This window comes from Thermococcus sp. GR5 (assembly GCF_012027535.1).
Taxonomy (GTDB): Archaea; Methanobacteriota_B; Thermococci; order Thermococcales; family Thermococcaceae; genus Thermococcus; species Thermococcus onnurineus.
In genome coordinates this window covers 1-54,916 of sequence record NZ_SNUN01000010.1, presented here as the reverse complement: position 1 = coordinate 54,916, position 54,916 = coordinate 1, and the positions used below count along the sequence as shown (strand labels likewise).

63 protein-coding genes and 1 pseudogene (1 of these 64 cut by a window edge) are annotated in these 54,916 nt (G+C 52.0%); 22 read left to right on the top strand and 42 right to left on the bottom strand.

Annotated elements, in window-relative coordinates; genetic code table 11:
• The 8 genes from E3E33_RS09990 to E3E33_RS09955 all read right to left on the bottom strand — a co-directional run.
• Positions 1-186, bottom strand: the start of a protein-coding gene (locus E3E33_RS09990; RefSeq protein WP_167731684.1) for a mannose-1-phosphate guanylyltransferase/mannose-6-phosphate isomerase. The gene continues 1,206 nt to the left of window position 1, outside the view; the window shows 186 of its 1,392 coding nt (coding positions 1-186); its start codon is at positions 184-186; the stop codon falls past the left edge of the window.
• A gap of 75 nt (positions 187-261) precedes the next feature.
• Entirely contained in the window at positions 262-1,623 is a 1,362-nt protein-coding gene (locus E3E33_RS09985) for an ADP-specific glucokinase (protein WP_167712154.1), read from the bottom strand.
• Between the two features lie 89 nt (positions 1,624-1,712).
• Positions 1,713-2,282 carry a glucose-6-phosphate isomerase gene (gene pgiA / locus E3E33_RS09980; protein WP_167712148.1) on the bottom strand — a complete coding sequence of 190 codons (570 nt, stop codon included), beginning with the start codon at positions 2,280-2,282 and terminating at the stop codon, positions 1,713-1,715.
• Positions 2,283-2,347: 65 nt separating this feature from the next.
• Positions 2,348-2,944, bottom strand: a complete 597-nt coding sequence (locus E3E33_RS09975; protein WP_167712149.1) for a site-2 protease family protein — start codon at positions 2,942-2,944, stop codon at positions 2,348-2,350.
• Entirely contained in the window at positions 2,941-3,120 is a 180-nt protein-coding gene (locus E3E33_RS09970; RefSeq protein WP_012571207.1) for a KH domain-containing protein, read from the bottom strand. Before E3E33_RS09970 ends, E3E33_RS09975 begins: the two co-directional genes overlap by 4 nt.
• A gap of 49 nt (positions 3,121-3,169) precedes the next feature.
• Entirely contained in the window at positions 3,170-3,346 is a 177-nt protein-coding gene (locus tag E3E33_RS09965) for a zinc ribbon domain-containing protein (RefSeq protein ID WP_238516413.1), read from the bottom strand.
• A gap of 5 nt (positions 3,347-3,351) precedes the next feature.
• Entirely contained in the window at positions 3,352-4,053 is a 702-nt protein-coding gene (locus E3E33_RS09960; RefSeq protein ID WP_167712150.1) for a TraB domain-containing protein, read from the bottom strand.
• Positions 4,050-4,985, bottom strand: coding sequence for a ribonuclease Z (locus E3E33_RS09955; protein ID WP_167712151.1), 936 nt, complete (start codon positions 4,983-4,985; stop codon positions 4,050-4,052). The genes E3E33_RS09960 and E3E33_RS09955 overlap by 4 nt, the downstream gene beginning before the upstream one ends.
• Positions 4,986-5,073: 88 nt before the next feature.
• Here E3E33_RS09955 and E3E33_RS09950 point away from each other — a divergent pair, with 88 nt between their 5' ends.
• Positions 5,074-6,033 (top strand): tetratricopeptide repeat protein, encoded by a 960-nt coding sequence (locus E3E33_RS09950; protein WP_167712152.1) that lies wholly within the window; start codon positions 5,074-5,076, stop codon positions 6,031-6,033.
• On the opposite strand, the gene E3E33_RS09945 is transcribed toward E3E33_RS09950, so the two are convergent.
• Genes E3E33_RS09945 through E3E33_RS09930 form a run of 4 tightly spaced genes read right to left on the bottom strand, consistent with a single transcriptional unit; the run spans position 6,001 to position 9,650 of the window.
• Positions 6,001-6,777: an ABC transporter ATP-binding protein gene (locus tag E3E33_RS09945; RefSeq protein WP_012571212.1), complete on the bottom strand. Its 777-nt coding sequence runs from the start codon at positions 6,775-6,777 to the stop codon at positions 6,001-6,003. The genes E3E33_RS09950 and E3E33_RS09945 overlap by 33 nt on opposite strands.
• Positions 6,774-7,808 carry an iron ABC transporter permease gene (locus tag E3E33_RS09940; protein WP_167712155.1) on the bottom strand — a complete coding sequence of 345 codons (1,035 nt, stop codon included), beginning with the start codon at positions 7,806-7,808 and terminating at the stop codon, positions 6,774-6,776. Before E3E33_RS09940 ends, E3E33_RS09945 begins: the two co-directional genes overlap by 4 nt.
• 5 nt (positions 7,809-7,813) lie before the next feature.
• Positions 7,814-8,950, bottom strand: coding sequence for an iron ABC transporter substrate-binding protein (locus E3E33_RS09935; RefSeq protein WP_167712153.1), 1,137 nt, complete (start codon positions 8,948-8,950; stop codon positions 7,814-7,816).
• A gap of 1 nt (position 8,951) precedes the next feature.
• On the bottom strand, positions 8,952-9,650 hold the full coding sequence (locus E3E33_RS09930) for an FmdE family protein (protein ID WP_167731683.1): 699 nt from the start codon (positions 9,648-9,650) through the stop codon (positions 8,952-8,954).
• 119 nt (positions 9,651-9,769) lie between these two features.
• On the opposite strand from E3E33_RS09930, the gene E3E33_RS09925 reads away from it, so the two are divergent.
• The 3 genes from E3E33_RS09925 (at position 9,770) to E3E33_RS09915 (ending at position 11,493) form a co-directional block, all read left to right on the top strand.
• The gene (locus tag E3E33_RS09925; protein WP_167712156.1) at positions 9,770-10,144 is read left to right on the top strand and encodes a NifB/NifX family molybdenum-iron cluster-binding protein; all 375 of its coding nucleotides are present in this window, start codon (positions 9,770-9,772) and stop codon (positions 10,142-10,144) included.
• Between the two features lie 58 nt (positions 10,145-10,202).
• Positions 10,203-11,228, top strand: a complete 1,026-nt coding sequence (tdt, locus tag E3E33_RS09920; protein ID WP_167712157.1) for a tellurite-resistance/dicarboxylate transporter — start codon at positions 10,203-10,205, stop codon at positions 11,226-11,228.
• 118 nt (positions 11,229-11,346) lie between these two features.
• Positions 11,347-11,493, top strand: coding sequence for a hypothetical protein (locus E3E33_RS09915; protein WP_167731682.1), 147 nt, complete (start codon positions 11,347-11,349; stop codon positions 11,491-11,493).
• A 71-nt stretch (positions 11,494-11,564) separates the two neighbouring features.
• On the opposite strand, the gene E3E33_RS09910 is transcribed toward E3E33_RS09915, so the two are convergent.
• Positions 11,565-12,452, bottom strand: coding sequence for a cation diffusion facilitator family transporter (locus E3E33_RS09910; RefSeq protein ID WP_206203324.1), 888 nt, complete (start codon positions 12,450-12,452; stop codon positions 11,565-11,567).
• 151 nt (positions 12,453-12,603) lie between these two features.
• Between E3E33_RS09910 and hypA the strand changes: the two genes are divergently transcribed.
• The 4 genes from hypA to E3E33_RS09890 are packed head-to-tail and all read left to right on the top strand — an operon-like array spanning position 12,604 to position 14,494.
• Positions 12,604-13,023 (top strand): hydrogenase nickel incorporation protein HypA, encoded by a 420-nt coding sequence (hypA, locus tag E3E33_RS09905; protein ID WP_167712158.1) that lies wholly within the window; start codon positions 12,604-12,606, stop codon positions 13,021-13,023.
• Positions 13,020-13,766 carry an Mrp/NBP35 family ATP-binding protein gene (locus tag E3E33_RS09900; protein ID WP_167712159.1) on the top strand — a complete coding sequence of 249 codons (747 nt, stop codon included), beginning with the start codon at positions 13,020-13,022 and terminating at the stop codon, positions 13,764-13,766. Before hypA ends, E3E33_RS09900 begins: the two co-directional genes overlap by 4 nt.
• Before the next feature lie 25 nt (positions 13,767-13,791).
• Positions 13,792-14,268 (top strand): hydrogenase 3 maturation endopeptidase HyCI, encoded by a 477-nt coding sequence (locus E3E33_RS09895; protein ID WP_167712160.1) that lies wholly within the window; start codon positions 13,792-13,794, stop codon positions 14,266-14,268.
• Complete coding sequence (locus E3E33_RS09890; RefSeq protein ID WP_167712161.1) at positions 14,255-14,494, top strand: hypothetical protein; 240 nt, start codon at positions 14,255-14,257, stop codon at positions 14,492-14,494. Before E3E33_RS09895 ends, E3E33_RS09890 begins: the two co-directional genes overlap by 14 nt.
• On the opposite strand, the gene mobA is transcribed toward E3E33_RS09890, so the two are convergent.
• The 19 genes from mobA to E3E33_RS09795 form a co-directional block, all read right to left on the bottom strand.
• On the bottom strand, positions 14,475-15,056 hold the full coding sequence (mobA, locus tag E3E33_RS09885; RefSeq protein ID WP_012571222.1) for a molybdenum cofactor guanylyltransferase MobA: 582 nt from the start codon (positions 15,054-15,056) through the stop codon (positions 14,475-14,477). The two genes, E3E33_RS09890 and mobA, sit on opposite strands and share 20 nt — an antisense overlap.
• Positions 15,053-15,493, bottom strand: a complete 441-nt coding sequence (locus tag E3E33_RS09880; protein WP_012571223.1) for a nucleotidyltransferase — start codon at positions 15,491-15,493, stop codon at positions 15,053-15,055. Before E3E33_RS09880 ends, mobA begins: the two co-directional genes overlap by 4 nt.
• 25 nt (positions 15,494-15,518) lie before the next feature.
• A complete protein-coding gene (locus E3E33_RS09875) occupies positions 15,519-17,084 on the bottom strand; it encodes a proton-conducting transporter membrane subunit (RefSeq protein WP_167712162.1) in 1,566 nt (521 codons plus the stop codon).
• Between the two features lie 10 nt (positions 17,085-17,094).
• The gene (locus E3E33_RS09870) at positions 17,095-17,580 is read right to left on the bottom strand and encodes a Na+/H+ antiporter subunit E (RefSeq protein ID WP_012571225.1); all 486 of its coding nucleotides are present in this window, start codon (positions 17,578-17,580) and stop codon (positions 17,095-17,097) included.
• Entirely contained in the window at positions 17,577-17,969 is a 393-nt protein-coding gene (locus E3E33_RS09865; RefSeq protein WP_167712163.1) for a sodium:proton antiporter, read from the bottom strand. Before E3E33_RS09865 ends, E3E33_RS09870 begins: the two co-directional genes overlap by 4 nt.
• Positions 17,966-18,739 carry an MnhB domain-containing protein gene (locus E3E33_RS09860; protein WP_167731681.1) on the bottom strand — a complete coding sequence of 258 codons (774 nt, stop codon included), beginning with the start codon at positions 18,737-18,739 and terminating at the stop codon, positions 17,966-17,968. Before E3E33_RS09860 ends, E3E33_RS09865 begins: the two co-directional genes overlap by 4 nt.
• Positions 18,740-18,994, bottom strand: coding sequence for a hydrogenase subunit MbhD domain-containing protein (locus E3E33_RS09855; RefSeq protein WP_012571228.1), 255 nt, complete (start codon positions 18,992-18,994; stop codon positions 18,740-18,742).
• A complete protein-coding gene (mnhG, locus tag E3E33_RS09850) occupies positions 18,987-19,343 on the bottom strand; it encodes a monovalent cation/H(+) antiporter subunit G (protein WP_167712008.1) in 357 nt (118 codons plus the stop codon). The genes E3E33_RS09855 and mnhG overlap by 8 nt, the downstream gene beginning before the upstream one ends.
• Positions 19,340-19,624, bottom strand: coding sequence for a monovalent cation/H+ antiporter complex subunit F (locus tag E3E33_RS09845; RefSeq protein ID WP_012571230.1), 285 nt, complete (start codon positions 19,622-19,624; stop codon positions 19,340-19,342). The genes mnhG and E3E33_RS09845 overlap by 4 nt, the downstream gene beginning before the upstream one ends.
• A 4-nt stretch (positions 19,625-19,628) precedes the next feature.
• Positions 19,629-19,895, bottom strand: coding sequence for a hypothetical protein (locus E3E33_RS09840; RefSeq protein ID WP_167712009.1), 267 nt, complete (start codon positions 19,893-19,895; stop codon positions 19,629-19,631).
• Entirely contained in the window at positions 19,885-20,685 is an 801-nt protein-coding gene (locus E3E33_RS09835; RefSeq protein WP_167712010.1) for an NADH-quinone oxidoreductase subunit B family protein, read from the bottom strand. Before E3E33_RS09835 ends, E3E33_RS09840 begins: the two co-directional genes overlap by 11 nt.
• On the bottom strand, positions 20,682-21,299 hold the full coding sequence (locus E3E33_RS09830) for an NADH-quinone oxidoreductase subunit I (protein ID WP_167712011.1): 618 nt from the start codon (positions 21,297-21,299) through the stop codon (positions 20,682-20,684). The genes E3E33_RS09835 and E3E33_RS09830 overlap by 4 nt, the downstream gene beginning before the upstream one ends.
• Entirely contained in the window at positions 21,299-23,050 is a 1,752-nt protein-coding gene (locus tag E3E33_RS09825) for an NADH-quinone oxidoreductase subunit C (RefSeq protein ID WP_167712012.1), read from the bottom strand. The genes E3E33_RS09830 and E3E33_RS09825 overlap by 1 nt, the downstream gene beginning before the upstream one ends.
• A gap of 3 nt (positions 23,051-23,053) precedes the next feature.
• A complete protein-coding gene (locus E3E33_RS09820) occupies positions 23,054-23,956 on the bottom strand; it encodes a respiratory chain complex I subunit 1 family protein (RefSeq protein ID WP_167712013.1) in 903 nt (300 codons plus the stop codon).
• 10 nt (positions 23,957-23,966) lie between these two features.
• Positions 23,967-25,943 carry a complex I subunit 5 family protein gene (locus E3E33_RS09815; protein ID WP_167712014.1) on the bottom strand — a complete coding sequence of 659 codons (1,977 nt, stop codon included), beginning with the start codon at positions 25,941-25,943 and terminating at the stop codon, positions 23,967-23,969.
• Between the two features lie 6 nt (positions 25,944-25,949).
• On the bottom strand, positions 25,950-27,401 hold the full coding sequence (locus E3E33_RS09810; RefSeq protein ID WP_167712015.1) for a hydrogenase 4 subunit D: 1,452 nt from the start codon (positions 27,399-27,401) through the stop codon (positions 25,950-25,952).
• A gap of 14 nt (positions 27,402-27,415) precedes the next feature.
• Positions 27,416-27,913 (bottom strand): 4Fe-4S dicluster domain-containing protein, encoded by a 498-nt coding sequence (locus E3E33_RS09805; RefSeq protein WP_012571238.1) that lies wholly within the window; start codon positions 27,911-27,913, stop codon positions 27,416-27,418.
• A 5-nt stretch (positions 27,914-27,918) separates the two neighbouring features.
• Positions 27,919-29,988: a formate dehydrogenase subunit alpha gene (gene fdhF, locus E3E33_RS09800; protein ID WP_012571239.1), complete on the bottom strand. Its 2,070-nt coding sequence runs from the start codon at positions 29,986-29,988 to the stop codon at positions 27,919-27,921.
• 394 nt (positions 29,989-30,382) lie between these two features.
• Positions 30,383-30,934, bottom strand: coding sequence for a TetR/AcrR family transcriptional regulator (locus E3E33_RS09795; protein ID WP_012571240.1), 552 nt, complete (start codon positions 30,932-30,934; stop codon positions 30,383-30,385).
• Positions 30,935-31,217: 283 nt separating this feature from the next.
• On the opposite strand from E3E33_RS09795, the gene E3E33_RS09790 reads away from it, so the two are divergent.
• The 6 genes from E3E33_RS09790 (at position 31,218) to E3E33_RS09765 (ending at position 37,598) form a co-directional block, all read left to right on the top strand.
• Positions 31,218-31,463: a HypC/HybG/HupF family hydrogenase formation chaperone gene (locus E3E33_RS09790; protein ID WP_012571241.1), complete on the top strand. Its 246-nt coding sequence runs from the start codon at positions 31,218-31,220 to the stop codon at positions 31,461-31,463.
• 1 nt (position 31,464) lies between these two features.
• A complete protein-coding gene (gene hypD / locus E3E33_RS09785; RefSeq protein WP_167712017.1) occupies positions 31,465-32,568 on the top strand; it encodes a hydrogenase formation protein HypD in 1,104 nt (367 codons plus the stop codon).
• Positions 32,569-32,660: 92 nt separating this feature from the next.
• Positions 32,661-34,973 (top strand): carbamoyltransferase HypF, encoded by a 2,313-nt coding sequence (gene hypF, locus E3E33_RS09780; RefSeq protein WP_167712018.1) that lies wholly within the window; start codon positions 32,661-32,663, stop codon positions 34,971-34,973.
• A gap of 46 nt (positions 34,974-35,019) precedes the next feature.
• On the top strand, positions 35,020-36,030 hold the full coding sequence (gene hypE / locus E3E33_RS09775; protein ID WP_167712019.1) for a hydrogenase expression/formation protein HypE: 1,011 nt from the start codon (positions 35,020-35,022) through the stop codon (positions 36,028-36,030).
• Positions 36,031-36,108: 78 nt separating this feature from the next.
• On the top strand, positions 36,109-36,402 hold the full coding sequence (locus E3E33_RS09770) for a hypothetical protein (protein WP_012571246.1): 294 nt from the start codon (positions 36,109-36,111) through the stop codon (positions 36,400-36,402).
• A complete protein-coding gene (locus E3E33_RS09765) occupies positions 36,399-37,598 on the top strand; it encodes a cysteine desulfurase (protein WP_167712020.1) in 1,200 nt (399 codons plus the stop codon). The genes E3E33_RS09770 and E3E33_RS09765 overlap by 4 nt, the downstream gene beginning before the upstream one ends.
• A gap of 43 nt (positions 37,599-37,641) precedes the next feature.
• Here E3E33_RS09765 and E3E33_RS09760 read toward each other — a convergent pair whose 3' ends face one another.
• The 5 genes from E3E33_RS09760 to E3E33_RS09740 form a co-directional block, all read right to left on the bottom strand.
• Entirely contained in the window at positions 37,642-38,778 is a 1,137-nt protein-coding gene (locus tag E3E33_RS09760) for an ATP-NAD kinase family protein (RefSeq protein ID WP_167712021.1), read from the bottom strand.
• Between the two features lie 4 nt (positions 38,779-38,782).
• Positions 38,783-40,228 carry a potassium channel family protein gene (locus tag E3E33_RS09755; protein ID WP_167712022.1) on the bottom strand — a complete coding sequence of 482 codons (1,446 nt, stop codon included), beginning with the start codon at positions 40,226-40,228 and terminating at the stop codon, positions 38,783-38,785.
• A 111-nt stretch (positions 40,229-40,339) separates the two neighbouring features.
• Positions 40,340-40,600, bottom strand: a complete 261-nt coding sequence (locus tag E3E33_RS09750; RefSeq protein ID WP_206203325.1) for a hypothetical protein — start codon at positions 40,598-40,600, stop codon at positions 40,340-40,342.
• A gap of 32 nt (positions 40,601-40,632) precedes the next feature.
• Positions 40,633-40,875 carry a DUF4405 domain-containing protein gene (locus E3E33_RS09745; RefSeq protein ID WP_167711951.1) on the bottom strand — a complete coding sequence of 81 codons (243 nt, stop codon included), beginning with the start codon at positions 40,873-40,875 and terminating at the stop codon, positions 40,633-40,635.
• A gap of 4 nt (positions 40,876-40,879) precedes the next feature.
• Positions 40,880-41,671, bottom strand: a complete 792-nt coding sequence (locus tag E3E33_RS09740) for a hypothetical protein (protein WP_240912073.1) — start codon at positions 41,669-41,671, stop codon at positions 40,880-40,882.
• Positions 41,672-41,813: 142 nt separating this feature from the next.
• Between E3E33_RS09740 and E3E33_RS09735 the strand changes: the two genes are divergently transcribed.
• Genes E3E33_RS09735 through E3E33_RS09720 form a run of 4 tightly spaced genes read left to right on the top strand, consistent with a single transcriptional unit; the run spans position 41,814 to position 46,003 of the window.
• Positions 41,814-43,424 (top strand): ABC transporter substrate-binding protein, encoded by a 1,611-nt coding sequence (locus tag E3E33_RS09735; RefSeq protein WP_167711952.1) that lies wholly within the window; start codon positions 41,814-41,816, stop codon positions 43,422-43,424.
• Positions 43,421-44,365 carry an iron ABC transporter permease gene (locus E3E33_RS09730; RefSeq protein ID WP_167711953.1) on the top strand — a complete coding sequence of 315 codons (945 nt, stop codon included), beginning with the start codon at positions 43,421-43,423 and terminating at the stop codon, positions 44,363-44,365. The genes E3E33_RS09735 and E3E33_RS09730 overlap by 4 nt, the downstream gene beginning before the upstream one ends.
• The gene (locus E3E33_RS09725; protein WP_167711954.1) at positions 44,352-45,131 is read left to right on the top strand and encodes an ABC transporter ATP-binding protein; all 780 of its coding nucleotides are present in this window, start codon (positions 44,352-44,354) and stop codon (positions 45,129-45,131) included. Before E3E33_RS09730 ends, E3E33_RS09725 begins: the two co-directional genes overlap by 14 nt.
• Positions 45,132-45,169: 38 nt before the next feature.
• Positions 45,170-46,003, top strand: a complete 834-nt coding sequence (locus E3E33_RS09720; RefSeq protein ID WP_167711955.1) for a M23 family metallopeptidase — start codon at positions 45,170-45,172, stop codon at positions 46,001-46,003.
• Between the two features lie 38 nt (positions 46,004-46,041).
• On the opposite strand, the gene E3E33_RS09715 is transcribed toward E3E33_RS09720, so the two are convergent.
• Positions 46,042-46,332, bottom strand: coding sequence for a hypothetical protein (locus E3E33_RS09715; protein WP_167711956.1), 291 nt, complete (start codon positions 46,330-46,332; stop codon positions 46,042-46,044).
• Positions 46,333-46,520: 188 nt separating this feature from the next.
• On the opposite strand from E3E33_RS09715, the gene E3E33_RS09710 reads away from it, so the two are divergent.
• From E3E33_RS09710 to E3E33_RS09695, 4 genes are all read left to right on the top strand, one after another.
• Positions 46,521-47,384 (top strand): molybdopterin-dependent oxidoreductase, encoded by an 864-nt coding sequence (locus E3E33_RS09710; protein ID WP_167711957.1) that lies wholly within the window; start codon positions 46,521-46,523, stop codon positions 47,382-47,384.
• Between the two features lie 4 nt (positions 47,385-47,388).
• On the top strand, positions 47,389-48,180 hold the full coding sequence (locus E3E33_RS09705) for a hypothetical protein (protein ID WP_167711958.1): 792 nt from the start codon (positions 47,389-47,391) through the stop codon (positions 48,178-48,180).
• Between the two features lie 9 nt (positions 48,181-48,189).
• A complete protein-coding gene (locus E3E33_RS09700; protein WP_012571260.1) occupies positions 48,190-48,930 on the top strand; it encodes a Rossmann-like domain-containing protein in 741 nt (246 codons plus the stop codon).
• Positions 48,931-49,055: 125 nt separating this feature from the next.
• Entirely contained in the window at positions 49,056-50,300 is a 1,245-nt protein-coding gene (locus E3E33_RS09695) for an MFS transporter (protein ID WP_012571261.1), read from the top strand.
• A gap of 8 nt (positions 50,301-50,308) precedes the next feature.
• Here the strand turns inward: E3E33_RS09695 and cdr are convergent, their stop codons facing one another.
• The 4 genes and pseudogenes from cdr to E3E33_RS10885 form a co-directional block, all read right to left on the bottom strand.
• Entirely contained in the window at positions 50,309-51,634 is a 1,326-nt protein-coding gene (gene cdr / locus E3E33_RS09690) for a CoA-disulfide reductase (RefSeq protein ID WP_167711965.1), read from the bottom strand.
• Positions 51,635-51,693: 59 nt separating this feature from the next.
• Positions 51,694-52,860 (bottom strand): 60S ribosomal export protein NMD3, encoded by a 1,167-nt coding sequence (locus E3E33_RS09685; protein ID WP_167711966.1) that lies wholly within the window; start codon positions 52,858-52,860, stop codon positions 51,694-51,696.
• Between the two features lie 53 nt (positions 52,861-52,913).
• Positions 52,914-53,213, bottom strand: coding sequence for a DUF424 domain-containing protein (locus tag E3E33_RS09680; RefSeq protein ID WP_167711967.1), 300 nt, complete (start codon positions 53,211-53,213; stop codon positions 52,914-52,916).
• A gap of 77 nt (positions 53,214-53,290) precedes the next feature.
• Positions 53,291-54,916, bottom strand: a pseudogene (locus E3E33_RS10885) (pyrolysin (pls)); the annotation flags it as partial.

The window sequence follows — 54,916 nt, the reverse complement described above, 5'->3', positions numbered from 1 at the left end:
AAACTTGTACTTCTCATTAGTCACGATGAATATTTCGTTTGGTTTTGAGAACATCAACGCCCTCTGAATCGTTTTCTGAAAGAGGGAATAGTCATCAAACATCCTTATGAACTGCTTTGGCATCAGCTCCCTGCTCAGGGGCCAGAGGCGAGTTCCCTTACCACCGGCAAGAATCAGAGTCTTCATTTGGCACCACCTTAGTTTAGCTCTGAATCCTTTTAGCATCCAAAGTTTTTAACTTTAAGGGGAAAGAAGGAAAACTCAGCGAAGGGCGAATTCCCCGATGAAGGCGGAACTGGAAATCGTGTCACCAATGCCAACCGTGCTCTTGGGCTTGGTGACTATCTTGGTCGGGACAAATGCAAGCTGATAGTCGTCGACTTTAGCAATGCCATCCTCCGTGCCATACTCCCTAACGAGAGCCCCCTCGACGGCTCTGACCTTCTCGTTAACTGGAACGTCCATGGCCTTAACCACGTCGTCTATGTCTCTAACGTCACCAAGTTTAGCCCTGGCTGCGGCGGCTAGGGCCGCAAAGAGCAGGGCATCGCGCACATGGGTTCCATCGTAGGCAGTCAAAGCCAAGTAATAGCCGTAAGTGTGGAAGTGTATCCTCTCAACGCCGGTCTTCTTCGCCAGCTTGAGCATGGCCTCCGTAACAGCTATCGGATCAACTGGGTCGTTTGCAAGAAGCTTCTCTGCTATGGCTTTCTCGCCAAGAACCTCCATTATCGAGGCCAGCTCGACCTCATTCAGGCCAACGCTCGTGAACTTGCCCAGAATCTCGACGAGCCTCCTTCTGGCGGTCTCGTCTGGCGTGAAGGCGAACTCCAGGTGAACGGGAATTCCCCTCTCGCCAAGCACCTCAAGGTGCCTCTCAAGCTCTTCAAAGGGTTCTTTGTAGTTCTCCTTCGTCAAAGCTTGGAGTCCGCTTATTATCGCCAGCTCGGCCTTTCCAGCTATCTCCTCAAAAGCTTCCCTAAACTCAGGCCTTATGTAGACGTTTGGATTGTAGTCATCAGCGGATCCTATGAAGCGGTTCTCCCTAGGGGCCTCGAAGTCGAAAACCCTGAATCCGCGCGGGAACTCATAGATGTAGTGGATAAGGTTCTCCTCGTCGCCGGCGAACTCTCTGGGGTGGAGGAGCTTGAGCTTTCCATCCTCGAGCTTCGGCACGTAAATCGGTCCGTCCTTGAACAGGTTCGCCTGGAGCTTTGATATCTGCGGAACGTGCGCTATAACTGGAACGCCGTAAACACCACCGAGGAGGTTGGCCATTATTCCGACCTGGCCGCCCATCCTGAGCTCGTTCCAGCCCCAGTTCTTCATGTAGAGCCTGACCGTGCAGCTCTCGACGAAGAGCTCGGCGGCCTTTCCCCTCCGAATGCTCCAGAGGATTCCACCGAGAAGGTGATGAACCTTCGTTATCCTTCCGGGAAGCTCCTCAGAAAAGCGGAAAACCTCTTCCTTTCCAACCTTCTCCACCCTTCCCTCAAGATCTTCCGAATCGAGGTACTTTATCGCGTCGATGTTGGTATTGTACGCAAGAAGAACGCCGCCGACTTTTCCGATTTTATCCTTGATGTGCCGAAAAGCCGATGAGTAGAGATCGTCCCACATCATATGTATCACCGGGAGTGATGTAACTCCTGAAAGTTAATAAGGGTTGCGGTGGATGTTAAAAAATCAATGGATGAAAATTGGGAAGAGGCTCAGGTCTTCCACTTCGGGTTGTCGATGATCTTGACTTCCCCGTCTTCCTCAATCACAAGCTTTGAGAAGCCCTTCTCCTTTATTGAGCCGTAGTCATGGCCGGCATCGGCCGGATATATCGCCAGGAATATAAATGGCTCATCCCCAGTGTTCACTGTTCTGTGGGCCCAGTATGGTGGGACGTAGACGACCGTTCCAGGCTCCATTGGGACCCACTTGGCATTTCCTTCAGGTGTCTGGAGGAGCATTCCTCCCTTACCTTTGATGGCGTAGTATATCTCCGCCCTGTCGGCCTTGGCATGGTAGTGACCCTTCGTGAAGAAGAATTCCTTTCCAACCTTGCCAGGATAGAGAACCGTGGTCGCGAAGTTGAGATCACCGTCCTTCTCCTCCTGCTCTATTGCATAGACTTCATAAACAACAGGATCTTCCCTGAGGAGCTCGTTGTATGCCTCTTCATCGATGAAGTATCCCTTGAGGTCACTGAGTCTTCTCACAAGCTTCTTGGCGCCGGGGATAACGCCGGTTTCAAGGTCAATCTTAACACCAATCGGAGCTTTGTACTCCATTTTGATCACCGCTCTAAAGTCGTTCCAGGCCTATTTAATCTTTCGCTTCTATATCACTGTGGGTGTTATATAAAGGCCCTAAGCAGATAGGCCACACCTATGGCTATCGCCCAGTAGCCGGTGTTCCAGCGGAGCACCTTCCAGCCATCGAGCGGAGGAACCGGAAGGAGATTGAAGAAGGCCAGCCAGAGGTTCACGCTCGCGGTTGTCCTGAGAACCCACCACAGCGTTGTGAGCGGCGTAACCGCCCTCATCATGATTATGGCCACTATGCCTACCACTATGTTCGTCAACGGGCCGACGAGGCTTATCTTTCCATGTGCCTCCTTATCCTCCCAGTACTGATAAGGCGCGTAGATATAAACCGCCCCCAGGGCTGCAAATATCCACACTCCTCCCGTTAAGAGCTTCGTAAGTATGCCAAGGAGAAGGGCCATCACTATTCCAGTGTCCCACCGCTTATAGTAGGCAACGTAACCGTAGCGCCTGGCCATGCTTCTATGAGCGAGTTCGTGGAATATAAAGGCCGTCAGAACCGCCACTACAACGTAGGGGATGTTATAGGGGTCAAAGTTGGAAAATAGCAAGACAAGGACAAGGAAAGAGATGGCTAGGTCTTCCAGCTCCCTTCGGTGGAAACGCTCCCCAAGGGAGAGATTCATTTACTTTTCACCTCAATCTTCTTGCCGATAACGAGCTCGGCAGCTTTCACTGCAGCACCGCCGCTACCAACGGCTATCCTCACCTGATCCTCTGGAACATAGACAACTATCTTGTCGTCGAGTTCCTCTATCTCCAAGATCTTAACGTTGAGCATCTTCTCCAGCCTGTCCTTCATGGTGAATCCCCAAGAATGCTCGGCGGTTCCAAATATAAAAGTAACGAAATCAGTCGAAGTCCCAGATGGTCCTTCCCTTGTAGAACATCATCACATAGCCGCAGTTCTTGCAGATGACTATCTTGACCTTATGGGCAGTAAAGCCCCACTTGCTGTCGAGCTTTCCTTCCTCAACTTTGAAATCTGTCCCTCCGCAGAGGGGACATTTAAGGTGCCTGTGTTCCATGTCGATCACTGGTAGTAGCTCCAACTTGAAGATATAAATGCTTTTTCCTTTGCAGAGTTTAGCAAGTGTTCAATGCCAGGTTTGTGGCCGAGGCCAACTACCGCCACAACCTTCGGCTTCTTAACGCCTTGAGCCTTCAGGAAGTTGACGATTGAGATTAGGTTTCTCGCCATGACCTCGTTGCGCTCTTCCACAAGAACGCGGTAGAGATAGGGGTAACGCAACCTGAACTGTATCATCATAACTTTGTAGTCTGCCATAACATCGGGAGAGCTCCCAGAGACCCCAACAGGCAAAAAGACGCTCAAAGCCTCAAGCGCCATCAGGAGCTTCTCGCGCGATGGGGTCGCGGCTATCTTCGCTAAGATGACGTTGATGTCCTCGTCGATGAGGTATAACGGGACGCCGAGGGTTTGGGCAGCACTTATAGCTGCCTTCATTTCCTCTCCCGGCTTCATGCCGAACTCTTCCCCAAGCCTCTCCTCGACCTTAGCCAGAACGTAGTTTATAAGCCCTTTCTTTCCATAGCGGAGGGATTCCTCCAGCGTTAGCTCTCTGTTCTGCTTCATAGCCAGGAAACGTGCCCTGTCGAGCTCTATCGCAACTGCGTGAGGTTTCTCAGAAAGGATGGTACTTATTACCTCTTCTCTACTCTTTGGGGAGACATGCATGGTTCCGATAAGCTTGACGTAGCGCAGGTAGCTCATTGCCAATCCTCCAGAAGGTTTCTCATCTCCCAGCGTCCGGATTTGAAAGTCAGAACGTCGAAGTCCTTAGGGATAACAAAGGGGACATCGCACAATTCTCTGGCCTTTGCCATGTATTCGTCATAAGTATAACGGAACGCTCTGTGGAACAACGCCAAAAGTTTAACCTTGGCCTTTTTGGCTATCTCACAGGCCTCCCCAACGGTGGTGTGGTAACTGTCCCCTCTATCCTCCGGCCTCAGATAGGTCGCCTCGTGGATGAGCAGGTCAGCGTTCTCGGCGAAGAGCCTCGTCCTCTCGCACGGCTCGGTATCGCCGGTGTAAACCACCTTAACACCCTTCCTCCTCGGTCCGGTCACGTCCTCCAGGCGGATTATTCGACCGTTCCACTCGATTTGACCCCGCTTCTCAAGCTTCCCCAGAATTGGCCCCTCGCTCAGGCCGTATTCTGCGAGCTTCTCGGGGAGGAACTTCCCACGCTTATCCTTTTCCTTGAAGACATAGCCCAGAGCAGGAATTCCGTGCTCAACTTTGAAGCTCCAGATTTCGTAATCACCAAACTTGAGCCTTACCTCACCTATCTCATGGACGTGTATATCAAAGCCTGGCCTGAAGAAGCCGCTGTTGAGAAAATTCTGGATGAACCGGAAGGTGTACTTGGGTCCGTAGATGTGGAGAGGCTTTTCCCTGTTCCAAAGGTTCATGGTCTGGATTAGCGCGGCCAAGCCGAGGTAGTGGTCGCCGTGGAAGTGCGTGATGAATATCTTCTCGACTTTCATGGGGCTGAGCTTGGCAGTGCTCATCTGCCTCATCGTGCCTTCTCCAACATCGAAGAGGATAATCTCACCTTTGTAGCGGAGCGCTATGGCCGGGACGTTCCTCTCGCGGTTAGGCATTATACCGCCGGTGCCAAGGAATATCACTTCAAGCATGGTCTAATGTTCCATTCTGGGATTAAAAACCTAAGCATGCCAAAGCGTTAAATACCTGAGAGTGTTAATCCGTATGAGGTGTTTGGGAATGGAAGAAATTCTGAAGGCTATCGAGGAGAAGGACTGCAAAAAGGTGGCAAGCCTTCTCTACTACAAGGTCGATGAGCTCTCGGACGAGGAGCTAAAAGAGGTTCTCGAAAGGGCCGAGAAGCTGGCCCTCGAGTGTAAGGATCCGGAACTGTACAAGCTCATCGTTTACTACTTCCATGCACTCCTCGACGTGGACAAGATACACGAGTTCGAAAATCTGGCGGAGGAGATGGATACCTTCGAGGCAAAGTTCAACCTGGCCGACCTCTACTACCTCATCGGAGAGCTGGAGAAGAGCCTCGACCTCTACCGCGCTCTTCTCGAGGAGGAAACCGCGAAGGGCAACAGGGAGAACGTGGCGAAGGTGTACTACAACATGGCCCTCATTCACGAAGAGATACAGGAGTACGAGAAGGCCCTCGAACTGCTGGAGAAAGCCAAGGAGGTCTACGAAGAGCTAGGAAAGGAGGAGGAAGTCCTCCACGTCGAGGTCTACAGGGCATACGTCATATTCGAAGCCGGCGAGCCTTACAGGGCCAAGGCTCTGCTGGCTAAAGTTATTCCCAAGGCCGTGAACAACAGCAGACTGCTGGCAGAGATACACCTTGCCTTCGAGGAGATATTCGAGGAAGACGAGAACTACGAGGCGGCACTGCAGGAGTGCCTCTACGCGGCGATGAGCGCCAAAGGAACTGAGTACCAAGACGTCGCCTTTGACTCGCTCATAGACGTCATCTGGCAGCTCATGCTTGACGACGAGTTCGAGATGGTATACCTTCACATGGATATGTTCGCCAACGCAATGCCCGAGCTGGCGGACTTCTTCGAGGCCATAAAGGCAATAGCCCTCTACAAGGACGGCAAGATTGAGGCGGAGGAAGCCAGCAAAGTCATCGAGAAAGTCAAAGACAGAAGGCTACTTGACTTACTTGAATTCCTCGGAGAAGCCGAGATGTGAAAGGGAAACGATCACTGGAATTCCCCTTATTTCTTCCACCTCAACTTTTACGCCATAGACCTCTTCGAAAAGCTCTGGCTTGAGGATTTTCCTCCCACCGTCGGCTATTATTTCTCCATTCTTCATGAAGACGAAGCGCTCGGCGAAGCGAAGGGCTAAGTTGACGTCGTGCATAACGACTATAGAAGTTCCTCCCGAGAGCGCGAAATCCCGGGCTATCTCCATCACCTCGAGCTGGCTCTTCAGGTCGAGGTTGTTGGTGGGCTCGTCCATCATGAGGATTCTCGGCTCCTGGGCTAACGCTCTCGCTATACTGACCTTCTGCAGCTCACCGCCGCTCAGTCTGTTGGTCGGCTTCAGGGCGAGGTGAGATATACCGAGCTTTTCGAGGGTTTTCCTAACAACCTCAATATCCCTCTTCGAGGGCCGCAGCCCCATGTAAGGCCTCCTGCCGAGGAGAACCGTGTCAAAGACAGTCATAAAGCCAGGTTCACATCTCTGGGGAACATATGCTAAAACCCTGGCGAGCTCGTTTCTGGGATAGCTCTCGATGGGTCTCTCCAGAACCTCAACACCCTCACAGTGAAGGATTCCTGCGATGCATCTCAGGAGCGTGCTCTTTCCAGCGCCGTTCGGTCCGAGGATTACTATGAACTCGCCCTCCTCGACCTCGAGGTCTATTCCCCTCAGCACCTCGGAGCCGTTGTAGGTGAAGCGCAGGTTTCTGACTTTTACTGCCTTCATCGCCGCCCCTCCATCCTTATGAGGAGGTATATGAATGTCGGCGCACCGAGGAAGGAGGTTACAACGCCAACGGGCAGGATCATCGGTGAGAAAGCCAGCCTCGCAACTGTATCCGCCGCGAGGAGGAGCAGAGCCCCGGTTAGAGCAGAAAGGGGAATGAGGAAGCGGTAGTCACCGCCGACGATAAGCCTGATTGCGTGGGGAGCTATTAAGCCGACGAAGCCTATTACCCCAACGAAGGCCACGCTGATTGCCGTTATCAGTGCAGCCAAAAACGTCGAGATAAGTCTGACCCTCTCGACCTCTACACCGACCGACTTTGCAACATCATCTCCCATCGCCGAGGCGTTAAGGTCCCAGCGCTTGATAACGAAGTATAGGAAAACCGGAATGAAAACGGCAAACATTATTCCGTCTTCCCTCCACGTCGCCCTGCCAAGATCGCCGAAGCTCCAGTAGACCATTGAAGCCAGCTGGAGCTCGTCGGCGAAGTATTGGACGAGTGTCGTTAGGGCCACAAAGAGGGAGCTCATTGCCACCCCGGCAAGAATTATGGCCTCGGGACTGATGCCTTTGAGTTTGGCGAGGGCAAGGATAACCGCGGTAGCACTTACCGCCCCGAGAAAGGCGAAGATAACCACCGCGTATGGATTGCTGAGCGAAATCCTGCCCGAGCTTTCCGCGTAGCCCGCTCCGAGGAGTATCGCCAGGGAGGCGCCAAACATCGCCCCGTGTGAAACGCCTATCGTGAACGGAGTGGCGAGAGGGTTCCGGAGGAAGCCCTGCATGACCGCTCCGGCTATGGCCAGAGAAGCCCCCACAAGAATAGCAGCAACGATTCTCGGCAGGCGGATGTTCCAGACGACGAGATGGGCGCTCCCGCTCCCACCACCGAGAAGAGCATTCATAACCTCTCCAATCGTGAGGCTGTAGGCACCATGGGCGAGGGAGTACAGGCTAACCAGGACGAGAATAAGAAAGAGGGAAAGGCCAACGAGCAGCTTTTTGGCGACGTAACCCTCGTAGTCCATGGCCATCACGGTGAAGTAGGCAGTGAGTACTTAACGGTTCCGTTGGCGAGGTCGATCTTTCCGAAACCGCCGAACTGCTCGGCCATGACGCTGTAGACGGGCTTCCCGAGGAGGAAGGTGTATATCTCGTCGGCCTTCTCGACGGGGTCTATGTCTTCAAAGCGCTCTGGATAGAGGACTTTTCCGATGAAGTAGGCGTCCGCTAAAGCGGTTCCGATGTTAGTGGTGTAGAAGTTGTACGGGAGGATTCCGTAGACGTTGCCCTCTCTGACGGCCTTGAGGGAGTTGTAGAAGTCCGGGTCTTTCTGGTAGTCATCGAGGACGAGCTTAAGGCCGCCCTCATCGATGAAGATGTAGTCCGGGTTCCACTCAAGGAGCTGCTCCTTATCAATGAACTTGTGCCCGTCACCGAGCTCATCAGCGACGTTCTTGGCGTGAACAACCACAAAAGGTGGATATTTGGCCTCGGTGCTCTCTATGCCGTGTGCTCCCTTGTAGCCTATTCCACCGACGTAAACAGCTGGACTCTCAACGTTCTCGGTGCGCTTCATGAGGTCGTCCTGGATGGATTTGACAAAGTTTATAACCTCCTCCGCGCGCTTCTCCTTTCCGAGGATTTTACCTGCCAGCTCGAGGGACTTAAAGAGCTCCTCGTCGTCGAAGGTAGCCAACTGGCCGTAGCTGAGGACTACAACTGGGACGCCTGTCTTCTCTTGGATGTCGTCAGCGGTCTTGGCGTCAACGTAGGTGATGAATATCACGTCCGGTTTGAGCTTAACCAGTGCTTCCAAATCGGGAAGCTTTCCGGGGCCACCTGGCCCTATGGTGGGCAGCTCCTTGAGCTCGGGATGGGCTATTATGTAGGGCCTGCCGTAGTTGTAGCGCTTCTCGAAGTCCTCGACTCCAATCACCATGCCGCTAGCGTTGAGATAGACCATCAGCCTCAAAGCTCCGGGTCCAGCGGCTACAACCTTGGTGACCTGAGCCGGAACCTCAACGGTTCTTCCGAGCAGATCCGTCACAGTTACGTAAGCCGAACTGGCCTCTGTGGTTGCAGTATTGGTTGGATTTTCCGTCGTGCCTATGCACCCGCTTACAGAGACAACCAGCAGAACGAGAAGTAGAGCCAGAGCCTTCCTCATTTCAGCACCCCCTAAAGCTGTTGACATCGACTATGCCTCTGCCGATGATGGCGTGATACTTCTCATTAGCGCATCTCATGCAGAGAGGCTCCTCGTTGATGTAAACGATCCTCGTGGACATGACCAGCTCGCCACAGCGGGAGCAGCGGACGCTCTCAACTATCGGCGCCTGCTCGATTGGCGGAACCTTGACGCGCTCGATTTTGAACTCTTCTTTTGGCAGGTAAAGCATGGTCTTAGCAATCGATTCCCAGAGCCCCCAGAGGCGCTTCCGCTCTTCAGGGGTTCCTTTCCGTTCCTTAACGACCTTATTAAAGAGCTCGGTTGTGCCCGGAGGGTAGTACTTCCTCAGCTTCTCAGCATCGGTGTAGACCCTAACGCCCTCCCATGTGGAGCGTTTGACGAGAGTCAGGGCTGTCTTGCCGAGATCGATGTATATCATGGAGTTATTTCCCAGCGTGCAGCCTGTAGCTACCTGGACGCCGTCAGTAAAGCAGCTGTTGACCTCGACTATGGCAAGAATGGACTCATCGACGCTTCCAGAATAGTCAAGCCTTCCGACACCTAGTTCCTCCATTGCTATCAGTGAAGCCCTTATTCCGAGGGCTAGGTATGGACAAACATGGCCATGGAACTCGCGGGCGTATTCAAGGATTTTCTCCGCGTCCCTCTCCTCCACGAGACGGTTGAGCGCGAGCATGGTATCACCAATAACAGTAAAAGTAACACGCTTTTAATCATTTTTGAACCCAGGTGTTATCAACCCTTGGTTGCGGCAGGTTTTTAATGAATGAGTTTTCATGAATTAGTGGTGATACCATGAGGATAGCCGTGCCGATAAAGGACAATAGCGGCCTTGAGAGCGAGGTTTGCGAGCACTTCGGAAGGGCCAGATACTTCGTTTTCATCGACGTCGAGGATGGGAAAGTTAAAGGATCGGAGGTTATAGAGGTACCCTTTAAGGAGCATGAGCCTGGCGACCTGCCCGCCTTTATTAAGGAGCACGGGGGAGAAGTCGTCCTTGCCTACGGCATGGGGAGGAGGGCCATCGCCTACTTCAACACCATGGGAATAGAGGCCATCACAGGCGCAAGCGGAAGGGTGAAAGACCTCGTGGAGGCCTTACTGAAGGGAGCACTGAAGGTGGACCCCGAGTGGAGGAGCAAAGGCGATTTCGGACGGCACGAGTTCTGAACTTTCAGTTGCGGTAAGGTTTATATATGAAATTTTTTTCATATATTTTGGTGGTGATATGAAGCTGAACGTGAAGGACTTCGCCCCAAGCTGGTTCGCGAGCGTCATGGGCACAGGAGCTTTGGTACTGGTGAGCAAAGCTTACTCCTCAAAGCTCACAATCCTTGAAAGTTTCGCCGAGTTCCTCGTTTATCTCAACACCGTCCTCTTCTTCGTTCTGCTGATTCCGTGGGTTCTCAGATGGATCAAATACCGAGAGAACGCTCTGGCGGATCTACACCATCCAGTCCTCGGCAACTTCTACGGAACGATAGCCATAGCGATGCTCGTGCTCTCGGCCGATTACCTCACGGTCTTCGGGAATACAAGTGTGGCGTGGGCCTTCTGGCTCGCCGGGACACCGCTGACGATATTCTTCGCCCTGATGATTCCATACCTTGTTTTCACGAGCGAAGGAGTAGATACCAAGGCCATAACACCCGCCTGGTTCATTCCGCCGGTGGGGCTGATAGTCATTCCGATAAGCGGGGCGAAGCTCATGACACTCGCTTCTGGAACTGCGAGAGAGGTTATGGCCTTCATCAACTACTTCGCCTGGGGCGCTGGGTTCTTCCTGTATTTAGCACTCTTTGCCATCGTGATGTACAGACTCATAACCCACGAGCCGATGCCCTGCGGCATAGCGCCTTCGATATGGATAAACCTCGGTCCGATAGGAGCTGGAACCTCAACCCTCTACGCCCTCGTTAAAGCTTCCGACTTCATAACCGTCAAGGAACCGCTCTTAGCTTTCGGCTTGTTCTTCTGGGGCTTCGGCGTCTGGTGGTTCGTCATGGCAGTCCTGCTGACCACCCACTACATCAGAAAGCTCAACCTGCCATACAGCCTGGCCTGGTGGGCCTTTATATTCCCCTTTGGAGCCTACGTAAGTGCCACATACAACGTTGGGACGACGTTCGGAATAGGTTCAATCGTTAACTTTGGCTTCGCCCTGTACTGGCTGCTCCTAGCGATGTGGCTGGTGACGGGAGTTAAAACTATCGTGCACGTACTTTCCGGCCCCAAAACAAGAGGCAAGGTATGAGTAGTTTCCTCCCAAGTTCAGAAACATGGAGAACCAAAGTGGCGCTCTCACTTTCCCTGTTTCACCCTTTTCGCCGAGGTGCTCAGAGGCTCCACTCCTTCTGGAAGCCGTCAATCCATTGGCGTTCCTTTTCCTCTGGGCATACTACGGTGATGGCGTTCTCCTCGTGAGAGAGGTCTGGGATGAGGTGGGGAAGGGTCACCTCAAGTTCATGCTCCTCGGGGCTGTTTACGGTACAGGTGAGCCAAGGCCATCCTTGGGATAGTGACCTTTGCATACCTTCTCAAGAAGAGAAAGGAAAAAGGCCCAAGCACAGCCCGAAGGCAAGGAAAGCGCTTAACTCTTGCATACCACATCGTCGTCATCACAGCGGTTCACCTCGAGTTGCACTGTGACGTGGGTTACTCCATACTTCTCCAGAATCTTTTCGACCTCATCAATGATACGCTGAGCCTCGCTTAGGGACATGTCATTCACATCAACGTGGCACTCAAAGTGGGTTTCATTTTCTCCAATGCGCCATGCGTGGAAGTGGTGAGCATTTTTAACGCCGGGAATTGACTCGAGTTCTGCCTTTATTGCATCGAAGTCGAGCTCGGGCGATGCCTCCATGAGAACATCAACGCTTTCTTTCAGTATATCGTAGCCCTCGCGGAGGATGTAGAGGGAAATGAACACAGTGACAAGTGGGTCTATCCAGACGAGGTCGTAGTATCTTATGGCCAGACCGCCGGCCACCACAGCCACCGAAGACAGCGTGTCGCTCACAAGATGAAGGTAAGCGGAGCGAACGTTGATGCTCTCGTGGGCGTGCTCGTGGAGGAGGAGAACGGAGAGAAGGTTAGCCAGAAGTCCAATAACCGCCACCACAAGCATGAGCCCTGTGTCTATTGGATTGGGATTCCTGAAGCGCTTATAGGCCTCCACGAGCAGGAAGAGGGCAACGCCGACGAGGACGGCAGAGTTGACAAAGGTGACGAGTATCTCGGCCCTCTTATAGCCGAAAGTGTACTTTTCGTTCTTTTCACGCTCACCGATTCTTATCGCTATGTAGCTCGCCAGAAGGCTCATAGTGTCGCTGAAGTTGTGGAGCGAGTCGCTCAGGAGAGCTAAACTTCCGGAAAGAATTCCACCTATGACCTCGGCTATCGTAATGACAAAGTTCAGGATTATAGAGAAGACCATACGGGATTTCATGGCCCTGTGGGAGTGTTTGTGTCCCATTTCTCTCCCTGAGAGGGGTCTAATTGGAGACTTAAAAGCCTTTTGAGGCCAGAATTGGGAAGTTTTAATCCCGGATAGGGGAAGACATAAACATAGGGTTAAAAACTTAACCCTTTTTAAGGATAGCACTGAAAAAGTTGGTGGTGATACAATGCACGAATGGGCTCTGGCTGATGGAATAGTTAGAACCGCCCTCGACTACGCTCAAAGAGAAGGTGCAAAAAAGCTTCTGGCAATTCAAGTAGTCCTCGGAGAGCTCCAGGATGTTAACGCCGAGATAGTCGAGTTTGCCATGAAGGAGCTTCTCAAGGGCACCATCGGGGAGGGTGCGGAGATAGAGTTCGTCGAGGAGGAGGCAGTTTTCAAGTGTCGCGACTGCGGTCACGAGTGGAAGCTCAAGGAAGTGAAGGGAAGCTTCGATGATCGCATCAAAGAGGACATCCACTTCATCCCCGAGGTAGTTCACGCCTTCTTGGCATGTCCAAAGTGTGGCAGCAGGGACTTCGAAGTCGTACAGGGTAGGGGGGTCTACATAAGCGGGATAAAAATCGAGAAGGAGGGGGAGGCATGATAGCCATAGACCCTCGCGTCAAGGGCATAGAGGCTCGCCTTGAAAATGTGAAGCGCATCATTCCCGTCGTCAGCGGCAAGGGCGGCGTTGGAAAGTCGCTGGTTTCAACAACGCTCGCCCTTGTTCTGGCGGAGAAGGGCTATAAGGTCGGCCTCCTTGACATCGACTTCCACGGCGCGAGCGACCACGTAATCCTCGGCTTCGAGCCGGAGGACTTCCCTGAGGAGGACAGAGGCGTCGTCCCGCCGACGGTTCACGGAATAAAGTTCATGAGCATCGTCTACTACTCGGAGGATAAACCAACACCCATGAGGGGCATGGAGATAAGCGATGCGCTCATTGAGCTCCTCACTATAACCCGCTGGGACGAGCTGGACTACCTCGTCATCGACATGCCTCCCGGTCTCGGTGACCAGTTCCTAGATGTCCTTCGCTTCCTTAAGAGGGGCGAGTTCCTGGTTGTGGCAACACCTTCAAAGCTCTCCCTCAACATCGTCAGAAAGCTTCTTACCCTCCTGAAGGAGAGGGACTACAAGATTCTCGGTATCGTCGAGAACATGAAACTTCATTCGGAGCAACGAAACAACGAGAAGGGCATAGAGGCTCTTGCAGAGGAGTTCGGCGTGCCCTATCTGGCTGGTATCCCGCTCTACGACGACCTCGAGGAGAAGATAGGAAAGCCCGAGGAGCTCCTCAGGACGGAGTTTGCAGAGAGGATAAGGGAAGTTGCGGGGAAGCTCTGATCCTTCTTTATTTTGGGGTGAAACTATGGAGCTTGAAGAACTCTTTCAGAACGCTAAACGTATCGTTATCTGCGGCATAGGGAACGAACTTAGGGGGGACGACGCCTTTGGTGTCCTTGTGGCGGAGATGCTGGCGGAGTTCGTCAAAAGCCCGAACGTCTTAGTCATCAACTGCGGTGAAGTGCCTGAGAGCTACACCGGAAAGATAGTGGATTTCAAGCCTGATCTGGTTATCTTCGTCGATGCCGTTGACTTCGGCGGGGAGCACGGAGAGCTCGTAGTCGCCGATCCAGAGGGAACACTCGGTGAGGCGGTTTCGACACACAGTCTGCCCCTAAAATTCTTAGTCCAGTACCTCAAAACGAAGGTAAACGCAAAGTTCGTCCTCATAGGCTGCCAGCCACGCTCGCTCGGCCTTTTCGAGGAGCCAAGTGGGGTGATAAGAGAGAGGGCTGAGATGCTGGCACAGGCGATTGCAGATTCGCTTAATGGGGGCGAATGAATGGACTGAAACATCCATTGCAGGTCTTCTCTCACTCTTAGCCTTCTTTCTGGATCTCGGGACAGAGGAGAGCCGATACGAGACCCTAAAAGATCTGTTTCTTGGCATCAGCTTCCTCGCATGGTACTGGGGAGGGTTCATTGTCGGACTGGTGTTCGTTGCAGCTGCCGGAATAATCTACCTGCCCAAGGCAAAGAAGTGGCGGATTAGAAGGAGGTATAGGTAAGCTTCCGTAAATCCTCTTTCCTGTTCACGTTGAAGAAGCTCTTGCGCCACCTCTCTGGGAGCTCCTCTATCGGCAGGTAGCAAGTGTCGACTCTCTCTATGGCTTTCCTTATCATGTAGTCTCCGCTCTTAATCTGTTCCTCAAGGATTTTTCTGAATCTCTCAGAGTAAGCCGCGTGGAGGGGTTCTATGTATCCATTACTCCAGCGCGGAACGCAGACTGCTTTCCCACTTTTCCTGAATTCACGAATTATGTAATCAACGAATTCTGGGACTATCAGGGGCATATCGCCAGCCACCACGAAGGCATCATCGAGGCTCAATGCAGTGTAGATGCCGCCTATGGGGCCGACCATCAGCTCGTCAACGATGACCTCGTAGCCGAACTTTTTCAGACGTTCTGCATTCTCGGGAGAGGCCACAAGGACGATCCCATCTATTTCTTTGGTGGCTTCAAGGGCTTCGACGGCGTAAAGAACAAGCGGCTTCCCGTCTATCCTGAAGAGCAGCTTATTGCCGCCGAAGCGTCTGCCCCTCCCCCCGGCCAAAACTGCTCCTATCATTGCTCCTCCCTTTTCTCCTCATCAACTGGGATGTACTCGATGGTGCTTATGTACTTCACGTACTCTATAGTCTTCTTCGGATTTAGCATCTCTCTTAGCAGGTTCTGGAAGTAGTTGTCCCTGTCGTAGGCAATCTCGTGGGCCTTGGCAACGTCGAGGAAGGACGAGTGGAAGTTCTCCGCCTCTTCCCTCGTGTAGAGCTCAAAGGCTATAAAGTGGCCGTATTCCTCCTCAACGGGCTCCTTGATGTTTTCTATAAAGTCCGCCACCCGGTTGATCTTGACCGGGTCGTAGGGTTCATCGATTATAACCAGCACATCAATCTCATCAAGCCCTCCCTTTAGGTGTGCCCCATAGAAGACCACGGAGAGCAGGTTGTCGCCGTAGAATTCCCTTATCCGCTGAAGGAGACTCTGCTTTGCCGCCTCAATGCTCATTCCAACACCTCCAAAAATTGAGAGGTTAGAGGAGTTTTAATCTTGACGCATACTCCAGGGCGGTCTGGATGTAAAGCTTGTAGTCCATCGTCTGGATCGCGGCAGGTTCGATGTAGTGCTGGAGTATTACCGGCGCGGCAAGACCTATCACAACAACCGCAGCCGCCAGCAGGAGCACCACGAATGCCATGCTCTTAGATTCTCCCACTGCCACTTCTCTGGATGGCTTGCCGAGCCATATCTTGTAGAGGACGCGCATGTAGGCAACGAGTGCAGTTACTGAGCTGACAACGATAACCATCGCCAAGGCTAAGCTCTTCTCCATCAGCGCATCAAAGAGGAGCAGCTTGCTGAAGAACACGTTGAACGGTGGGATTCCAACGAGGCTGAGGGTTGCTATTGCGAGTCCGAGAGTTGCTATTGGCATCTGTCTGCCCAAACCAGCCATATCATTGATGTCCCTTGAACCGATGGCGTGGATGAACATGCCCGCAGCAAGGAAGAGTAATGCTTTAGCAATTGCGTGGTTGATAATGTGGAATAATGCCGCCTGAAGTCCGAGTTGAGTGCCAAGCCCAACCGCCATGAAGAGATAGCCCATGTGCATTATCGTGGAGTAAGCTATGAGCTTCTTGACATCCCTCTGGGCGTTCATCATGAGTGCACCGAAAAGTGCCGAAACCGCACCGAGAGCTATGACTACTGTCCCCAAGGTTCCAACGATTTTTGCTAGACCCGGTGTGAGTTCACCACCGTAAACAGTGTAGAGGAATCTAATCAGAGCGTAAACTCCAACATTTACTACGAGACCACTCAAGACTGCCGAGATTGGACTTGGTGCCGCTGGGTGAGCTTCTGGAAGCCAGAAGTGGTTCGGAACAATTGCTGCCTTTATGAGGAAAGCCCACGTAGCTAAAGCCAAAGCAACACCAGAAGCAATTACAATATTACCAACTGGTGAACCTGTTACTGGAAAACTCAAACCATGAACCTTTGCACTCAAATCAGCAAGATTAACCGTACCAAAAGCCCCGTAGAGAATTCCAAGCGCTAAGAAGTACATTGTAGTACCAATTGCACCTATGAATGCATACTTCAATGCAGCATGAACTGCGTCCTTCCTTCCCCTGTAGAAAGCTACGAGGGCGTATGCTGCGATGCTGGTGACTTCTATCATGACGAAGAGGTTGAAGGCATCACCAGTTAGTAAAACACCTATTAGTCCAGCTTCCAAGCCTAAATAGAGTGTATAGTACCACTCCAGACCCTCCTCGTGCTCTAGGTAGCGGTAGCTGTAAATCGCAATGAGGAACATCAGCGCGGCGGTGAGGAGAGTTATAAGTGCCCCAGTTCTGTCAACCTCATAAATTATGCCAATTGGAGCAGTCCAGCCGCCAAAAGTATATATCAGCGGCTTTTCAGATGAGTACACTAGTTCGAAAAGCTTGAGCGCACTGATTAAGGTTAAACCCGTGCCGAGCAGTGCATAGGCTTGGATTATCTTCCTGTTGCCCTTAACTATGATCGAAGTCAGGGGGAGTGCAAAGGCAAAGATGACCGGAATCACAGGAGTTAGTCCAACCACGTCCATGCCTCTCACCTCACTCCAGTATTCTCTTTGCAAATCTCTCAAAGTCCGCCGAGATTTCTCCCTTAGCCGTCTCAGGGTCCAGAGTCGTCACGTCAATCCAGTTTACGTAAAAGTACTTGTCGTCCATGTCCACCACGACCGTTCCAGGGGTGTTGGTTATCGAGTTCGCCACGAGGGTCTTAGCGTAGCTCGTCTCGACACCAATAGGTACCTTCACTATTCCGGGGTTGTAGTTGCCGGTGATAATCCTGATTATGACGTCTATGTGGGACTTCGTCTCTGCCACGAGCATATACCAGAGGAAGTAAATGACTCCCCACAGCCACCTCACTGGATTCATGGCCTTGGCATCATTCTGGACAACGTATCTCCCCATCAGCAACCCCACTCCTATTGCCACAACTGCTCCAGTGAACATGTCGTAGGGGCTGCTTGAACCAGAGAAGATTATGTACGTGATGAACGCGAGCAGGGCCGTTGGAATGACCCCCCTCATTCCTCACCACCCCTCTTCGCCATCTCCCTCACGTCAAGCGTGCCGTAGAGGCGGTAGAGCTGTATCGCTAGCACCGCGAGGAGCATGTTCACCGCCATTCCTATGACGACGGCGGTAATCACTAGTGCCTGCGGAAGTGGATCAACGGCAGAGCTCACGAACCCTTCCAACGCTTCCTTTGAGAGCGATGGTAGTATCGGTGGGGCGATTGGATAGGTGAGGCGGTAGCCTATGAGAACGACCATGACGTTGACGGCATCGCCTAGTATCGTGAGAGATATGATTTTCTTCAGCATGTTCGGCCTAGCGATTATGCCATACAGCGATACCGCCAACGTGAGCAGTAAGATGGCCCAGAGGTAAGCCCACAGGAACTCTGAAGTGCTCATTTCTTCACCCCCAGGATTTTCTTGAACTTCTCCTCTGGGATGCTCAGAAGGAGGAACACCGCCGTGAATCCAACGCCAACAGCCAGGAACTCGAAGAAGTTGTAGTAGATTAGGGAACCACCGATAAGCTGACTCTCAATCTCAGCCGGGAATATTGGCTGGTTCTGCATGATGAAGCCACCGCTGAGGAGGGGAACCAGAGCAACCAGGGCTATGCCAAGCAGTCCGATGGAACGAAGGATTAAAGCTCTGGTTTTGTCCAGGCCGTGGCCTTCCAGAGTGTATTTTGAGTATGCCGCTATTATGAGGAGCGGTGCCACAGCCAATGCCGAACCGCCCTGGAAGCCTCCTCCAGGCGTTAAGTGACCGTGCAGGGCTATTGAAGCTGAAACGGCAAGAATCATGACGACGATAACTTTAGTAACGTCCTTCACTATTGGCGTCAGCTCGGTTGGAGTGCTTTCAGCCTTCTTGACTTCTTTCGCCTGCTCCTTGGTGAGCCTGAAGACGGTCAGGCTGCCTATTATTGCGAGGAAGAACACTGCAGTCTCGAAGAGCGTGTCAATGCCACGGTAGTCCCAGAGGATTGAGGTAACAACTTCAGGGCTCCTGGCAGAGTAATCCCCGAAATAGCTGTTTTCAAGGTAAAACTCGCCAAGGGGCCTAACTCCAGTACCCTCACCGAAGACCTGGAGTGAGATAACAGCGTAAGTCATGAGCGCGGCGAAGGTCAGGATTATAACCGCCGTGATGAGGCTTTTGCCCCTCATTCACACCACCTCATACCTCTCGGTCTTGCTGATGGCGAATATCAGCAGGGCGGAGTATATTCCCACGGCTATCGCTATGTAGGTGAGAACTATGTCCGGCGCCATTAGGATGTAGAAGGCTATTGCGTAGGCTATTGCCTGGACGGATGAAAAGCCCACTGCTTTAAGCAGATCCCTCTCCATCACCGCTAGATAGCTGGCTATGAATCCCAGGATGAGGGCAAGGCTGAGGATGAGCAGATGAACTTCAATCACTCTTCCTCACCTCCCAGAGGTGATCCACTTTGGGCTCCCACTCCACGAGCTTGGCCCTGTGAGCGGCATAGGCCAAAGCGTGGCTTCCAGCTGGGGAGGCAAGGAGGACTATTATGCCGGTGATGAAGCTCGCTCCCGCTATGGCATACCTGTGGGGTAGGAAGTCCGCACCAAGGGCAAGCAGGGCAACGCCGAAGAGCGGAACCGCTGCACCGCCGATGATGCCCACGGTCGCGGCGTGCAGCCTAACGTAGAAGTTAGGGAAGCGGAGTAATCCTAACGCTCCGAAGAAATCGCAGAGGGCGCCTATGACTATCAGAAGCGCTCCTATGTAGAATAAAACGCTCATGCTCCCACCTCCTTGCTCACTAGGTGCTTGGCGATGTAGATATCCAGCAGATAGCCCCACAGTGCCAAAATCATCGCCCCGCTCACTAAGTAAACGCTCTTGAAGTAAACCGCAAGGATGGCCATGAACGCTGCCACATCGAAGGAGAGACAGTCAACGGCGAGGATTATATCCGCTATCGTTGGACCCTTGAAGGCTCTGACGGCATAGATGATGAAAGCCAGCAGATAAACAGGTATCACAAACTTCATCAGTAGGAAGAACTGAGACTCAAGGCTCATACCCTCACCTCCTCACTATCTTGAGCTTGGCGTCCGCCCCAAGCTCCTGGGCGACTTTTAAGAGGAGCTTCCTATCGTCCTCGGGCAACCTTTCCACTGGTATCAGTATAAGGTCGCCTATAGACAGGTCTATCTCGTTTCCCTTTGCCCCGAGGCTCTCCTTGATTATCTCGACGCTTTTCTCATTCAGCGTGCCTATTTCCTCTAACACAGCCATGTCGCCGGCGAAATGTGCCATCGCCTTCGAGACGTAAGGTGGATTAACGTACACCAGCTTTAACAAGTGCCAGGTGCTTCTTTTCGTAGGCATCCTTCAACCTCCAGTACTCGTTTTCGAGGAACCTTATCGCGAACTTCACACGGGAATCCTTCTCCCTCAGGAAGTATCCGATGACCAGCTCGTGGAGCCTCTCCCTCGGGTTCTCGCTCTCCTGAGCCTTTTCCACGAGGGCCATGAAGTCCTCGAGAACCTTCTCCCTGTCGAAGTACCCCACGACGCGCCTCAGGGATTCTCTGAGCGTCAGGTAAATCCTCTCCTCGATGGGTCTCTCTGGAAGAACGAACTCAATCTCGTCTGCATAGTAGTACTCGCCCTTCATCTTCTTCTCCTTCAGGCCGAGGAGTTGAGCTAAACCGTAGAGTATTTCCTCAGGGCTTGGCGGGCATCCTGGAATGTACATGTCGGGCTTTTTCCCGTACTCCGCCAAAAGGACCTCTATTCCACCCGTCCTGAGCCTGTCGCTTCCCCTCTCAGGGTTCGGGTTGTAGATTGGGTAACCGTTGTAGAATATACCACCACTGGACGCGCAGGTGCCTATGGCCACAACTATCCTCGGCTTCGGCGGCATCGCCTCGTAGGCTGCTTTGACAGCGTAGTAAGTCTGCCTCGTGAGTGGGCCTGAAACGAGGAGGGCATCGGCATGTCTTGGACTCGGCACGAGCTTTATTCCAAGCCTCTCGGCGTCGTAATAGGGCGTGAGCACGTCGAGTATCTCTATGTCGCAGCCGTTGCAGCTCCCACTGTCAACGTGGAAGACCCAAACGGACTTCAACCCGCTCATCTCCTCTCACCCATCACCTTTGAGCCTCTCGGATAGAGGGAAAGGAGAAGGCTATCCGCATAGGGCCCTTGAACCGCCAAGGTCTTGGCGCTCTCCTCCATCCTGCACTCCCTGCAGAGAAAAGCCCTCTCGGCTATGCCGTGCTGGTCAATGACTTCCTCCGGCAGAATCTGGAACATCTTCCCTATCTGCCTCTCGGTGAACTCCTCGTACCGCCCACAGCGCGGGCATCTGTAGAGCTTGTGGTCAACGACCTCGATGAGGTCCTCCTTGTTCGGCGTCGCTATCTCGAACCTCGTTGTGCCCTGCATCGCGCCGGTTGGACAAACCTCGACGCAGCGGTGGCACCTTATGCAGCGCGCGGCGTTGAAGACTATCCTCTTCCTCCCGTTCTCGAAGTCCCACTCTATCGTGAGCGCGTCCGGTGGACAGGCCCTAACACAGGCTCCACAACCAATGCAGAGGTGAGGATCTATGCGAGGTATGCCCCTATATTCCGGCGGCTTCTCAATCTCGATGAAAGGATAGGAGGTGGTAACAGGAGCTTTCTTAACCTCCTCCTCGGGCCGTCTCCAGAACTTGAGCCTGTCGGTGAAAGAAATCGCCTGGGCCATCAGGCCACCCCCTTGCCCTTCTGTATTGAGAGCATGTTGAACTGCTGCTCGTTCAGGGTCTGGGCCTTTCCGGTCTCAACGTCCACTATCTGAACCCTCTCCGTACAGGAGTAGCACGGATCTATGCTCGCTATGATGAGCGGGGCATCGGCAACGCTGTAGCCCTTGAGCATCTCCGGAACGGCGGGCAGGTTGTTGTAAGTCGGCGCCCTGACCTTCCAGCGGTAGACCTTGTTCTTCTTGTCAGTCATGACGTAGTGGATGACTTCGCCCCTTGGAGCTTCACTGTAGCCTAGGGCCTCTTCATACTCCGGAAGCTCCCCTATCGGCACGAAGACGTCTCCTCCCGGCATCTGGTCAATGGCCTGCTCTATTATCCAGATGCTCTCGAGCACCTCGTCCATCCTGATGAGGAACCTTGCCAAGACGTCGCCCTCCTTGTAGACTGGAACCTTGAAGTCCAAATCCTTGTATGCTGCGAACGGCTGATCCCTTCTAATGTCAATGTTCCTCCCACTGGCCCTTCCGTTCGGACCAAGGACTGAGTAAACCTTGGCCACCTTGTACGGCAGAATTCCAACCCCCTCGGCCCTCTTGACGAAGGTTGCCGTACCGGTCGCTATTTCGATGAACTCTTCGACCTGCCTCCTGAGCTCCTTGATCTTCTCCATTATCATCTCCTTGCGGTAGTCGAGGAAGTCCCTCCTAACTCCTCCGACGATGTTGATTCCGTAGGTCTTCCTGTTTCCTGTGAGCCTCTCTGCGAGCCACATAACAGGCTCTCTGACGCGCCAAGCGTGCATGAATCCCGTGTCAAAGCCCGTCAGGTGAGCCGCAACACCGGCCCAGAGCATGTGGGAGTGAATCCTTTCTATCTCCAGCATTATCGTCCTTATGTACATGGCCCTCTCGGGGATTTCAACGCCGGCTATGTTTTCAACCGCCTGGGCGTAGCTCGTCGAGTGCTGGAAGCCACAGATTCCACATATTCTCTCGGCTATGAAGAGCACCTGATTGTAGGTCAGTCTTCCCTCTCCTATCTTCTCGATTCCCCTGTGGGAGTAGAAGCCGCGGTAGTCAACGTCAACCACCGTTTCCCCCTTGACGAATATCCTGAAGTGGGCCGGCTCGTCGAGCGCCAGGTGGTACGGACCAATCGGAACCGTCATTGTGTCGGGCGGCCCGGGCTTGTAGTAGCACTTTGGCGTATCCATCGGCGAGGCCTTGTAGTCATGGTCCTTCCTGAGCGGGTAAACACCCTCCGGCCAGTCCTCCGGCAGGACGAGCCTCCTCAGGTCGGGATGGCCTTTGGGGTTGAAGCCAAGCAGATCATAGACTTCCCTCTCCGCCCAAAGGGCTGCTGGAAGCTTCGCGGCTATGGAGGGGAACTCCGGGTTGTCCTCGTCGAGGTAGGCCTTCAGAATAACCCAGTAGTTCCTCTCCCCGTTTCCGGGCTCAACGGCAACGTTTATTACCGGAGCGTAGGTGAACTTTCCGGCGATGTTCCTCTCATCGGTTCCTGTTCCCATCGAGAAGTGGGTTTCTTTCAGCTCGGGATGGTTGTGCCAGTGGAGGACCATCTCCGGAAGTGCCTCCCTATCAACGACGAACAGGTACTGGTTCCTCGTCAGCTTCTTGCACTCGAAGATTACCCTCCTAAACTTCTCCACGAATTCCTTTAGATGACCATCCTCAAGGACGTCCTCAACTTCAGCCGATCTGCATCCACCCGCACACACGCTGCACTCCATAATTCACCACCCCACCAGCGCTATTATCAGGACAGCAAGGGACATCAGGAAGACCTTCTTGTTAAGGGAAACCGCCTGGTCGATCCTCAGGCGGGCGTTTGCAGCCTCAACGGCTACGGCAAGCGAATAAAGCAGAAACGTAACGACCAGCTGGGCGACGAGCAGTGCCATTGAGCTTGTTATACCGAGAGACCTCATGGCGGGAATCACAATCATAGACGCCAGCAGCCAGAGCAGGACAACCCTCTTGACGAGCAGGGCGTACTTGAAGACTCCGAGGAGCCTTCCGCTGTACTCGGTGAGCGGGCCCCCGATTACTTCGGTTTCTGCCTCAGCTATGTCAAATGGAACGAATCCGCCCTCAACGTAGACCGTGTAAGCCAGCAAGATGTAAGCTAGGGCAACGGAAAGCGAGAGGTTAGCACTGAAGGGCATCTCAGCGACGTTGAGCGTTCCAAGCTTGAATGCCAGGACACCGAAGACGACGGCCAGCACTGGCTCAATCGAGAGTATCAGCATGACCTCTCTGTGTCCGCCTATGTGCGAGAACGCGTTCTGGACGGAGAAAGCAGCAAGTATCATCACTACGCTGACCATAGCCATGACGTAGAAGAACACTATGAGGCTCTTTCCAAAAGCCAACACCGGCTCGCTTCCAAAGGGAAGCATTAGGCCGCCGGCAATGGCAGATGCCAGGGCTATGTACGGGGCCAGCCTGAAGATTGGGCCCTCAGTTGGAAGCACTGACGGCAGCTTGAGAAGCTTTTCGAGGTCGTAGAACGTCTGCATTATAGGCGGTCCTCTCCTGTACTGAATCCTCGCCTTTATCCTTCTCCCTATTCCGTCAAGGAACGGTGGAAGGAGGAAGAGGACGATTGGAGCGGCGATAATGCTTACGTAGTCCATCACCATCACCTCACAACACAAGAAGTGCGAGTATTATCACCGTGGTCAGCATTGAAGCCAGGAAGAGCTCGTTCATGGACACCGAGATGCCCGCTGCCAGCACGGCGATGTTTTTGACTAGATCCATCATCGGCGCGAAGAATGCCTCGTCCAGGTACCTGACGGTGCGGTGGCGAAGCTCGTCAAGGGTGAAGGAGCGCTTCTTCTCCCTGCCGGTGTAGACGAGGCCCCTGGCGAGAACGAGGTAGACGGACATCAGAGCAGAGAGAAGGACTCTTCCGACCTTGCCAGCGGCGCTTCCAAGCTTGTAGAGGCCCTCCATCTCGGTAAAGTACTGCCTGTAATAGTCCCTGGCCTTCGCTCCATACCTCTCCTCCGGCAGGAAAAGCGCTCCAGTGTTCCAAGGTTTGACATCGAAGGTCTTTGGCCTGAGGACGAAGTACGAAGCAACTGCAACGAATGAAACCACAAGGAGAAGGGCTATCGGCGAGAAGTAATCAAAGCCTGTGGATATTGAGCTCATGGTAACGGCAACGCTTCCCTTCACTGAAATCGTCAAGAGTGGATAAGCGATGACAGGGAACACTCCAATGACGAGCGAGATTAAAGCCAGGATTCCCTCACCAAGGAGCATGCTCGATGGCACTTCAATAGCATTTTCAGTCCACTTGTTTGGCTCGCCTCCAAAGGCAGAGGTGTAGAGCTTGAGCGAATATGCCAAGGTTACGGCGCTCATAAACACCGCCATTACGGAGCCAAAGACGAAGAGGCCGATTCCAGAGTAGTAGCCGGCCTGGTAAATCATCCACTTAGAGAGGAAACCGCTGAAGAGGGGCACTCCAGCGAGGGAGAGCGCACCTATGACGGTGAAGAGCGACGAGTACGGCATTGCCCTCCTCAGACCGCCCAGCTCGTTGAGGTCAGCGGTTCCGGCGGAGTACTCGAAGTTGCCCGAGATGAGAAAGAGCAGCCCCTTGAAGAGGGTGTGATTGAAGGAGTGGAAGACTCCGGCGAGGAAGGCCAGGTAAGCCAGGCTCTCCATGCCCATCGTCAGGAAGACCATACCCATGCCCACCGCGAACCAGATGTAGCCCATTTGTCCAACGCTTGAGTACGCGAGGAGTCTCTTCGCGTGGGTCTCTCTGAGGGCATAGAGGGTTCCGAAGGTCATGGTAAGTATGCCGACGATAACGAGAACGTAACCAATGCCTTCACTGCATGGCAGGGCGTTGCAGAGGAGCCTTATCAGACCGTAAACCGCCATCTTCTCCATGACGCCGGCCATCAGCGAGGCTATATTGCTGGGAGCGGCTTCGTAGGCATCGGGCACCCAGAACTGGAAGGGCACGCTTCCAGATTTTGCAAGGAACGTCACGAGGAACATCGCGTAGAGCAGCTTGAGCTGGACTGGAGAAAGGGAAGATGCAACCTCCTTAAGCGTGGCGTAATCAACGCTGAAGCTTCCAGTGGCGGAGTAGATTATGCCGAGGGCCACGAAGAGGGGCACCGTGTTGGCGAGCTGCATCGTGAGGAGGTATTTAATTCCAGCGTCCTGCTCCCTCCAGCTCACGAAGATGAAGGAAGCTAGGGTCATCAGCTCCCAGAAGAAGACGAACCAGAGCAGGTTTGACGTCAGAGCCACGAATACAATCGACAGCACGAACGTGCCGTAGAGGATGGTGTACGCCAGTGGTCTTCCAGTATCTCTGTGGACTTCCATATAAGAGATGGAGTACACTGAGACCACGAGGCTGAGCAGGGCGATGATGAACAGGAACGGGAGGGAGAGGCTGTCTATGATTAGGGGAATGCCCAAAAAGCTCTCCTGAACGGGAAGCCCCCTGGACAGGGCGTGGGCAGCTATGCCCAGAAGGGATAGGGATGCTATGGCTGAGAGGACGCTTGAAATCTTAATGCTCCGCTTAAAGTCTCCAATCAGGCCGGAAATCGCTGAGAGTGAGTAGAGCGCGATTGGAATTTCCATCATCCCACATCACCCCATGAACCCTATCTGAGTCACGAGCTTCACGCTTAGGAACGGCGCAACGATGGACAGGACTATCAGGACTACGAGGACAAAGCGCATCAGCGGGGAAACTTCTGCACTCTCCTGGAGGGGCTCGCTGAATACCATCCTCTTAATCCATCCGAGAGATACCGCAAGGAAAACCGTGGCATCGGCCAACACTAGGAAGAGCGGAATCCAGCCAACCCAGCTGGTTATTGAAGACGCGTTCATGAAGAGATACGCCTTGCTGAAGAACAGGCCGAGCGGAGGAACTCCAGCCAGGCCGAGAAGGGCTAAGAACCAGCTTGCACCAACGACCGGAACGAGCTTTCCGAGGCCCTTAATCTTCTCCATGTCGAGCGTTCCAAAAGCGTAACTGAAGGTTCCCGCGGTGAGGAAGGCAAGACCCTTGACGAAAGCGTGGTTAGCCAGCTGGAACATGGCCGCCTGGAGACCATAGACAGAGCCAAGCACGGCATAGAGCACGCCAACGTACATCACTCCTGCCTCTGCTATGGTTGAATAAGCAAGGAGTCTCTTGGCGTCCTTCTGGAGCGGGTAGTAGAGGATTGCTATGAGTAAAGTTAGCGATACGAAGACGAGCATAACGTAGAAAGCTGTCTCCGGAATCGGTTGCATGAACTGGGTGACCCTGGCGAGCAGGTAAACGCCCATTTCAACCATTGCAGCACCGTGGAGAAAAGCGGAAGCAGGTGTCGGCGCCGCCATTGCATCCGGAAGCCATGAATAGAGCGGGAACTGGGCGCTCTTGGTAAAGGCCGCAACCATTACGCCAAGGAACACGAGAAGCTTGAGCTCATCATTCAGGTTCTGGAGCGCATAGATGCTCAAATCATGGAGCTTGAGGATGCCAATGCCAACGGTGGTGTAGAGGCCCACCATGGCACCGAAGTTCGGCACAAGCAGGGCCTTGTATGCGGCTCTCTCGGCTTTTGGGCCCTTATAATACCCAACGACACCCCAGCAGGCGAGTCCCATTATCTCGAAGAATATGAGCAGCTGAAGCGTCGTGGAGGAGTATATGAATGCCAGCGTAGCTCCAACGAAGATGACCATCCAAGCATAGAACCTGCCCTTATCAGAGTAGACGGGGTGCTGCTTGTTTCTCTCGCTCATGTAGTCCACCGCGTAGAGAAGGAACAGCACGCCAGCCAAGCTCACGACAAAACCGACCAAAACGCTCATTGGGTCGATTATAACGCCGTAGACCTCACCGAGGGAAGAAGTTTCGAGGTAAACGATATGATGAGCGCCACCGACTTTCAGGTATTCGAGGACTCCCACAAGATTAGCCAGGAAGGAAGACACAACGGCGATGAGCATGAATACATCGGCCTTTCTACCGTCTAATTTGAACAGGAGTGGACCGAGGAGCAGGGGGATCAAAAAAGATATAATGAAGGGAGAGGCGTTCATCCTGGCACCTCCTTTCATCTGATGAGGTAGGCCTCGAGGACGTTGGTCCTGTCGCCGATGTCCTTAAGCTCGGCGACTATCTTTCCTTCTCTGGCCCAGAGGACATCGTTTATGTCGCCGTACTTGAGGGCCTCAGTTGGGCACGCTGAGACACAGGCAGGAAGCTTTCCTTCGGCTCTCCTGTGGGCACAGAGGTCGCACTTGTCCATTATCTTGTTGTACTCGTCTATCTTTGGAATGCCGAATGGACAGGCCAGACCGCACATGAGACAGCCGATACACTTGAGGGGATCGAGAACGACTGCGCCATCATCGTCCTTGGAGAGCGCGTTAACTGGACACACTTCCATACATGGAGCCTTTTCACAGTGGCGGCAGTTGAAGGCGACGCTGGTCAAGTCAGGGAACTCAAAAACCCTAATCCTCGCTTCCCCGTGCTCCATTTCACAGGCGACTTCACAGGCCTTACAGGCAATGCAGCGCTTAAAATCGATAAATATCTTTTTGCTCATTTAAATCACCCCTCAACCTTGGAGATCCTACACGCGGCCGTCTTCAACTCCGGCATCTTGGCGTATTCGTCGAGGACGTCCGTGGTCAGGTAGTTGAAGTCCCAGTGCCACGGCGCGGCAACGACGCCCTCCCTGATGTGCGGTGTAACCTTGGCCCTGAGAACCAGCGCTGCCCTCCTGGTCTCGACTCTCACGAGGTCGCCGTCCTTTATGCCGAGCCTCTTCGCGTCGTTCTCGTTGATCTCAATGTACTCCTCTGGCCACCTCTTGCTCAGGCTCTTGCTCCTGTGGCTCATGGTTCCGGTGTGGAAGTGGCCAACGAACCTGTAGTTGGTGAGCCAGAACGGGTACTCCTCATCGGGGACTTCTCCAGGCTCTTTATACTCCACAGGAATAAGCTGGGCCTTTCCGTTTGGCGTGAGGAAGCCCTGGACAAAGAGCCTCGGAACCTCAGTGTTCTCGTCTGGGCAGGGTATCATACAGCCTTTGAGGTTCTTCTTGAGCCTCTCGGGTGTCGCGCCAGCAAGGGGCGGAATGATTCTGTTTATTTCTCTCAGGATGTCGTCTGCATCAGAGTAGTTGAAGTACTCTCCAAAGCCGAGCTCCTTAGCGAGCATAACAAGGATTTCCCAGTCAGGCTTGGCCTCTCCCGGTGCGTCAGCAGCCTTAAAGCTCCTCTGAACCCTTCTCTCGAAGCTTATGGCGGTTCCGTCCTTCTCAAACCATGCAGCCGCTGGAAGGACTATGTCGGCGTATTTCGCGGTCTCAGTAAGGAAGATATCCTGGACGACGAGGAACTCGATGTTCTTAAAGGCCTCCTCAGCCTTCTTGAGGTTCGGAAGGGCCTTGGCAGGGTTGGTTCCCATGACGTAGAGGGCCTTGAGCTTGCCCTCAAGGATTGCATCAATCATTTCAACGTAAGTGATTCCAGGCTTCTCTGGGATCTTGAAGCCCCATGCCTCCTCAATTCTCCTCTTGTGCTCCTCGGCGTGGAGCGGGAATCTTCCTGGCAGTTCGTGTGGTCCAATACCCATTAGACCAGCGCCCATACCGTTGTGGGCACCGGGTATAGCTCCAGACATGACGCCCTCCTTTCCGAAGTAGCCGCAGAGAACCATCATCTCAGTGATAGCCATAACAGTCCTCGTTCCGTTGGCGTGCTGGTTCACACCCTCGTTCGTCAGCAGGGCGGCGGTTCCGGCCGTTGCAAAGGTGATTGCGGCCTTCCTTATGAGTTCGGCAGGAACGCCGCTGACCTTCTCAGCCCATTCTGGAGTGTACTTTTCGACGGTCTTGGCGAGCTCCTCAAGGCCCTCCGCGCGCTCCGCCACGAAGTCCTTATCGTAGAGCTCCTCGGTGATTATGACGTTGAGCATAGCCAACGCAATGGCAAGGTCGGTTCCGGGATATGGCTGCAGGTGTATGTCTGCGTACTTGGCAGTCTTCGTTTTTCTTGGGTCAACGACAATGAGGGTGGCGTTGTTGTCGAGAATTGCCTTCTCAATGTACTGGCCGAAGAAGACCGGATTAGTTGCGGCTGGATTGTATCCCCAAAGGACGATAACTTTGGCCTTAAGAATGTCCTCGAAGGGGTTCGTCAGACCGGGGTGTCCAAGAACCATCCCCTTACCTGCAACAGCCGTTGACTGACACATCCTACACACATATTCAATGTTGTTGGTTCCCAAAGCCCTTGCCAGCTTCTGAAGAACGTAGTTCTCCTCTATGGAGCACCTTTCACTTCCGAGAAAAGCAAGAGCCTCCGAACCATACTTCTCCTTGATTTCACTGAGCTTCTGTGCGATTTCCTTAATAGCCTCTTCCCAGCTTATTTCCTTGAACTTGCCTTCACCCCTCTCGCCAACCCTCTTAAGGGGCTTTTTAAGCCTGTCTGGATGCCTGAGATGCTGGAAGGCTGCGACACCCTTTGGACAGAGCTTGCCGTGGTTCCTGATGTCGTGGTCGTAGTCGAACTCGATCTTCTTTGGGTAGCCATTGACGTTTACTATGTAAAATCTACAACCAACGGAACACCACGGACACACCACTGATATGCGCTTTTCTGCCATACCCATCACCAACCCGTGATGACTGACTAGTCAGTTTATTCAGATGGTGTGAGTAATGAACCATTTAAATAATTTTCTCTAACATTATGTTGTACACATAATTGATTTTCCAGTGTAAATTTATGATCATTTAGTAATATGGTGACTAAAAGTGTTGATTTTTTAGTCTATAGAAATCATAGTATTCAGATCAGCATGATAATGCTAAAATTCGTAACAATTCACATATGCATGACAACAATTTGAATACCAATTACTAGATGGACACGAAAAGGCACCAAAGTTAAACGAATATCTAATCAAGCGATATATTGTATTTACTTTCGTTCGCACTTCCATTGGGATGCATAAAATAGTTCAATAACAAGCGAAATATCTAAAAAATTATTCATAAAAAGTGCTAGTTTTTCAAGCTTTTCTCTATAAGCTGGATGAGTTCCGAAACATAATCAACATCAGGGGTACACGAATACTCAGCAAAAACAAGTCTCGAAAATAAGGCTCCATAAAACGCCTTAAAAACAACCATGGCAGTTTTTTCATCCACGTTTGCGAGCTGTGATATCTTCTTGGCACCTTTGGAAATCGCCTCTGTGCAGAATTTCCTGTGAATTTCCTCAACCTCTCTTATCTTACCCTTAACAGCTAGTGTGTAGAAAAACAGGGATCTCAGAACAGGATCGCAGTAATATACGATGTACGCCTTTGCAATACTGTGCAGAAAATCAGCGAGGTTCTCATGCTCTTTTTCAAGCTCCTCTCGTATTGCTGAGTACGGCAGAGACTGGAGAGCAACGATTTTTATCAATTCCTCTTTACTCTTAAAGTAGTTGTAGAAAGTGCCCTTAGCAACTCTAGCTTTCTCAACGATTTCATCAACAGTGGTCTTATCGTAGCCCTTCTCGGCAAAGAGTTCTTCTGCAGCTTTCAATATCCGTTCCTTAGTGTCCATCCCCAGCACTCCCCGTATAGTACTGACTGCGAGGTCATTGGCGTTATATAAAAAAGTTACGGCAATTTAAATAATTCAATTCACTCAATAGAATAATCATACATTCCTAAAAGGATATCAAATCCGCTATTCCTTGGGATTTTTGATTTGTGAGTGTCATCAGGCCTTAAGTTAGAACTAGAATTCGCAGTTAGAGAATCCTCCCTTTAGTTGAGGTTATATGAAATTCTTTTTTATGCAACATTTAAAAAGTCCCAGACAAACCTAGAAACAGGTGAGAAAAATGTGTCTGGCAGTTCCAGCTAAGGTTCTTGAGATCAACGGAAACGTTGCGATTGTTGATTTCGGGGGCGTAAAGAGGGAAGCTCGCCTTGATTTGCTTCCTGATGTTAAGGTTGGCGATTACGTGATCGTGCATACAGGCTTTGCAATAGAGAAGCTGGACGAGGAGCGCGCTAAAGAGATACTCGAAGCATGGGACGAGGTGTTCAGAATAACCCGGGGCGAGGAACTCCCACGGGGGTATTGAGATGCTCGAGAAGTTCAGGGATCGAAGACTGGCCCAGAAAATCGTTAAAAAAATCCACGAAGAGGCAAATGGTCTCGAAGAGGTCCGTTTCATGCACGTCTGCGGAACCCACGAGGACACTGTAACGAGAAGCGGAATCCGGTCACTACTTCCAGAGAATGTCAAAATCGTCAGTGGCCCCGGCTGTCCCGTCTGCATAACGCCAGTCGAAGACATAGTCAAGATGCAAGAGATAATGCGCCAAGCTCATGAAGAAGGCGAGAGAATAATTCTCACGACATTTGGGGACATGTACAAGATACCAACCCCAAGAGGAAGCTTCGCCGACCTAAAGAGCGAAGGCTATGACGTTAGGATAGTATATTCTATCTATGATGCATACAAACTTGCCAAGGAAAATCCCGACAAAACAGTGGTTCACTTTAGTCCAGGTTTTGAAACCACCACTGCACCGGCCGCTGGGATGCTCAATTCTGTTGTTGAGGAAGGGCTTGAGAACTTCAAAATATATTCCGTTCACCGCCTAACGCCCCCCGCAGTTGAAACTCTAGTGAAGCAGGGCACAAAGTTCCACGGATTAATAGATCCCGGCCACGTCTCAACGATAATTGGGGTCAAGGGATGGGAATATATAACCACCGAGTATGGCATCCCGCAGGTTATAGCTGGTTTCGAACCAGTGGATATGTTACTTGCGATTCTGCTGCTCCTTAAGATGGTCAAAGCTGGTGAAGCAAGAATCATCAACGAGTACACCCGGGCTGTCAGATACGAGGGCAATGTTACAGCCCAGCGGCTTGTGGACAAGTTCTTTGAGGTTAAAGACGCCAGATGGCGTGCTCTAGGTGTGATGCCCAAGAGCGGACTCGAACTCAAGAAGGAGTGGAAAGAGTTGGAGATAAGGACATACTATGATCCAGAAGTCCCGAAGCTTCCCGACCTTGAAAAGGGTTGTCTTTGCGGTGCCATTCTGCGTGGATTGGCACTCCCTCCACAGTGTCCACACTTTGGGAAGACCTGCACTCCAAGACAGCCGATAGGGCCATGCATGGTGTCTTATGAGGGGACATGCAGCATCTTTTACAAATATGGGGCTTTGTTCTGACACCAAAGGTTCAAAACTCCTTCCAAGTTTTTAACTTTTGGTTTCAGAAACCTATAAAGACTGTAAAAACAAAGAAGAAAGCGGTGAGAGGAATGAAGGCTTACAGACTTCACGTTCAGGGCATCGTTCAAGCGGTTGGATTCCGACCGTTCGTTTACAGGATAGCTCATGAGCATGGTTTAAGGGGCTACGTCAAAAATCTCGGCGATGCAGGTGTTGAGATCGTCGTTGAGGGTCCTGAGAAGGATATAGGTGCGTTTCTGCTAGATCTGAGAGAGAAGCTCCCCCCTTTAGCTAAGATCGAGAAGATTAAAAAGAGGGAGATTCCGATTCAGGGCTTTGACCGCTTCTACATCGAGAAGAGCTCCCAAGGGGGAAGCGGAGGAGACTCGATAATCCCGCCAGACATAGCCATATGTGAGGATTGTCTAAGGGAGCTCTTCGACCCAACCAACAAGCGCTATATGTACCCATTCATCGTCTGCACTAACTGCGGCCCGAGGTTCACAATTATTGAGGATTTACCCTATGATCGCGTGAACACAACAATGAGAGAGTTCCCGATGTGTGACTTCTGCGAGAGCGAGTACAAAGATCCCGTGAACAGGCGCTACCACGCCGAGCCCGTCTGCTGCCCGGTCTGCGGGCCGAGCTACCGGTTATATACCAACGACGGTGAGGAGCTCATAGGCGACCCGCTGAAAAAGGCCGCGGAGCTGATAGATAATGGCTACATCGTGGCCATCAAGGGGATCGGCGGAATACATTTAGCCTGCGATGCGACGAGGGAAGATGTGGTTGCCGAGCTAAGGAAGAGAATCCACAGGCCACAGAAGCCCTTCGCAATAATGGCGAAGGACGTGGAAACTATAGAGGAGTTCGCCTTCATATCCCCAGAAGAGCTGGAGGAACTGAAGAGTTACAGAAGACCCATCATGACGCTCCGCAAGAAGGAGCCCTTCCCGCTTCCGGAAAACCTCGCTCCCGGCTTGCACACCATCGGTGTGATGCTCCCCTACGCCGGCACCCACTACATCCTCTTCCACTACTCCAAGACTCCTGTTTACGTCATGACCTCCGCCAACTATCCGGGCATGCCAATGGTCAAGGACAACGAGAGGGCCTTTGAGGAGCTGAAGGACGTTGCCGACTACTTCCTCCTCCACAACAGGAAGATACTCAACAGGGCCGACGACAGCGTTGTCAGGTTCGTCAACGGGAGGAGGGCGGTTATAAGGCGCTCCCGCGGCTTCGTCCCGCTTCCAATAGAGATTCCCTTCGACTACAGAGGATTGGCGGTCGGTGCAGAGCTCATGAACGCCTTCGGAGTGGCCAAAAATGGTAAGATTTATCCGAGTCAGTACATAGGAAATACGTCGAAAGTGGAAGTCCTTGAGTTCATGCGCGAGGCGGTGGAGCACTTCAAGAGGATTCTCAGGGTTAGGGACTTCGATTTAATCGTGGCCGATCTCCATCCAGGCTACAACACCACCAAGCTCGCCATGGAAATGGCCAACGAACTCGGCGTCGAGTTCCTGCAGGTCCAGCACCACTACGCCCACATAGCCTCGATCATGGCGGAGCACAACCTTGACGAAATAGTCGGCATAGCGGTCGATGGAGTCGGATACGGAACGGACGGGCACACGTGGGGCGGCGAGGTGATCTACCTCTCCTACGAGGATGTTGAAAGGCTGGCGCACATAGATTACTATCCACTTCCCGGCGGTGATTTGGCGAGCTACTATCCACTGAGGGCTCTGATGGGAATTTTAAGCAAGGTATACGGCATAGAGGAGCTGGAAGAGGTAATAGAGAAGTGCTGTCCAAAGGCCATCGAAAGCCTCCGCTACGGAAAGGTTGAATTCAACGTCCTCCTCACCCAGCTGGCGAAAGAGGTAAACACGAGTTACGCATCATCTACGGGCAGGGTGCTCGATGCCTTCTCCGTTCTGCTCAATGTAGCCTACAGAAGGCACTACGAAGGCGAGCCGGCAATGAAGCTTGAAAGCTTCGCCATTCGCGGCAAGAACGACCTCGGCTTCAGCGTTCCTGTGGGGGGCGAGCTCATAAAGGTGGAGGAGCTCTTCCAGCAGGCGCTTGAGATCAATGCCTCTCCTGCGGACGTGGCCTATTCAGTCCACCTGGCCCTTGGAAGGGCATTCGCAGAGATAGCAGTGGATAAAGCCAAAGAGTTTGGGGTTAAGAACGTCGGAATCAGCGGCGGTGTTGCGTTCAACGAACTTATCGTGAAGACGGTGAGGAAGATAGTGGAGGCCAATGGTCTGAGATTCTACTCGACCTACGAGGTGCCGAGGGGCGACAACGGAATAAACGTCGGTCAAGCCTTCCTCGGTGGACTTTACCTGGAGGGATATCTAACGAAGGAAGACCTGATGCTGTGAAAAAGTTAAAGGTGTTCACCATCAAGATGAATATGGAGGGGTAAGCATGAAAATCAAGCTCGAACACGGAGCCGGTGGAGAAATAATGGAGGAGCTCCTGAGAGACGTCATACTGAAGAACCTCAGCCTGAAATCTGCGGGTGGAATTGGCTTGGATGCCCTCGACGACGGGGCCACAATACCCTTCGGGGATAAACACATCGTTTTTACCATCGACGGCCACACCGTGAAGCCCCTCTTCTTTCCGGGGGGAGACATAGGGCGACTGGCAGTTAGTGGAACGGTGAACGATTTGGCCGTTATGGGCGCAAAGCCCCTCGCGCTGGCGAACTCGATGATAATTGGAGAGGGCTTCGACGGGGAAGACCTGAAAAAAATCCTCTGCTCGATGGACAAAACCGCTAGTGAAGTGCCCGTTCCAATAGTCACAGGCGACACGAAGGTCGTTGAGGATGAGATAGGCATGTTCGTCATAACGGCAGGTATAGGAATCGCAGAGAGGCCTATAAGCGACGCCGGGGCGAAGGTCGGCGACGTCGTCCTCATCAGCGGGACGATAGGCGACCACGGAATAGCACTGATGAGCCATCGCGAAGGGATAAGCTTCGAGACCGAGCTTAAGAGTGACGTGGCCCCAATCTGGGAGGTCGTTGAGGCCGTTGCAAAAACCATTGGCTGGGAAAACATCCACGCCATGAAGGACCCTACGAGGGGTGGTTTAAGCAACGCCCTCAACGAGATGGCCAGGAAGGCAAACGTTGGGATACTGATAAGGGAAGCCGACGTGCCGATAAGGCCCGAAGTCAGAGCTGCAAGTGAGATGCTCGGCATAAGCCCCTTCGATGTAGCAAATGAGGGCAAGGTCGTCATGATAGTTCCAAAAGAGCACGCCGAAGAAGCCCTAGAGGCTATGAGGAAAACGGAGAAAGGAAAGAACGCGGCGATAATCGGTGAGGTTATAGAGGACTACCGTGGAAAGGTCTTAGTTGAGACAGGCATAGGTGGAAAGAGATTCCTTGAGCCACCTGCGGGAGACCCTGTTCCGAGGGTCTGCTGATTTTCCCATTTTTGTCCTTAACCATCGGTTTGGGAAAGCTATAAATCATTCCTTCTCAAGCTCTCAATTGGTGAGAGCATGATAATTGCGAAGCCATGCGTAACCATGAAGGGAATAGTGATAAGCGGCTATTCTTGGGATAGAAAGGTCGAGGTGGATCTAACGAGAACCGCGCAGTGCCTGAAGGAAAAAGGTTACGTCATCAAAAAGATTCTCCCCGGGATGATGCTGATCCTTGAGATGGAAGGCTATGAGGTCAGCGTCTATCCAAGCGGTAAGATAATCATCAAGCTCCTTGAGGACTCGAAAAAGGGTGAGGAGATGGCTAGAATCATATACGACTGCGCCGGAATATTGGAGGTGGTTTCATGAGGATTCCGGAGGATGTTAGGAAGGACATACCTCTTACAAATGAGGTGATTTACTTCGACAACACCGCCACTTCACTCACGCCGAAGCCAGTTGTTGAGGCCATGGACGAGTACTACCTGAAGTACCGCGCCAACGTTCACAGAGGCGTTCACAGGCTCTCCCAGATGGCGACTCACAAGTATGAGGAGTCCAGAAAGATCGTTGCGGACTTCATTGGAGCTAAGTTCGAAGAAATAGTCTTCACAAAGAACACGAGCGAGAGCCTTAATTTAGTTGCCCTTGGCCTAGAGCACATATTCAAGAGGGGCGACAAAATCGTGACTACCCCCTACGAGCACCACTCCGATCTGCTCCCCTGGCAGCGTCTGGCCAAGAAACTCGGCCTTAAGCTGGAGTTCATAGAAGGTGACGACGAAGGCAACCTTGATTTAAGCGATGCGGAAAAGAAGATAAAGGGAGCAAAGCTTGTCGCTGTTCAGCACGTCTCGAACGCGCTGGGAGTGATCCATGAGGTGGAAGAGCTTGGAAAGATTGCCAAGGATGAAGGCTCGATATTTGTGGTCGACGCCGCCCAGAGCGCCGGCCATATGGAGGTTAACGTTAAGAAGCTCCACGCGGACTTTTTGGCTTTCTCCGGCCACAAGGGACCCATGGGACCGACTGGAATAGGCGTGCTCTACATCAGGGAAGAGTTCTTTGATACATTCGAACCGCCCCTCATAGGCGGTGGGACTATTGAGGACGTTAGTCTAGACGGCTATAAGCTCACAGAGCCGCCAGAGCGCTTCGAGGCCGGAACGCCGAACATAGGTGGTGCGATAGGCCTCGCAGCAGGAATCCGCTACATCGAGAGGATTGGGCTGGGCAGAATCGAGAGACAGGAGCACAAGCTTGTTAAGAGAACCACCGAAGGCCTCGACGAGCTCGAGGTCCCGTGGTATGGACCGAGGAACCTGAAGAAGCATGCAGGAGTCGTAAGCTTCAATGTGCCTGGACTTCACCCCCACGACGTCGCTGCTATACTCGACGACCACAACATAATGGTCCGCTCCGGCCACCACTGTGCTTTGCCGGTGATGAAAAAGCTTGGAATAAACGGGACGGTGAGGGCTTCATTCCATGTCTACAACAGCCTCGAAGAGGTCGAAACTTTCCTCGGAGTCATGGAGGAGCTGGTAAAAGGTCTGAAGACTTAATGCCCTTTCCCTATGTTTATTGTTCTATGCCTAAGAGACCTATCTAAATAACCCTCACCATACGTTCCATCCAGGGGCTTACACGAACCCTGATGTAACCCCTGAGCTTCTCATCGACCTCTTTATCACCGGTATATACCCTAATGGTACCTTTTTCAATCTTTGAAGGCGTCGCAACGACGATTATGTTCTCCTTTGGAATGCGCCTCAGGACTTCTGGAGAAAACTGCTGATTGCCCCTGCCAAAGAGGAATCCGAGACCTCCGATCACAGTGACAACTATCCTGGGATTTCTGTCAGCAAACTCCAGAAGGTCTTTCTCGGTGGCATCTTTAACTAAAAGCTCAGCCTCTCCGTCCTTCACCTGGACTACGTCGACACCAAGAAGGGTTCCCTCTATACCGAGCTTCTCCTTTATCCTCTTTACCGTCGAGCCAGCACCGAGGAAGTAAATCCCATCGCTTTCAAGGATTTCCTCGGCCAATGCCTCGGCTATAGCTTCAAGCTCTTCCTCCTCGTCGAGTGGGGTCGCTTCCTTGCTCCCCTGGACAAGGGTCTCGACGTAGGGGACGAGGGCCCTTCCATAGAGCCTTGCTTTAACCTCATCGTGGCGATAAGCGTTTTCGTCTATGTCATTAACTTCCCTCTCCACGAGCTTTGCCCGCCCCCTGAGCCACTCTACGAGAACCCTGGCGGCATCCTCCGGGGAGGTTGCAAAAACTCCCGAGTACATCTTGACGCCGGTAGGAATTCCTAGAATCGGAACCTTCTCATCGACGGCCGAGTGAACGTCCCTTGCCGTTCCATCTCCGCCAGCGAAGATTATGAGCTCAGCCTTCCCGAGCATGCGCCTGGCGAGCTCTCGCGTGTCTTCCGAACTTGTATCCGGTATCTTAACTCCAAGGATTTCACGAGAGCTTATTTCCCTGTGTTGTATCACCTCGAAGGGGAAGTTGAACTCCCTAAAAACATCCTCACCGAGACCATTTGGCCCGGTCAGGAACTCTATCGAGCGGGCTTCTTCATAGTGGGAAAGCTCTCTCAGAAAAAGCCTGACCAGATCAGAAGCTACCGGTCTCGCACCGCGCTTAATCGCTTCCTCAACGACTCCGTCGGTGCCCTTTAGGGCAACCCTGCCTCCCATGCCCGCTATGGGGTTAATGATCAGTCCAACTTTCATAGACTCACCTCATGTACTTCCTGGCAAAGACTGTAAGGAATACTGCCCACATGAACATTCCGAACAGCGCCTCGACAGACGCTATAATCCTGCCCACTCCCACTGGATGGTAGTCGCCATAGCCAAGAGTGGTGGCGGTCACAACGCTGAAGTACTCATAGTCAAGGAACCCCATGTTACCTGAAACGCCTTCCACGCTCTGGGTTAAGAAGAAGAGGAGTGGGAAGAAGACGTTAACGGCCGCGAGCCATATCAGTATCGGCCTTTTCCAGTCCATTCCGTACTTGCATGTCAAATCGGCGAAGAGCCATTCAAAGGTCGCCTCCAGCTTCAGCAGAACCTTCTTAATTCCCCTCACCCTCGCTGTGAGGCGAGATTGCCTTCTGGAAACCATTTCTTTGTAATAGTACTCATCGGCACGCTCTAGATCACCGTTCCGTTCCCAGCTAGTTCTTGCTATCCTGTAGAATATCTCCGCCATCCTTGGGTTGCTGAAGCGGCAGTCCTCAACGACGACGAAGCCCTGAACGCTTAGCTCGAGGGGAAGGTGGGGCAGAACAGTCACGTTCCAGGTGGCATCGCCGTAGAAGCCAACCCTTCTGAAAATGAAGTTACCCATCACGGTGACGTGAACGAACTCGGGGGACTTTATCCTGCCGCCAAGAATTTCAGCGTGACCAAAGACGTTGAGGTTTTCAAGGACGAGCTGGCCGTGGAAGTGTCTCACGCTCAGCCTGACCTGCCTCTTAAAGCGCGCGGATTGGTCAAACCTGACGTTCCTGAAGGCGAGTACCGTTGCCTTCACACTCCTCTCCGACGAGCCAGAGGGCGTTATGCCATGCTCCTCGAGGATACGCCTCATAAGTGGATACCTGACGTTCACACCTATTCTGCGAACGTTATCCAGATTGCTAAGCTCTATCCTGCCCGTTGCCGTCTTTCTCTCACCGTATTCCTCCTCACTCTTCTCAGCCTTTCCAACGTACTCTGTCGAATTAATCATTAGATACCTGACACTCGAGTTCCTGACATACATCGAGTTCGAGAACTTTACGCGGAGGATGTTGAGGCCAAAGACATTGGAACTATGGACAAGGAGCGTTCCGACCTTACTCTCAAAGACGACTATTCTACCTGCGTAGGAGTTGTAGAAAGTAATTCCCGGAACTGTGACATCGTCAAATAGGATTGTCTTAATCCGCGAGTTTTTGAAGACTATCGGTTTTTCAGCCCGGAAATTACTTATTTTAGCTTCATACAGGTAGACACTCTCAAAGTATGTCTGACCCTCCTTCAACCTCTTGAGAAAGGCTTCCTCTTTGATGCGCTTTATATCCTCCCCGAACAGGCGTTCGCCCTCGTCGTAGGAGATATGGAGGGCGCAGTACTTAGAGCCTTCAAGGGATTTCAACCTGCACTTTTTACCGTTTTCGTAGGTATACTCGCACATGGCTCTCCCAAATAAACTCATCTGGCAATTAATTAAGTTTTCTCCTGCTTTCCAGAGTTCTCATCTAGAACTTCTCCCCGTTATAGTCCAGCTCCATCAGCAGACTTCTCCTCAAAAGCTCCTCAACGACGCTCCAGTAGCATGGGCCTGTCTCAGGAGCTCCCTAACGGCCTCCTCACGCATAGGATGAACAGCGGTGATGCTCAGTATGTCCTCCTCAACGTTGCCCGAGAAAGCGAAAGCGTTGCCTTCGTGGTCTATGAGTACCCCACAGGATTCAGCGGGGGCCTCGTGGGAATAGCTATGTAAGCTTTGTCCGGATCTAGCCCCCAGGAACTCGGCGATTCCCCTGGACTCATCACTGTAATCCACGTTGGTTTGGCCTAAAAGCGTATAAACTTTGCTCACGAACGGAGCTTCCTGAAGTAGGCCTTCATCGCGGACCAGTTGAGGGCTATGTGGACAAACGACAACCCGAAGAAGGCAAAGCCTAGGTATGTGTGGAGGGTATCGGCCAGACTAACCGGCAAGGTTAGCCCGAATTGAGCTGCCAGTGGAGCAACCAGAAGGATTATTCCCGTTATTCCTGTAATTAACCATAGGGCAAAGAGGGTGAGTGAAACCCACATCCTCAGCTTATAGCTCATGACGCTACCCCCTTACAAACCTCTGGCCATTTATGATTATGATGTCGGCCTTCAGCTCGCCATTTTCATAGCTCGCGAAGACTTCAACCCTATCCCCAACGTGGAGAAGGAGAAGCATGTCTTTCCAGTTGTATTCAGCCCCATCTGGCCCCGTCCACTTACCCCTCACCGCTATCGTCTGCCCCTCCACGACAAAATAGCGGTCAACCAAGTTGACCTCCTCAACGATGCCTGTGATGTTTAAAGTCGTGATGTTGAGCACTTCCCCGGGATTCGTCACGGTGAGATTGATATCCTCAGGGGGCTGTCCTATGTAGAACCCGATGGTTACCCTTTCCTCAGTACCGTAAGGACAGCCACTGCCGTATTTAAACACAACGTCAAGGGTGCCGTTGCCGAGAACTCTGACGGTGTACTGCTTGAAAGCTGTGTACGGATCAAGGAGCTCTGTCTCAGTCTCGTTGATGACCTCAACGTTTTCGGGATTCTCCGTAACTATCTCCCAATCAGAGTACGGACAGGGCTGGGCGTGTTTGAACTTCACGGTAACATTAAGGATAACCTCCGTCCCCGGCTCAGGAACGTAGGCCTCAGCTGGAATCACGCACAGCAGGTCCGAGCCCTCATGAGAAACTGCAGATCCAGCGTAGATGACTCCGTTTGATGCGATTATCGAGGAATTAGACGGAAGAACTGAGGTGGTGCTCGAGAGCCTTCCCTCTTCCCATTTAACCACGAAGGGCAGAGCCGTAAAGAGGATGCACAGGATGAATGCCGCGATAAGTTTCCGCTCCATACAGTGAAATCTTACATATGAAAGAGGATTTAAGCTTTTCGATCATGACCTAATTTTCGCAAACATTAGTGTTTAACTTTAACATTTTTATTTACGCAAACGTTTAAATTCCCATATGTGGGTAATCCTCCGGTGAGCCTTAATGAGAAAGTACCTAGCCCCGCTTTTAATTGGAGTTTTGTTGCTCAGCGTGATTTCAAGCGGATGTATCGGAGAAAAGAATATCACAGCCTCAAATACAAGCCCCACTTCGGCAACCCCCACCCCGTCTGAAAACAGCGAGGTTGTGCTGACACTGATTGGGCCTAATGGAGAAAAGAGCCTGACGCTCGAAGGCCTCAAAAGCCTGCCTCAGATCGAAGGCAAGGGCGGATACAAAACAAAGATGGGCTCGATAAAAGGAGTTGGCACTTATAAGGGTGTTTCCCTAAAAGAGCTGCTCGAGCTCGTTGGTGGCCTCTCACCGGACTACAACGTTAGGATAGTCGCCGCCGACGGCTACTCCGTTGTAGTGAGCTACGATTTTGTCCTTGGAAAGGGAATTGACACCATGGACGAAAATGGAAACCCCACAGAGGGAAGCGTTGTACCCATAATAGCCTACGAGTTCAACGGAGAGCCAATAACCTTTGAGCTCGATGGGAAAGTTTACCCCATACAGATCGCTCTTGTCGGCGATGATGGATGCATAACTCCGGGCAACCTATGGGTTAAAGCAGTTACAAGGATAGAGGTAATTAAACAATCGTACACCAGCACCGGGACTAACGAAGAACCGAAAACCGGGTATATAACTGTCACCGATTTTAGAGGGAAGGAAGTAAAAGTCTCACAGCCAGTAAACAGAATCGTCGCCATTTACGGACTCGCTGCACAAATGGTCTACCTAATAGGCGAAGGTGAAAAAATCGTTGGCGGAACTCCGATGGTTGTGAGCGACAGCTTCATTCAGCTGATTGATCCAGATGCAAAGGACAGAGTAATCTTAGCGGGTGATCCAACGAGTGCCAACGTGGAGGAGATTAAAAAGCTCAATCCAGACGTTGTTTTTACCGCGGCTTGGGGAGATGAGCGGGTCAACGAGCAGATAGAAAGCCTCGGTATCCCGGTCATAGTCCTTGATCTGGAAACCGTTGAGAGCTACCTGAAGAGCCTCGAGATAATGGGCAAGGTTCTCGGAAAGGGGAACGAAGTAAAGGAGATAACAAAATACTACGTAAACGCTATGGAGCGGATAACAAACAAGACGTCAATGCTCAGCGAAGACCAGAAGCCAAGGGTTCTCCTGGTCATGTACAGCATGAAGAGCAAAGCCTTCAAGGCTCCAGGTCAGGAATACTTCCAGAATAGGTTAATCGAGATGGCCGGAGGAATAAGCGTTTCCAAGGAACTGCCGGGAGGGTGGAACGTAATAAACGTCGAGCAGGTTGCGGAGTGGAACCCCGACGTTATAATAGTCGTGGGTTACTCCCCAGTTTACCCGAGCACGAAGATAAAGGAAGACATCCTCAATGACCCAGCATGGGGGCAGATAAGGGCCGTGAAAGAGGGTAAAATCTACGCCATGCCAAACGACGGGGAGAGCTGGGACTACCCGGCTCCAAAGTGGATTCTCGGCCTCTACTGGACGGCAAAAGTTCTGCATCCAGAGCTCTTCAGCGACTTGGACATAATGAAAGAAGCCAACGACTTCTACGAGAGGTTCTTTGGGATAAGCATCAACGATGTATCGCTGGTTGGTGATATAAGTTGAAGCGCTTCGTTTTTCTTTATTTCATTGTTTTCATTAGTTCCTTGTTCGTGGGAAGATTCGCATTCAGTCCCTTCAACATGGACGAGCTAGCCAAGACCATACTAGTTGACGTGAGGCTGCCAAGGATCGTGGCGGCTTCCCTCGTCGGCGCTTCGCTCTCCCTGGCTGGACTGGCCTTTCAGAACGTCTTCAGGAACTATCTAGCCGGCCCGAACATTCTGGGCGTGACCAGCGGTGCAGCCTTCGGTGCCGTCGTCGCGATAATGCTCTTCTCATTCAACCCATATTTCGTCCAGATGTTCGCCTTCGTTTTTGGCATCACTGCCGTCTTCATTGCTTACAAAATGAGCAGACTCGTTGGAAACGGCATAGTTGGACTTCTGCTGGCTGGAATAGCCGTTTCAGCTTTCTTCTCGGCACTCGTCGGTATGGCAAAGTATCTGGCGGATCCATACGACCAGCTCCCCACCATAGTGTTCTGGCTCCTCGGGAGCTTCGCTGGAATCAGATGGGTTGACTTGAAGTTCTTCTCCATCCCAATGATTATCGGGATAGCCGGTCTTATCCTCCTCCGCTGGGCGTTTAATGTACTCTCTCTGGGGGAAGAGGAAGCAAAAGCCCTCGGAATGAACGTCTCCCTATATAAAAAGCTCGTGATTGGGCTGGCAGCGCTGGCAGTTTCGGCTGCAACAGCCGTGAGTGGGATAATCAGCTGGGTCGGTCTCGTCTCACCCCATATAGCCAGGCTCTTAGTCGGCTACGACAACAGGAAGCTTGTTCCAGCGTCGGCATTTACAGGTGCGATACTGCTCGTGATCTGCGACGACATAGCAAGAACACTGACTCCAGCAGAGCTTCCCTTGGGCGTTGTGACTTCACTGATTGGAGCACCGATTCTGGTGGCGATACTTGCCAGGAGGAGAGAGCATGCTAAGGGTTGAGAACCTAGAATTCTCCTACCGCAACAGCCGGATACTCAAAGGGATCACGTTTGAACTCGAAAAAGGTGTTGGATGTCTCCTCGGGCCCAATGGGGCAGGAAAATCAACACTCCTGAAGTGCATCGCGGGGATTTTAAGGCCGCAGTCCGGAAAGATAGAGCTCGATGGAACAGACTTAGTCGGCCTGAGCTTCAGAGAGCGGGCAAGGCTCGTTTCATACGCTCCCCAAGAGTTCTCAATAAACTTCCCCTACACGGTTTTTGAGGTCGTACTCATGGGACGCAGCCCCCACGCGAACCTGCTCACTGGGCCGGGGGACGAAGATGAGGAGAAGACCATGAAGGCCCTCAGAGCTCTTGGAATCGAAGAGCTGAAGGACAGACCGTTTACCTCGCTGAGCGGAGGTCAGAAGAGGCTGGTGCTCATAGCCAGGGCCCTCGCACAGGGAGGAAGGCTAATCATATTTGACGAGCCAACGTCGTTCCTTGACTTCAAAAATCAGCTCCTCGTTCTTTCGGTCATTGAAAAAATCGCCAAAAAGCTTGGAAAGCTGGTTCTCCTATCACTCCACGATCCGAACCTGGCTCTTCTGTTCTGCGATGAGGTATTCCTGATGAAGGAGGGCAAGGTTCTGATGCACGGCAAAGCCGAAGATGTCATCAACGAGGATACGATGAGCATCCTCTACAACCTACGGGTCAGGCTTGTAAATGTTGACGGACAGCCAATCGTCGTTCCAGAGAAAGAAAAGCACGGCAAGATTTAAAGCTGAATTCAAGAAGCCCTCGTAGGGAGAGGAGCGCGATGAAGATAGCGACCGTCAGAGGCATGAATTTTGAAGTCCCCAACGACGCGTGGTGGAGCTTCTACAACAGTCCCTATCCAGCTCACAAACTTGGGACGGCAGTTGATGTGTACTTTCCCGAGAAGGCGCTGTTTCCCCTTGAGGAGGGCATCGTTGAGGGCATCAAAAAGGTCAGAACTCCCGCTCACGTACCCATAAGGGAGGACTACGTTATGATTTTCCGCATTGGGGAATTCTGCCTCAAAGTTCTCCACGTTAAACCCACGGTTAAGGTAGGGGAGAAAGTTGCCCTTGGGGACGAAATTGGGGAAATGACAGTGTCGGGATTTTACATGCCGTGGAGCGACAGACACGTGCACTTCGAGCTTCGCTCCTGCGAGAATCCCTATCGCGCGAGGGGTGCTTTTCAAATTCGGCCGGAGCTTTTGAGGCTAGTCCCCACGGCGGAAGGACGGGAATTCGAGGTCGTCGAACGCCGTGAAAACTACTGCTGGATAGTGCCCATAAGACGGAGAAAGGAAAACCTGACACCAATTGCTTTTAATGACCATCCCATTGAAGGGGGCCTGCCGCACTATCACTACGGGGCAGTTTTTGGAAACACAGAAAAGGTTAGGGTACTTAATGTTGAGCTGCCAGCCCAGCAAATCTCTTCAGGGGCTTCGATTTTTAGAGCTGATTTCGAGATTATGGCAAATGGAGAAAAAGCTATAGGAGTGGGAATATACTGCAATCAGGAAAAGCTAAAGCTCGTTGGAGGTAATTTTGAAGAAGGGGAGATTATTGTGCTCACCGCGTTTCCAAAGACCCGGAAAAGTCGGAGAGTGTATTGAAACACCTCACTACATCTTTCCAGACCCACTCTCTGTTTTCAAGTGTGACCTCGAAAAGGGCATCGAATTTTATCTTTCCCCTTATTTCGTTGAGGAGGTCTTTTTCTGACTATCAGAATGGAATCCCCACAGATATATCTGAAAACATCAAAGTAGCCGAGCATCTCTAAGTACCCGATTTCGTCGTACACCATTATCTTTCCATCTCTCTGGAGCGCCCGCTTTATGAACTCGGGGGCATCTGGATTGAAGTAGAACTTCCCGAATTTGAAGTCTATTTTCCCGTTCAGATGCCAGGACGACTTTCTCGCCAGTTTTGAGGTCTTCAACGTAAAAACCACTATCAAAACGCTCGCTTATTATTCCATATATATCGTCCAGCTCTCTGATAGCCTTTCGACTATCATAATTCCCAAATGAGAAGCACGCTAATAAATTTTTCTATTTAACAGATAGCAAATTTGTTTAACGGAAGTGTTATATATAAATCAATTTTCATGTTTGGTGGTGATTCCCCATGAAAAAGTTTGTGGCAGCACTGTTGATTCTAACAGTGTTCATTTGTGGGTGTATAAACCAGGAAACAACAAGCCCTACCCCAACACAGTCCACAACACAGTCCTCAGCTATAACATCCTCACTTCAAGCGTCGTTTGCTATAAAGGTCAGCGGACTTACAACTGGAGAGATAACACCGGAAGAACTTCAGTCCCTGGGAGGCGTGGAGTTCAATGCAACCCTCGTAAAGTCAACTGGGGCCAAGATAAACAACACATACGTGGGAGTTCCACTCAAGAAAGTGTTTGAAAAGCTGGGAATTGATGAGAGCAAGGTCAAATGGGTCAGGTTCAGGGCGGAGGATGGCTACGAGATAACGTTGAGCATGGACGATTTAAAGAACGCCTACCTCTGCTGGGAGGAGAACGGAGAGCCTCTCGGCCCCGACAACGGCGGCCCCATCAAACTCGTCATACCCAACCAGCCTGGAAAGCTGTGGCTCAAGTGGCTGAGCGAAATTAAGCTGATCGGGGACGAGAACGCAGTGGTGATACACGGGAAGACCAAGGTAACGGTTGTGGTGACCCGGGAAGATATCGACGAGCTGATGAAGTCCTTCGGAATGGAAGTGACTGTAGAGCTGAGAGGAGAGAACGTGACCTTCAGTGGAGTTCCGCTAAAGCTCTTCCTTGACAAAGCCCGCCCCGATGACGATGCAGTAAATATAACCTTCATAGCAAAGGATGGATACAGCGCCACGCTAGATTTCATGGCAGTCTATGAGAACGATAAAGCAATACTCACCCCAGACTTCAGGGTGGTAATCCCCGGCGAGCCGAGCAGGACTTGGGTAAAGGACCTGAAGGAAATCGTGATAGGGTGATTCCATGAAGTGGGCCGTTCTTGCAATCATCATCCTTCTCACATTTTCCCTCGGCTGCATAAGTCAGGGGAACACCAGAGAAACGACGACTCCCGCGTTAGTGTCCCTCAATGTATCAACCGAAGATTATTCGAACTGGACAGTCTATGTCACAAACGGCGAGAACGTTACGGAATATACCCTCGACGAGCTCAAGGGGATGCCCATGGAAGAGATGCTTGACAAGGATCTATCCATCGGAAAAACACTGGTGTGGAAGGGCGTCCCACCCCAAAAGCTCGGAAAAGGCGACGTCATAAATTTCGTTTCCGATGATCTGTATCTGGTGAGCATTCCGTACTACACGAAGATGATTCTGGCCCTATACGTGGATGGAAATCCACTCCAGGGAAACGACGCGCCGATAAAGCTCATCGTCGATCTGAGCTATGGCTGCCGCTGCAACTGGATTAAAAAGATTCGCGTCGTCGAGTTCGTAAGGAAGAGTGAGTGCTTCTCCGTTTACGGAGAGGTGTTCAACATACTCTACTTCTCGCCAAGAACCCTCAACATCTTCCGGGGGATAGATTCCATAGTGAAAAACGAGAGCAACTCAGCAAGGCTCAAAGACGTCCTCGATAAGGCGATCCTTAAAGAGACCGCAAAGAAAGTCGTTTTTGTGACCGGAGAGGGAAGATTCGAGTATTCTCTGGAGGAAGTGCTCGAAAAAGACCCAACGATTGTCTATGAAGACGGAGAATTCAAAATCCCAGAGCTCGGAATAAATGACCTTAAAGGTATTAACATCGAAAAGTGAGGGATTCTCATGCTACTGAGGAAATTTAAGAAAAAGGCCCTAAAACTAGTTGACGAGGATTTCAGAGTCTTAGATTTTTCATTTGGCCTGCCGTATACCTACGTCCTCATCGAGGGCAGAAGGGGAAAGGCCCTTGGAGTCGCAATGACCCTGCCGGAGGAGGTACAAAGGTACGAGAACTCCATCGAGGAGCCCTCTCTGGAGGCGTTCATAGAAAAAGCCGACAGCCTGAACATCATCGAGAGAGCCTTCGGCTTAGCAGCGATAAACGCCGTCTCTCAATATCACATCGACCTGAGCGATGCAAAGTGGATCGACGCCGTGGAGTTGCTCGATGAGAGTATTGAGAAGGTCGCAGTTATTGGAAACATGCCTCCCATAGTCAAAGCCCTGCGTGAAAGGGGCTTTGAGCTCTACATCTTCGAGCGCAACCCGAAGCTCTGGGACAGGAACACCTTCAGCGATGCCCTTGAGTACTGGCTTCTGCCAGAAGTCGATGCAGTAATGGCAAGTGCAACCTGCATCCTGAACGGAACCATCGACATGCTGCTTGACAGGGCTAAAAACGCCAGAATCTTCCTCTTGACCGGTCCAACGGGCCAGGTTCTTCCAGAGTTCTTTAAGGGCACAGGGGTAACGCACATAGCCTCGATGAAGGTTGTGAACGTCGAAAATGCAATACTCCAGCTGAAGCTTGGCTGCTTCAGGGGATTCTCCAACGAGAGCAAGAAGTACGTCGTTGAACCTTGAGGGTTTTTCTTCTTTTGTCGTTTCTTCCACACATATTCAATGAACAATTCCGAACATTATAGCCTTCTCCGCGTCACAAATCTTTTTAAACCGAAAGCGACTCCCGAAGGCCTCAAGGTGAGAAAATGAGTCAGAGAGTTTCGGTTGCGGTTAGAAACGCAATGGTCTCGAACCGCTACCGCTACGTCCCCAGGATGCCGCGGTGGTTTTACTCTTTCGTGCCCTTCAAGGTAGCCACAGGTGGAAGCTCCGCCTTGGTCAGCCTCTACCTCCTTGAGCTGGGCGGGAATGCCTCGACCGTCGGTCTTACTTTCGCACTGGCGAGCTTGGCATCGATGCTCGGCGCTCTCTTCTGGGGAAAGCTCAGCGATAGGACTCTGAGGAGGAAACCCTTTATACTGCTCGGCTTCGCGAGCGTGCCGCTCTTCCTAACGCTGATGGCACTGGCGAGAACTCCTGCACAGCTCATAGCAATAAACACCGCCTACGCATTCTTCCTTGCATCGACGCTTTCCGTGCCGATAGCCCTGGTTTTAAGAAGCGTCAGAAAGCACAGCTGGGACTACGGTATAGGGAAGTTTAACGAGATAAGCGGCTGGGGCTGGGTGCTCGGTCTAGTTCTCGGCTTTGGCCTGTCAAGGTTTCTCACGATTCCCCAGCTGTTCGTGGCATTCGCCCTCTTCGGTCTGCCATCTGTGTTCATGGCCCAGAGGATGATACGGGAGGTCCCGATATATGTCAACAGAAAAGCCATAAGAGTATTCGGCAACTATGTCATCGAGAAGGCTCGCTACTTCCCTAGCTTCATCCTCCACACCAATTTCAGCCTTCCAGAGGGTCTGAAAAGGTTCTACATATCGTTTCTGCTCTTCTGGATAGCGGCAGGACTGTATTTCCCGCAGGTCCCCGTGCTCCTTACGGAGAACGGCTTCACTAGGGAAATCATTTACCTTGCCCTGATCGTCAACTCCACCATAGCGGCCCTCAACTACACCAGCGTCGGGACGAGTATGGGTGAAAACAAGGAAGGAACGCTTAGAAAAGGCCTCCTTATCAGAACAGGGGCGTTCGTAGCAATCACCGTCGGCGCGCTGATCTCCCCGGCACTGCTCCCCCTGGCGTTCGTCTCATACGCCCTGGCTGGCTACTCCTGGACCTTCATAGGTGTTTCATCGACGGCCATAGTTAGTGAAAATGCCGGTGAAAAGGAAAATGGAAGCGCTATGGGGACCTACAACGTTGTAAGCTCTGCTGGTTATATCACGGGAAGCGCCCTCGGCGGCTGGATTGTAGCCACTGCAGGCTTTGGAACAGCTTTTGGCCTTGGCTTAGTGCTCCTTGGGGGAAGCATCGCGCTATTGAGGAAATGAAAAGAGAGTCAGAACTTCAGAACCCTAGCTAGGACTATCAGAGGGTCCCACACGGGAGCGAAGGGTGGCGCGTAGGCCAGATCCGTGAAGAAAACATCCTCCGTGGTGAATCCAGCCTGAATCATGGCCGCTGCAGCGTCAATCCTTGGCAGTATCTCCCCACCGACGGCCTGAACGCCAAGCAGCCTGTTGGTCTCGTTGTCAACGACGCCCTTGAGATGGATTTCCTTAGCCCCGGGATAGTAGTGCGGCCTCGTCTTCGCCTTTATGAAGGCGGTTCTAACGTCGTAGCCCTCTTTTATGGCCTCGGCCTCGGTGAGACCGGTCTTACCTATCTCAAGGTCAAGGAACTTGGTTATGCTGGTACCAAGGACACCCGGGAAGGTTATTTCCTTGCCGGCGATGTTGCTCCCGGCCACGTAGCCCATCTTATTGCCTGACGGAGCCAGTGGAATCCACACGCGCCTGCCGGTTATGATATGCCGAGTCTCTGCTACATCTCCAGCGGCATAGACGTTCTCAACACTGGTCTGCATCTTTTCGTTCGTCCAGATTGCCCCAGTTTCGCCTGTTCTAACTCCAAGCTGTTTGGCTAGTTCAGTGTTGGGTTTTATGCCCGTTGCAATTATAACAAGGTCAGCGGGATACTCGGAGGCGTCGGTGACTACCTTTTCGACCCTTCCGTCACCCTCTATCCTCATCGTCAGCTCCTGCAGGCGGAGGTTGAGGTGGGCTTTGAGTTTCTCCTCGACTATATCGGTAATCTCCTTGTCGAAGGTCTTTCTAAGAACGCGCTCACTCCTGCCGATGAGCGTTACGTTCTTGCCCTGGGCGACAAAGGCCTCGGCCATCTCGATGGCTATGTAGCCCGTTCCAATGATGACGACGTTTTCAACATTGTTCTTCTCAATGTAATCTCTTATCGCAACGGCATCCGGAGGGAGATCTGCAGTGAAAACTCCCTCTAGCTCGAGTCCCTCTATGGATGGAACATGCGGGGAAGCACCGTTGGCGAAGACGAGGTAATCCCACTCGTAGGTGTGTTCTCCGTCTTCCTCGCGAACCTTTACAGAACCCTCTTCGACCTCTATTACCTCTGCCTTCATATGAAGGTCTATGCCACGCTTCTTAATGAAAACCTCCGGTGGATAGTGCATAAGCTTCTCCTTCGGCGAGATTCCTTCTACCACGTATGGAACTCCGCAGGGAGCGTGGCTGACCCATTCTGTTGCTTCAAAGACCTTAACGTCCCATTCCGGCTTCAGGCGCTTGATGCGAGATGCAGCGCTCATTCCAGCTGCTCCACCACCTATGATAACGACTGTCTTCTTCATAAGAATCACCAAAAGAGGTTCAAAACCTACGGTTAAAAAAGTTGGCGGACAAAAGCGGATCACTCCTTCTTCCTAAGGAAGTACTTCCTGCCCCTGACCTCCACCATGCGGTATATCTCACCTTCCCTCAGATCAATGCCTGGCTTGTCAAGCTCATATGTCTCATAGGTTTCCATATCCATCAGCTGAACTTCGTTTGGGGTTATGCTTGTCACCATCGCCTCGCTTTTCTCGTACTCCACCCAATCTATACCCTCCCTCTTCACGGTCTTCCAGTCCCTGTGCTCACTTTCGTTGGTCGAAAGGTTCCTGAGGCTCATGCCCTTCCCATCGACCCTCTCAACTTCATAGACGTTGCCGCGCCTATCTTCAACTATGTCCCCTTTCTGGAACTTCGGGATTCTAATGCTCACGCTCGTGCGGTAGACTTCCTTACTCGTCAGCCTGTCCATGCCCACGAGTTCATAGGCCTCACTTATTGTTCCGCCGAAGCGTTCCTTTATTGCCTGGGCAAGCTTTCTGGCACTCGAAGTCGAACCCATGTAGAAGTCCAAGCCTTCCTCCTTCTCTATAGTATCTTGAATGAAGCCCATCCTGTCCTTGCGCATTATCTCGTCAACCTTCTCCTCCACGAGCTTGCCTATGGCCTTCCTTTCCGCCTCTGTTAAGGGCCTATCTTCCGCCCTGACCTGAAGGATAGCCTCAAAGTAACCGCCGAGGAACTTCTGACAGCGGGGACATACCGTCTGGCGGACGTAGACCGTCACGTACTTGACCTCGTCGTGGAGCTCGCGCTGGAGCTCGTGGATTCTGGCTTTAACACGAACTTCATAGGTTATTATGGCAGGGAAGTACTCGATGTGCCAGTCCACCGGCTGGAAGGCTACTACTGCCGCTCCAACCGGGAGATCGTTTATTTCTCCAAGTTCTTCCATTGAAACTACTTCAAAGCTCCTCACGCGTTCGTCGAGGGAATCCCCGAGCTCCTCAAGGAGAGCACCCTCAGCAACTTCAAAAATAAGCTCCTCAAGCTCGTAGGTGCTCGGGTCAACCCACACCCCTCGCTTCTTGTAGCTCCCACAGTTTTGACAGAGCTCTGTGTTTATCTCTCTTTCGATGAGCAGGACAGGGTTCTCTTTACGGAAGCACACTTGGCAGAGACCAATCACTAGAGGCCCACCCTCGCTCTCGCTTATTCCACACCTGTAGCAGAACCTCTCACTCATAGTTCTCACCGGAGAAGAAGTGAGAAGGGATGTTTAAAAAATCTCTGATTTCCTCAGAGGAACATCTTGGCCATTTGGGCATGTGGAATTCCCTGGATCCTCAGGACTCTATCCTCGTCCACATAGCCCAGCTCTATAGCCTTTTTAACGCATCTTTCGCCCGTGAGGTTAGCTATCGTGGCTTCCTCGAGAAGGCTCTCCAGGGCATCTTCCTCAACTAATTCTCCTTTGTAAAAGCGTTCCTTTACTTCTAATTGGAGTTCTCCTTCTCTGAAGGTCTTTCCAAGAAGCTCCTCGTCGCATGCTGCTAACAGAACTTCTCCCTGAACGCGATAGACCTTGATGTATATCATGAGCGCCACCGAGAAGAGAAACATCCGGTGGTTTAAAAGCATTGGGTAGAAAAATCAAGAGAGAAGAAAAGAGGGCATCAGCCCTCGGAACCTTCAATCTCGTTAACTGCCTCCTCGAGCAGTGTGTAGGCCTTGAGGATGTTGAGATAGGCCTTCCTGACGTACGGAAGTGCCGCAACGGCGAGGTTCTCTCTGTACGGGTTCATGTACTTCTTTGCCTCTGCGTAGTACTCGTCGGCGAGCTCCTTGTAGCGCATGGCCTCCTGAAGGGTCTCGTTGTCAACACCGAGTTCGACGGCCTTCTGGTAGAGCGGATCAAATTTCTGGTTGTACCTCCAGTAGAGCATGTACCAGACGTAGTTCCAGGTGCTGACGATGTAGCGGGCGGTCTTGTACTCGATGGTGACTGTAACTGGGGATGCGTACCTGACCTTGACAATAGTGTAGACGGCATTCTGGCCCTCAATGATATAGTACTCGAGCACATGATCGCCGGCGACCTTGACGTACTGGGTGTCAACTGGAAGGGTGACTAGGAGATATCCAATCGTACCGCTGGAACCTTCAGCGGTAATCTCTATCATCGTGCCGCTGTCCGAAACATTGATATTGGTTACACTGCCAAGTCCCGTGGCGATGTATGGTTCTATCTGGGTAGCATCGTAAACCTCATTGCCAGCGAGTTCATTCACTTTGACCGTAAATGTTCCGGAGTAGTCCATGTAGTAGTCACTGATGACGTAGATATTGAAGGTCTCTTCAAACTTAAGTGGGACGAAGTAGACATCCACTTCACCGTTGTCAGTGTAGTACTCCCTGCCGTTCACGATGACTTTGGCTGGAGCGTTTATCGGTTGCATGGTCGCAAGGTCAAGGAGCTTGATCTTAAGCACCGACTGCTTGCCAAGCGTGGCCTCTGAATAGACTGCCACAAACATCTCTGGACTGCCCACTTGGAATATCATAGGCGCGTAGGTGAGAGCCTCGCCAGTGTCGGAATCGACGAGACCCATGACTCCAAGGTAAGTTCCATAGTTGTTGAGTTCTACAGTGGCTTTTATAGTCTTGCTGGTGCCCTCTGTGAATGTAAACGGAGTACTATCAACGCTGATGTTGCCGTTATCGCCGAGTATCTGGTAGTAGAAGACGTACTGGATTGGGTTGTAGTCAACTGTGTCGTAGCCGTAAACCGCGATGAGGTAATAGCCCGGCTCTGGCATAAACTTCTCAAATACCTCGTCGGAGGTTGGGCCTATCTGCTCCCAGTAGAGGGTGTAGTTTGTGAAGTTCATGAGGTCCTCGTAAGTCGGGAAGTAGAATATGTACAGATCAAGGTCAGCGTTCGGGTCTTCTGGCTGGGTGATTCCGAACTTGATATAATAGTCAGAGCTGAATATTGGAACTGCGCCAATAACGTCCCAGCTATCCTGGCTGACGTTCCTAACCATTGCATAGGCCTGGTCTAGCCTGCCGACTCCATAGCCGACGACACTGGCGTTGAAGTCACCGTAGTCGTTGCTCACGGTGGCCTTGACGGTGACGTTTGAGGGCTGGGCAACGTCCTTGAGTATGAGCTCAGGCTCGATGGAAACTGAGGTCAGGCTGACCTCAATCTCGTACTGGGAAGTGTCGTAGCCGCTGAGGTACTTGGTGAATATACTAGAGTAGGCAGTTATCTCCCAGGTGCCCTCGACCGGGTTGGG

Bases quoted from the DNA above. Each gene is read 5' to 3' on its own strand.
- E3E33_RS09985 (WP_167712154.1), bottom strand. From the start codon at position 1,623: ATGATGTGGGACGATCTCTACTCATCGGCTTTTCGGCACATCAAGGAT.
- pgiA (WP_167712148.1), bottom strand. From the start codon at position 2,282: ATGGAGTACAAAGCTCCGATTGGTGTTAAGATTGACCTTGAAACCGGC.
- E3E33_RS09975 (WP_167712149.1), bottom strand. From the start codon at position 2,944: ATGAATCTCTCCCTTGGGGAGCGTTTCCACCGAAGGGAGCTGGAAGAC.
- E3E33_RS09970 (WP_012571207.1), bottom strand. From the start codon at position 3,120: ATGAAGGACAGGCTGGAGAAGATGCTCAACGTTAAGATCTTGGAGATA.
- E3E33_RS09965 (WP_238516413.1), bottom strand. From the start codon at position 3,346: ATGGAACACAGGCACCTTAAATGTCCCCTCTGCGGAGGGACAGATTTC.
- E3E33_RS09960 (WP_167712150.1), bottom strand. From the start codon at position 4,053: ATGAGCTACCTGCGCTACGTCAAGCTTATCGGAACCATGCATGTCTCC.
- E3E33_RS09955 (WP_167712151.1), bottom strand. From the start codon at position 4,985: ATGCTTGAAGTGATATTCCTTGGCACCGGCGGTATAATGCCTAACCGC.
- E3E33_RS09950 (WP_167712152.1), top strand. From the start codon at position 5,074: ATGGAAGAAATTCTGAAGGCTATCGAGGAGAAGGACTGCAAAAAGGTG.
- E3E33_RS09945 (WP_012571212.1), bottom strand. From the start codon at position 6,777: ATGAAGGCAGTAAAAGTCAGAAACCTGCGCTTCACCTACAACGGCTCC.
- E3E33_RS09940 (WP_167712155.1), bottom strand. From the start codon at position 7,808: ATGGACTACGAGGGTTACGTCGCCAAAAAGCTGCTCGTTGGCCTTTCC.
- E3E33_RS09935 (WP_167712153.1), bottom strand. From the start codon at position 8,950: ATGAGGAAGGCTCTGGCTCTACTTCTCGTTCTGCTGGTTGTCTCTGTA.
- E3E33_RS09930 (WP_167731683.1), bottom strand. From the start codon at position 9,650: ATGCTCGCGCTCAACCGTCTCGTGGAGGAGAGGGACGCGGAGAAAATC.
- E3E33_RS09925 (WP_167712156.1), top strand. From the start codon at position 9,770: ATGAGGATAGCCGTGCCGATAAAGGACAATAGCGGCCTTGAGAGCGAG.
- tdt (WP_167712157.1), top strand. From the start codon at position 10,203: ATGAAGCTGAACGTGAAGGACTTCGCCCCAAGCTGGTTCGCGAGCGTC.
- E3E33_RS09910 (WP_206203324.1), bottom strand. From the start codon at position 12,452: ATGGGACACAAACACTCCCACAGGGCCATGAAATCCCGTATGGTCTTC.
- hypA (WP_167712158.1), top strand. From the start codon at position 12,604: ATGCACGAATGGGCTCTGGCTGATGGAATAGTTAGAACCGCCCTCGAC.
- E3E33_RS09900 (WP_167712159.1), top strand. From the start codon at position 13,020: ATGATAGCCATAGACCCTCGCGTCAAGGGCATAGAGGCTCGCCTTGAA.
- E3E33_RS09895 (WP_167712160.1), top strand. From the start codon at position 13,792: ATGGAGCTTGAAGAACTCTTTCAGAACGCTAAACGTATCGTTATCTGC.
- E3E33_RS09890 (WP_167712161.1), top strand. From the start codon at position 14,255: ATGGGGGCGAATGAATGGACTGAAACATCCATTGCAGGTCTTCTCTCA.
- mobA (WP_012571222.1), bottom strand. From the start codon at position 15,056: ATGATAGGAGCAGTTTTGGCCGGGGGGAGGGGCAGACGCTTCGGCGGC.
- E3E33_RS09880 (WP_012571223.1), bottom strand. From the start codon at position 15,493: ATGAGCATTGAGGCGGCAAAGCAGAGTCTCCTTCAGCGGATAAGGGAA.
- E3E33_RS09875 (WP_167712162.1), bottom strand. From the start codon at position 17,084: ATGGACGTGGTTGGACTAACTCCTGTGATTCCGGTCATCTTTGCCTTT.
- E3E33_RS09870 (WP_012571225.1), bottom strand. From the start codon at position 17,580: ATGAGGGGGGTCATTCCAACGGCCCTGCTCGCGTTCATCACGTACATA.
- E3E33_RS09865 (WP_167712163.1), bottom strand. From the start codon at position 17,969: ATGAGCACTTCAGAGTTCCTGTGGGCTTACCTCTGGGCCATCTTACTG.
- E3E33_RS09860 (WP_167731681.1), bottom strand. From the start codon at position 18,739: ATGAGGGGCAAAAGCCTCATCACGGCGGTTATAATCCTGACCTTCGCC.
- mnhG (WP_167712008.1), bottom strand. From the start codon at position 19,343: ATGAGCGTTTTATTCTACATAGGAGCGCTTCTGATAGTCATAGGCGCC.
- E3E33_RS09845 (WP_012571230.1), bottom strand. From the start codon at position 19,624: ATGAGCCTTGAGTCTCAGTTCTTCCTACTGATGAAGTTTGTGATACCT.
- E3E33_RS09835 (WP_167712010.1), bottom strand. From the start codon at position 20,685: ATGAGCGGGTTGAAGTCCGTTTGGGTCTTCCACGTTGACAGTGGGAGC.
- E3E33_RS09830 (WP_167712011.1), bottom strand. From the start codon at position 21,299: ATGGCCCAGGCGATTTCTTTCACCGACAGGCTCAAGTTCTGGAGACGG.
- E3E33_RS09825 (WP_167712012.1), bottom strand. From the start codon at position 23,050: ATGGAGTGCAGCGTGTGTGCGGGTGGATGCAGATCGGCTGAAGTTGAG.
- E3E33_RS09820 (WP_167712013.1), bottom strand. From the start codon at position 23,956: ATGGACTACGTAAGCATTATCGCCGCTCCAATCGTCCTCTTCCTCCTT.
- E3E33_RS09815 (WP_167712014.1), bottom strand. From the start codon at position 25,943: ATGATGGAAATTCCAATCGCGCTCTACTCACTCTCAGCGATTTCCGGC.
- E3E33_RS09810 (WP_167712015.1), bottom strand. From the start codon at position 27,401: ATGAACGCCTCTCCCTTCATTATATCTTTTTTGATCCCCCTGCTCCTC.
- E3E33_RS09805 (WP_012571238.1), bottom strand. From the start codon at position 27,913: ATGAGCAAAAAGATATTTATCGATTTTAAGCGCTGCATTGCCTGTAAG.
- fdhF (WP_012571239.1), bottom strand. From the start codon at position 29,988: ATGGGTATGGCAGAAAAGCGCATATCAGTGGTGTGTCCGTGGTGTTCC.
- E3E33_RS09795 (WP_012571240.1), bottom strand. From the start codon at position 30,934: ATGGACACTAAGGAACGGATATTGAAAGCTGCAGAAGAACTCTTTGCC.
- E3E33_RS09790 (WP_012571241.1), top strand. From the start codon at position 31,218: ATGTGTCTGGCAGTTCCAGCTAAGGTTCTTGAGATCAACGGAAACGTT.
- hypD (WP_167712017.1), top strand. From the start codon at position 31,465: ATGCTCGAGAAGTTCAGGGATCGAAGACTGGCCCAGAAAATCGTTAAA.
- hypF (WP_167712018.1), top strand. From the start codon at position 32,661: ATGAAGGCTTACAGACTTCACGTTCAGGGCATCGTTCAAGCGGTTGGA.
- hypE (WP_167712019.1), top strand. From the start codon at position 35,020: ATGAAAATCAAGCTCGAACACGGAGCCGGTGGAGAAATAATGGAGGAG.
- E3E33_RS09770 (WP_012571246.1), top strand. From the start codon at position 36,109: ATGATAATTGCGAAGCCATGCGTAACCATGAAGGGAATAGTGATAAGC.
- E3E33_RS09765 (WP_167712020.1), top strand. From the start codon at position 36,399: ATGAGGATTCCGGAGGATGTTAGGAAGGACATACCTCTTACAAATGAG.
- E3E33_RS09760 (WP_167712021.1), bottom strand. From the start codon at position 38,778: ATGAAAGTTGGACTGATCATTAACCCCATAGCGGGCATGGGAGGCAGG.
- E3E33_RS09755 (WP_167712022.1), bottom strand. From the start codon at position 40,228: ATGTGCGAGTATACCTACGAAAACGGTAAAAAGTGCAGGTTGAAATCC.
- E3E33_RS09745 (WP_167711951.1), bottom strand. From the start codon at position 40,875: ATGAGCTATAAGCTGAGGATGTGGGTTTCACTCACCCTCTTTGCCCTA.
- E3E33_RS09740 (WP_240912073.1), bottom strand. From the start codon at position 41,671: ATGGAGCGGAAACTTATCGCGGCATTCATCCTGTGCATCCTCTTTACG.
- E3E33_RS09735 (WP_167711952.1), top strand. From the start codon at position 41,814: ATGAGAAAGTACCTAGCCCCGCTTTTAATTGGAGTTTTGTTGCTCAGC.
- E3E33_RS09725 (WP_167711954.1), top strand. From the start codon at position 44,352: ATGCTAAGGGTTGAGAACCTAGAATTCTCCTACCGCAACAGCCGGATA.
- E3E33_RS09720 (WP_167711955.1), top strand. From the start codon at position 45,170: ATGAAGATAGCGACCGTCAGAGGCATGAATTTTGAAGTCCCCAACGAC.
- E3E33_RS09710 (WP_167711957.1), top strand. From the start codon at position 46,521: ATGAAAAAGTTTGTGGCAGCACTGTTGATTCTAACAGTGTTCATTTGT.
- E3E33_RS09705 (WP_167711958.1), top strand. From the start codon at position 47,389: ATGAAGTGGGCCGTTCTTGCAATCATCATCCTTCTCACATTTTCCCTC.
- E3E33_RS09700 (WP_012571260.1), top strand. From the start codon at position 48,190: ATGCTACTGAGGAAATTTAAGAAAAAGGCCCTAAAACTAGTTGACGAG.
- E3E33_RS09695 (WP_012571261.1), top strand. From the start codon at position 49,056: ATGAGTCAGAGAGTTTCGGTTGCGGTTAGAAACGCAATGGTCTCGAAC.
- cdr (WP_167711965.1), bottom strand. From the start codon at position 51,634: ATGAAGAAGACAGTCGTTATCATAGGTGGTGGAGCAGCTGGAATGAGC.
- E3E33_RS09685 (WP_167711966.1), bottom strand. From the start codon at position 52,860: ATGAGTGAGAGGTTCTGCTACAGGTGTGGAATAAGCGAGAGCGAGGGT.
- E3E33_RS09680 (WP_167711967.1), bottom strand. From the start codon at position 53,213: ATGATATACATCAAGGTCTATCGCGTTCAGGGAGAAGTTCTGTTAGCA.